The organism is Vogesella oryzae, from assembly GCF_902829295.1.
Taxonomy (GTDB): domain Bacteria; phylum Pseudomonadota; class Gammaproteobacteria; order Burkholderiales; family Chromobacteriaceae; genus Vogesella; species Vogesella oryzae.
The window spans coordinates 1-57,671 of record NZ_CADEPL010000016.1 but is presented as its reverse complement, the minus strand read 5'-3'; the positions used below and the strand labels follow the sequence as shown (position 1 = coordinate 57,671).

Annotated in this window: 47 protein-coding genes (1 of these 47 running past the window's edge); 19 read left to right on the top strand and 28 right to left on the bottom strand. The window is 62.1% G+C overall.

What is annotated here, in order from left to right:
- On the bottom strand, window positions 1-290 hold the 5' portion of the coding sequence (locus HU218_RS06060) for a DUF5943 domain-containing protein (RefSeq protein WP_174874043.1). Its footprint begins 244 nt before the window's first position; only the first 290 of its 534 coding nucleotides appear in the window; it begins with the start codon at window positions 288-290; the stop codon falls past the left edge of the window.
- Between the two features lie 515 nt (window positions 291-805).
- Entirely contained in the window at window positions 806-4,687 is a 3,882-nt protein-coding gene (gene purL / locus HU218_RS06055; RefSeq protein ID WP_174874042.1) for a phosphoribosylformylglycinamidine synthase, read from the bottom strand.
- Between the two features lie 150 nt (window positions 4,688-4,837).
- Here purL and HU218_RS06050 point away from each other — a divergent pair, with 150 nt between their 5' ends.
- Window positions 4,838-5,176, top strand: a complete 339-nt coding sequence (locus HU218_RS06050; RefSeq protein WP_174874041.1) for a P-II family nitrogen regulator — start codon at window positions 4,838-4,840, stop codon at window positions 5,174-5,176.
- Window positions 5,177-5,237: 61 nt separating this feature from the next.
- Here the strand turns inward: HU218_RS06050 and HU218_RS06045 are convergent, their stop codons facing one another.
- A complete protein-coding gene (locus HU218_RS06045) occupies window positions 5,238-6,029 on the bottom strand; it encodes an outer membrane protein assembly factor BamD (RefSeq protein ID WP_174874040.1) in 792 nt (263 codons plus the stop codon).
- A 168-nt stretch (window positions 6,030-6,197) separates the two neighbouring features.
- Between HU218_RS06045 and rluD the strand changes: the two genes are divergently transcribed.
- The 6 genes from rluD to HU218_RS06015 all read left to right on the top strand — a co-directional run bounded on the left by rluD (window position 6,198) and on the right by HU218_RS06015 (window position 15,172).
- Window positions 6,198-7,322, top strand: a complete 1,125-nt coding sequence (gene rluD, locus HU218_RS06040) for a 23S rRNA pseudouridine(1911/1915/1917) synthase RluD (protein ID WP_174874039.1) — start codon at window positions 6,198-6,200, stop codon at window positions 7,320-7,322.
- Window positions 7,312-8,046, top strand: coding sequence for a peptidoglycan editing factor PgeF (gene pgeF, locus HU218_RS06035; protein ID WP_174874038.1), 735 nt, complete (start codon window positions 7,312-7,314; stop codon window positions 8,044-8,046). Before rluD ends, pgeF begins: the two co-directional genes overlap by 11 nt.
- A gap of 537 nt (window positions 8,047-8,583) precedes the next feature.
- Complete coding sequence (locus HU218_RS06030) at window positions 8,584-11,445, top strand: ribonucleoside-diphosphate reductase subunit alpha (RefSeq protein WP_174874037.1); 2,862 nt, start codon at window positions 8,584-8,586, stop codon at window positions 11,443-11,445.
- A gap of 616 nt (window positions 11,446-12,061) precedes the next feature.
- On the top strand, window positions 12,062-12,640 hold the full coding sequence (locus tag HU218_RS06025) for a hypothetical protein (RefSeq protein ID WP_174874036.1): 579 nt from the start codon (window positions 12,062-12,064) through the stop codon (window positions 12,638-12,640).
- Between the two features lie 89 nt (window positions 12,641-12,729).
- Window positions 12,730-13,812 (top strand): ribonucleotide-diphosphate reductase subunit beta, encoded by a 1,083-nt coding sequence (locus tag HU218_RS06020; RefSeq protein WP_174874035.1) that lies wholly within the window; start codon window positions 12,730-12,732, stop codon window positions 13,810-13,812.
- Window positions 13,813-13,885: 73 nt separating this feature from the next.
- Window positions 13,886-15,172 (top strand): hypothetical protein, encoded by a 1,287-nt coding sequence (locus HU218_RS06015; RefSeq protein WP_174874034.1) that lies wholly within the window; start codon window positions 13,886-13,888, stop codon window positions 15,170-15,172.
- Window positions 15,173-15,549: 377 nt separating this feature from the next.
- Here the strand turns inward: HU218_RS06015 and HU218_RS06010 are convergent, their stop codons facing one another.
- Entirely contained in the window at window positions 15,550-16,437 is an 888-nt protein-coding gene (locus HU218_RS06010) for a LysR family transcriptional regulator (RefSeq protein WP_217450730.1), read from the bottom strand.
- Between the two features lie 95 nt (window positions 16,438-16,532).
- Between HU218_RS06010 and HU218_RS06005 the strand changes: the two genes are divergently transcribed.
- Window positions 16,533-17,993, top strand: a complete 1,461-nt coding sequence (locus HU218_RS06005) for an NADH-quinone oxidoreductase subunit L (protein ID WP_174874033.1) — start codon at window positions 16,533-16,535, stop codon at window positions 17,991-17,993.
- Window positions 17,986-20,391 (top strand): putative inorganic carbon transporter subunit DabA, encoded by a 2,406-nt coding sequence (locus tag HU218_RS06000; protein WP_174874032.1) that lies wholly within the window; start codon window positions 17,986-17,988, stop codon window positions 20,389-20,391. Before HU218_RS06005 ends, HU218_RS06000 begins: the two co-directional genes overlap by 8 nt.
- Window positions 20,392-20,620: 229 nt before the next feature.
- On the opposite strand, the gene HU218_RS05995 is transcribed toward HU218_RS06000, so the two are convergent.
- Together HU218_RS05995 and HU218_RS05990 are read right to left on the bottom strand one after the other, a co-directional pair.
- On the bottom strand, window positions 20,621-21,157 hold the full coding sequence (locus tag HU218_RS05995; RefSeq protein ID WP_281357123.1) for a carbonic anhydrase: 537 nt from the start codon (window positions 21,155-21,157) through the stop codon (window positions 20,621-20,623).
- 404 nt (window positions 21,158-21,561) lie between these two features.
- Window positions 21,562-22,605 (bottom strand): GGDEF domain-containing protein, encoded by a 1,044-nt coding sequence (locus HU218_RS05990; RefSeq protein WP_174874030.1) that lies wholly within the window; start codon window positions 22,603-22,605, stop codon window positions 21,562-21,564.
- 326 nt (window positions 22,606-22,931) lie between these two features.
- Here HU218_RS05990 and HU218_RS05985 point away from each other — a divergent pair, with 326 nt between their 5' ends.
- Window positions 22,932-23,711, top strand: a complete 780-nt coding sequence (locus HU218_RS05985; RefSeq protein WP_174874029.1) for a DNA-binding protein — start codon at window positions 22,932-22,934, stop codon at window positions 23,709-23,711.
- A gap of 108 nt (window positions 23,712-23,819) precedes the next feature.
- On the opposite strand, the gene HU218_RS05980 is transcribed toward HU218_RS05985, so the two are convergent.
- The 5 genes from HU218_RS05980 to HU218_RS05960 all read right to left on the bottom strand — a co-directional run bounded on the left by HU218_RS05980 (window position 23,820) and on the right by HU218_RS05960 (window position 29,250).
- Window positions 23,820-24,710 carry an aldose epimerase family protein gene (locus HU218_RS05980; protein WP_174874028.1) on the bottom strand — a complete coding sequence of 297 codons (891 nt, stop codon included), beginning with the start codon at window positions 24,708-24,710 and terminating at the stop codon, window positions 23,820-23,822.
- Between the two features lies 1 nt (window position 24,711).
- The gene (locus HU218_RS05975) at window positions 24,712-25,608 is read right to left on the bottom strand and encodes an SMP-30/gluconolactonase/LRE family protein (RefSeq protein WP_217450729.1); all 897 of its coding nucleotides are present in this window, start codon (window positions 25,606-25,608) and stop codon (window positions 24,712-24,714) included.
- Entirely contained in the window at window positions 25,608-26,372 is a 765-nt protein-coding gene (locus tag HU218_RS05970) for an SDR family NAD(P)-dependent oxidoreductase (protein ID WP_174874027.1), read from the bottom strand. Before HU218_RS05970 ends, HU218_RS05975 begins: the two co-directional genes overlap by 1 nt.
- Window positions 26,373-26,452: 80 nt before the next feature.
- Complete coding sequence (locus HU218_RS05965) at window positions 26,453-28,174, bottom strand: IlvD/Edd family dehydratase (protein ID WP_174874026.1); 1,722 nt, start codon at window positions 28,172-28,174, stop codon at window positions 26,453-26,455.
- A 116-nt stretch (window positions 28,175-28,290) separates the two neighbouring features.
- The gene (locus HU218_RS05960) at window positions 28,291-29,250 is read right to left on the bottom strand and encodes a LysR family transcriptional regulator (RefSeq protein ID WP_174874025.1); all 960 of its coding nucleotides are present in this window, start codon (window positions 29,248-29,250) and stop codon (window positions 28,291-28,293) included.
- 112 nt (window positions 29,251-29,362) lie between these two features.
- Here HU218_RS05960 and araD1 point away from each other — a divergent pair, with 112 nt between their 5' ends.
- From araD1 to HU218_RS05925, 7 genes are all read left to right on the top strand, one after another.
- Complete coding sequence (araD1, locus tag HU218_RS05955; RefSeq protein ID WP_174874024.1) at window positions 29,363-30,367, top strand: AraD1 family protein; 1,005 nt, start codon at window positions 29,363-29,365, stop codon at window positions 30,365-30,367.
- Window positions 30,364-31,803, top strand: a complete 1,440-nt coding sequence (locus HU218_RS05950) for an aldehyde dehydrogenase family protein (protein ID WP_174874023.1) — start codon at window positions 30,364-30,366, stop codon at window positions 31,801-31,803. The genes araD1 and HU218_RS05950 overlap by 4 nt, the downstream gene beginning before the upstream one ends.
- A 131-nt stretch (window positions 31,804-31,934) precedes the next feature.
- Window positions 31,935-32,990, top strand: a complete 1,056-nt coding sequence (chvE, locus tag HU218_RS05945) for a multiple monosaccharide ABC transporter substrate-binding protein (protein WP_174874022.1) — start codon at window positions 31,935-31,937, stop codon at window positions 32,988-32,990.
- Between the two features lie 150 nt (window positions 32,991-33,140).
- Entirely contained in the window at window positions 33,141-34,673 is a 1,533-nt protein-coding gene (mmsA, locus tag HU218_RS05940) for a multiple monosaccharide ABC transporter ATP-binding protein (protein ID WP_174874021.1), read from the top strand.
- Window positions 34,670-35,866 carry a multiple monosaccharide ABC transporter permease gene (gene mmsB, locus HU218_RS05935; protein ID WP_174874020.1) on the top strand — a complete coding sequence of 399 codons (1,197 nt, stop codon included), beginning with the start codon at window positions 34,670-34,672 and terminating at the stop codon, window positions 35,864-35,866. Before mmsA ends, mmsB begins: the two co-directional genes overlap by 4 nt.
- Before the next feature lie 52 nt (window positions 35,867-35,918).
- A complete protein-coding gene (locus tag HU218_RS05930; protein ID WP_174874019.1) occupies window positions 35,919-36,890 on the top strand; it encodes a 2-dehydro-3-deoxygalactonokinase in 972 nt (323 codons plus the stop codon).
- 1 nt (window position 36,891) lies between these two features.
- A complete protein-coding gene (locus tag HU218_RS05925; RefSeq protein ID WP_174874018.1) occupies window positions 36,892-37,581 on the top strand; it encodes a 2-dehydro-3-deoxy-6-phosphogalactonate aldolase in 690 nt (229 codons plus the stop codon).
- A gap of 153 nt (window positions 37,582-37,734) precedes the next feature.
- Here HU218_RS05925 and HU218_RS05920 read toward each other — a convergent pair whose 3' ends face one another.
- The 12 genes from HU218_RS05920 to HU218_RS05865 form a co-directional block, all read right to left on the bottom strand.
- The gene (locus tag HU218_RS05920; protein WP_174874017.1) at window positions 37,735-38,235 is read right to left on the bottom strand and encodes a YajQ family cyclic di-GMP-binding protein; all 501 of its coding nucleotides are present in this window, start codon (window positions 38,233-38,235) and stop codon (window positions 37,735-37,737) included.
- A gap of 55 nt (window positions 38,236-38,290) precedes the next feature.
- Window positions 38,291-38,491, bottom strand: a complete 201-nt coding sequence (locus tag HU218_RS05915; protein WP_174874016.1) for a DUF2788 domain-containing protein — start codon at window positions 38,489-38,491, stop codon at window positions 38,291-38,293.
- Between the two features lie 98 nt (window positions 38,492-38,589).
- On the bottom strand, window positions 38,590-39,810 hold the full coding sequence (locus HU218_RS05910; RefSeq protein ID WP_174874015.1) for an argininosuccinate synthase: 1,221 nt from the start codon (window positions 39,808-39,810) through the stop codon (window positions 38,590-38,592).
- A gap of 36 nt (window positions 39,811-39,846) precedes the next feature.
- Window positions 39,847-40,770, bottom strand: a complete 924-nt coding sequence (gene argF / locus HU218_RS05905; protein WP_174874014.1) for an ornithine carbamoyltransferase — start codon at window positions 40,768-40,770, stop codon at window positions 39,847-39,849.
- Window positions 40,771-41,102: 332 nt separating this feature from the next.
- On the bottom strand, window positions 41,103-43,058 hold the full coding sequence (locus HU218_RS05900) for an aminotransferase class I/II-fold pyridoxal phosphate-dependent enzyme (protein WP_174874013.1): 1,956 nt from the start codon (window positions 43,056-43,058) through the stop codon (window positions 41,103-41,105).
- Window positions 43,059-43,085: 27 nt separating this feature from the next.
- Entirely contained in the window at window positions 43,086-44,177 is a 1,092-nt protein-coding gene (locus HU218_RS05895) for an MFS transporter (protein WP_246210733.1), read from the bottom strand.
- A gap of 154 nt (window positions 44,178-44,331) precedes the next feature.
- Window positions 44,332-45,417, bottom strand: a complete 1,086-nt coding sequence (serC, locus tag HU218_RS05890; RefSeq protein WP_174874012.1) for a 3-phosphoserine/phosphohydroxythreonine transaminase — start codon at window positions 45,415-45,417, stop codon at window positions 44,332-44,334.
- A 67-nt stretch (window positions 45,418-45,484) separates the two neighbouring features.
- The gene (locus tag HU218_RS05885) at window positions 45,485-45,931 is read right to left on the bottom strand and encodes a PaaI family thioesterase (protein ID WP_174874011.1); all 447 of its coding nucleotides are present in this window, start codon (window positions 45,929-45,931) and stop codon (window positions 45,485-45,487) included.
- On the bottom strand, window positions 45,928-46,398 hold the full coding sequence (locus HU218_RS05880; protein ID WP_174874010.1) for a PaaI family thioesterase: 471 nt from the start codon (window positions 46,396-46,398) through the stop codon (window positions 45,928-45,930). Before HU218_RS05880 ends, HU218_RS05885 begins: the two co-directional genes overlap by 4 nt.
- A gap of 2 nt (window positions 46,399-46,400) precedes the next feature.
- A complete protein-coding gene (gene gyrA / locus HU218_RS05875) occupies window positions 46,401-49,052 on the bottom strand; it encodes a DNA gyrase subunit A (protein WP_174874009.1) in 2,652 nt (883 codons plus the stop codon).
- Window positions 49,053-49,183: 131 nt separating this feature from the next.
- Window positions 49,184-49,927 (bottom strand): amino acid ABC transporter permease, encoded by a 744-nt coding sequence (locus HU218_RS05870; protein WP_174874008.1) that lies wholly within the window; start codon window positions 49,925-49,927, stop codon window positions 49,184-49,186.
- A gap of 70 nt (window positions 49,928-49,997) precedes the next feature.
- Window positions 49,998-50,819, bottom strand: a complete 822-nt coding sequence (locus tag HU218_RS05865; protein WP_174874007.1) for a basic amino acid ABC transporter substrate-binding protein — start codon at window positions 50,817-50,819, stop codon at window positions 49,998-50,000.
- A gap of 128 nt (window positions 50,820-50,947) precedes the next feature.
- On the opposite strand from HU218_RS05865, the gene HU218_RS05860 reads away from it, so the two are divergent.
- The gene (locus HU218_RS05860) at window positions 50,948-51,517 is read left to right on the top strand and encodes a hypothetical protein (protein WP_174874006.1); all 570 of its coding nucleotides are present in this window, start codon (window positions 50,948-50,950) and stop codon (window positions 51,515-51,517) included.
- 133 nt (window positions 51,518-51,650) lie between these two features.
- Here HU218_RS05860 and HU218_RS05855 read toward each other — a convergent pair.
- The 3 genes from HU218_RS05855 to HU218_RS05845 form a co-directional block, all read right to left on the bottom strand.
- Window positions 51,651-52,801 (bottom strand): IS3 family transposase gene (locus HU218_RS05855; protein ID WP_174874005.1). Its coding sequence is split into 2 segments (ribosomal slippage): window positions 51,651-52,555 and window positions 52,555-52,801, totalling 1,152 coding nucleotides; the frame shifts between segments, so codons are not numbered across the junction.
- A gap of 131 nt (window positions 52,802-52,932) precedes the next feature.
- Entirely contained in the window at window positions 52,933-53,277 is a 345-nt protein-coding gene (locus HU218_RS05850; protein ID WP_174874004.1) for a cupin domain-containing protein, read from the bottom strand.
- Window positions 53,278-53,420: 143 nt separating this feature from the next.
- The gene (locus HU218_RS05845; protein ID WP_174874003.1) at window positions 53,421-53,894 is read right to left on the bottom strand and encodes an Lrp/AsnC family transcriptional regulator; all 474 of its coding nucleotides are present in this window, start codon (window positions 53,892-53,894) and stop codon (window positions 53,421-53,423) included.
- Between the two features lie 183 nt (window positions 53,895-54,077).
- On the opposite strand from HU218_RS05845, the gene kynU reads away from it, so the two are divergent.
- On the top strand, window positions 54,078-55,328 hold the full coding sequence (gene kynU, locus HU218_RS05840) for a kynureninase (RefSeq protein WP_174874002.1): 1,251 nt from the start codon (window positions 54,078-54,080) through the stop codon (window positions 55,326-55,328).
- 91 nt (window positions 55,329-55,419) lie between these two features.
- Here kynU and HU218_RS05835 read toward each other — a convergent pair whose 3' ends face one another.
- Window positions 55,420-56,097, bottom strand: a complete 678-nt coding sequence (locus tag HU218_RS05835) for a Crp/Fnr family transcriptional regulator (RefSeq protein WP_174874001.1) — start codon at window positions 56,095-56,097, stop codon at window positions 55,420-55,422.
- Between the two features lie 88 nt (window positions 56,098-56,185).
- A complete protein-coding gene (locus HU218_RS05830) occupies window positions 56,186-57,637 on the bottom strand; it encodes a nitrite reductase (RefSeq protein ID WP_174874000.1) in 1,452 nt (483 codons plus the stop codon).
- Window positions 57,638-57,671 lie beyond the last annotated feature (34 nt).

Here is a 57,671-nt window from a genome sequence, read left to right as displayed (position 1 = left end):
CTGATGAAAGAGAACTGGCCCCAGCCGCGCTGCGACAGGCGGTTCAGATAGTGTTCGAACACCGCCATGCCCTGCAGGCCGTGGGTACGGGATTCGGCATCGCACCAGAAGTAGGCGGAACGGTAGCCGGCGTCGTACAGCGCCTCGGAATAAGTGCCCTTACCCAATGCCGCCTCGACGGCCATATGGTTGTTGACGAAGAAATGGCGCGGCACATACAGCATCGGCAGGCCATTGGTGGTCCACACGCCGGTATCCGGGTCGACGTCGATGGGTACGAGTGGTTGCATCACGAGTCTCCTGCACGTTGTGTTGCGGGCGCGGGGTGCGCTCCGCCAGTCAGGAGAAATGTTGCATGAGGGCCATGCGGCCAACCTCGACGGCAACGACCGGTATTTGCCGCCGTCCGACACGAAATGGCGAAATCCGTCCAGCCGGCCGGCAAGCGCGGGCAGAAATGCCGCTGGTGGTCTGCCGGGACCGCCCTGCCTGTTCGCTACTTACGTCGGGTCAGGCCGTCCACCATGCCAAGCCCCGCCGACAGGGCCGTCGCCTGCCGGCATGCGGCGGTCGCCTGCGCACCAGCCGTTGCAGCCCGGCCGCCTAGACTGCATCAGTCTGCTTCAGCTCCCGGGAGTCCCCATGCGCCGGCTGCTTCACACCATCAAGCTGTACGCGCCAGAGTTGGCCGCAATCGTGCTGCTGGCCCTTACCTGGCATCTACTGTTCTGAGCACCGGCAGCATGGCCGGAACAAAAAAAAACGCCCCTCGCGAGGGGCGTTTTTAGCTGCAGGCCGGGCCGGCTTAGCCGATCCAGCGACGGGCGCTGGCAAACATGCGGAACCAGCCGCCGTTCTCGCCCCAGGACTGCGGGTACCAGCTGTTCTGCACACTGCGGAACACACGTTCCGGGTGCGGCATCATGATGGTGAAGCGACCGTCCGGTGTAGTGACACCGGTGATGCCGGCCGGCGAACCGTTCGGGTTCAGCGGGTAGGCTTCGGTCGGCTGGCCGGTGAAGTCCACGTAGCGCAGTGCAGTCAGCACCTGTGCCTGGGCACCCGGGGCAAATACCGCGCGGCCTTCGCCGTGCGACACCACCACCGGCAGCTTGGAACCGATCATGTCCTGCAGGAAGATGGACGGCGACTCGGTCACTTCCACCATGGCGAAGCGTGCCTCGAACTGCTCGGAAGCGTTGCGCTTCAGCTTCGGCCAGTACTGCGCACCCGGGATGATGTCCGACAGGTTGGACATCATCTGGCAGCCGTTGCATACGCCCAGCGCGAAGGTATCGCCGCGGCCGAAGAAGGCCTCGAACTGCTCGCGTGCCTGGCTGTTGAACAGGATGCTCTTCGCCCAGCCCTCGCCGGCGCCCAGCACGTCGCCGTAGCTGAAGCCGCCGCAGGCCGCCAGGCCCTTGTAGTCGGCCAGTTGCACACGGCCGGCAATGATGTCGGACATGTGCACGTCGACGGCTTCGAAACCGGCGCGGGTGAACGCGGCGCCCATTTCGATCTGGCCGTTCACGCCCTGCTCGCGCAGGATGGCGATACGCGGACGCGCGCCGGTGGCGATGAACGGTGCCGCCGGGTTTTCTTCGGTATCGAAGGTCAGCTCGGCAAACAGGCCGCGCGAGCCGGCATCGGCGATCTGCGCGTATTCGCTGTCGGCACCAGCCGGGTTGTCACGCAGACGCTGCATGCGGTAGCTGGTCTCGGACCAGGCCTGTTGCAGGGCGATGCGGCTTTCGGCAAACAGCTCCTGCTCGCCATGCACCAGACGCAGCACGCCATCGTCGGACGGCATGCCGATCACCGACACCAGTGCCGACAGGCCCATGATGTCGAAGCGCTTGAGCACGTTGTCGATCTCGTCGGCAGCCACTTGCAGCACGGCGCCGAGTTCTTCGTTGAACAGTACCGCGTTGACGTTGGCCGCATCGCCGCCGGTCAGCGCCGACAGTTCAACCTGCGCGCCCAGATGGCCGGCGAAACACATCTCGGCCAGGGTCGCGAACAGACCACCGTCGGAACGGTCGTGGTAGGCCAGCAGCTTGCCATCGTCCACCAGCGACTGGATCACGGTGAAGGCGGCGGCCAGCTGTTCTGCATCGTCGGCGTCCGGCGTCTGGCCGGACAGGTCTTTCCACACCTGGCCAAAGATGGAACCGCCAAGACGGTTCTTGCCGGCGCCCAGGTCCAGCAACAGCAGCGCGCTGTCGGCGGCCTGCAGCTGCGGAGTAACGGTCTTGCGCACGTCGGCCACCGGCGCGAACGCGGAAATGATCAGCGACAGCGGCGCGGTGACGGCTTTCTTCTCGTCGCCATCCTGCCAAACCGTCTTCATCGACAGCGAGTCCTTGCCCACCGGGATGCTGACATCGATCTTCTGGCAAATCTCGGATACCGCCTGTACGGTGGCGTACAGGTTGGCGTCTTCACCCGGGTGGCCGGCAGCGGCCATCCAGTTGGCGGACAGCTTGACGTTGCCCAGCTCGCCCACGTTGGCCGCAGCCAGGTTCAGCAGCGACTCGCCCACCGCCATGCGACCGGAAGCCGGGGCATCAAACAGGGCAGCCGGGGTGCGCTCGCCCATCGCCATGGCTTCGCCCAGCGTGGTGTTGAAGCCCATGGTGGTCACGGCCACGTCGGCCACCGGCACCTGCCACGGACCGACCATCTGGTCGCGCGCGGTCATGCCGCCCACGGTACGGTCGCCGATGGTGATCAGGAAGCTCTTGTCGGCCACGGTCGGGTTGCGCAGCACGCGGTAGGCCGATTCTTTCAGCTCGTACTGCGCGGCATTGAACGCGGCGGTGGTCACCACCTTGCTCTTCACGTCGCGGGTCATGCGCGGCGGCTTGCCCAGCAACACGTTCAGCGGCATGTCCACCGGGTTGTTGTCGAAGTAGTCGTCGCGTACCTGCAGGTGGCCGTCATCGGTGGCCACGCCCAGCACCGCGAACGGGCAACGCTCGCGTTCACAGATGGCGGTGAATACTTCCAGATCCTGCGGCAGGATGGCCAGCACGTAACGCTCTTGCGATTCGTTGGACCAGATCTGCATCGGGGTCATGCCCTTTTCTTCCAGATGCACTTTGCGCAGGTGGAAGATGGCGCCACGGCCGGCGTCGTTTACCAGTTCCGGGAAGGCATTGGACAGGCCGCCGGCACCCACGTCGTGCAGCGACACGATCGGGTTGGCCGCACCGCGCTGCCAGCAGCGGTCAATCACTTCCTGGCAGCGGCGTTCGATTTCCGGGTTGCCGCGCTGTACCGAGTCGAAGTCCAGGTTCTCGCTGTTGGCACCGGTATCCATCGAGGATGCCGCACCACCGCCCAGACCGATCAGCAGGCTCGGGCCGCCCAGCTGGATCAGCAGCGCGCCTTCCGGAATCTCGTTCTTGAAGATCTGCTGTTCCTGGATGCTGCCCAGACCACCGGCGATCATGATCGGCTTGTGGTAGCCGCGACGCTCGCCCTGGAAGTCTTCTTCAAAAGTACGGAAGTAACCGGCCAGGTTCGGACGGCCGAATTCGTTGTTGAATGCGGCGCCGCCAATCGGACCTTCGAGCATGATGTCGAGTGCTGAGGCGATGCGGCCCGGCTTGCCGTAATCCGGGCTTTCCCATGGCTGTTCGAAGCCCGGGATGTTCAGATTGGACACGGTAAAACCGGTCAGACCCGCCTTCGGGCGCGAACCACGGCCGGTGGCACCTTCGTCGCGGATTTCACCGCCGTTACCGGTGGAAGCACCGGGGAACGGGGAAATGGCGGTCGGGTGGTTGTGGGTCTCCACCTTCATCAGGATATGGGTCGGCTCTTCGCTGAAGGCGTAGGTATTGCTGCCCGGCTGCGGGTACAGGCGCTCGATGGTGGCGCCGTCGATCACCGAAGCATTGTCCTTGTACGCCACGCGGGTGCCCTGCGGATGGGCGTCGTGGGTATCGCGGATCATGCGGAACAGCGATTTGCTCTTTTCTTCGCCATCCACGATGAACTGGGCGTTGAAAATCTTGTGGCGGCAGTGCTCGGAGTTGGCCTGCGCGAACATCATCAGCTCGACGTCGCTCGGGTTGCGCTCCAGCTTGATGAAGTTTTCCACCAGGTAGTCGACTTCGTCCGGCGACAGCGCCAGACCCATGTCGGCGTTGGCCGCATCCAGCGCGGCCTTGCCGCCGCCGAGGATGTCCACGGTGGTCAGCGGTTGCGGATCGACATGCACGAACAGGCGGCCCGCGTCTTCCAGCGACGGCAACACGGTTTCGGTCATTCTATCGTGCAAGAGGCCCGCCAGACGCTGGCGAGCCTCGGTGTTCAATGCGGATGCGGACTGCACGCGATATGCGATACCGCGTTCGATACGCTGGATAACTTCCAGGCCGCAGTGGCTGGCGATATCGGTGGCTTTGGAAGCCCACGGCGACAGCGTGCCCAGACGCGGGGTAACCAGGAACAACTCGCCGGTCGGCTCTTGCGCCAGCGGCGGCTCGCCATAGGTCAGCAGTTTTTCCAGAACGGCGACTTGCGACTCGGTCAGCGGCGCTTCGCTTTCGGCGAAATGCCAGTATTCCGCGGCGATAGTCAGATCGGGTAGACCCGCTTCGCGTGCGGCCTGGAGGAGTTTATCAAGTCGGAACTGGGACAGGGCAGCACCGCCCCGCAGCTTGAGAATGTGCGACATTGGATTCCCGCAACAAGGAGAGACAAGGATCAGGAAAGCGCGTCATAATACACGGAATCCCTCATATTTTTAAGGCCGCATCCAGATTATTGTCTGACAGCCGCGATGCCGCCCACCCGGTTAGCCAATAAAAATCAAGGAGTTGCGAAAATGAAAAAGATCGAAGCCATCATCAAGCCGTTCAAGCTCGACGAAGTGCGCGAGGCGCTATCCGAGATCGGCATCAATGGCCTGACCGTCACCGAGGTTAAGGGGTTTGGCCGCCAGAAAGGCCATACCGAACTGTATCGCGGCGCCGAATATGTGGTGGACTTCCTGCCGAAAGTAAAAATCGAGGTAGTCATTGCCGACGATCTGGTTGACCGCGCCATCGAGTCCATCGTCAGCAGCGCCCGCACCGGCAAGATTGGCGACGGCAAGATTTTCGTCACCTCCGTGGAGCAGGTGGTACGCATCCGCACCGGCGAGACTGGCGAAGACGCGGTCTAACCAGCGCGAACCAATAAAAAACGGCGCCTTGAAGGCGCCGTTTTTTATGGCAAAGCCACAATCAACCCCAGAATTTCCACCAGGATTGCTCCTTGGTGCGCCATTCACCGGCAGCAAACGGGCTTTGCGGATAGTTCAGCTTCAGCACCCGCAGGCTGTCCTGACTCAGGTCCTTCATGCCCAGCTTGTCGTAAGCCACCACCATGATTGCCAGGGCCTCATCGTTGTAGCCAGTATTGCCGTACTCTTTCAGCACGGTTTGCGCACGGCCGATTGCCGCCATCCAGGCGCTACGCTTCATGTAGTAGCGCGCCACATGCATCTCGTTACCTCCCAGCGCCACCACCAGCCGCTGCATTTTCGCGCTGGCATCCTCGGCATACTGGCTTTGCGGGAAACGTACAATCAGTTCGCGGAAGGCAGCATAGGAATCACGCGCTGCTTTCGGATCGCGTTCGCTCATATCCTGACCGGTCATGCGCGACAGGAAGGAGTTGTCGTCGTTGTAGTACACCAGGCCCTTCAGGTAGTACATGTAGTCGACGTTGGGGTTCGCCGGGTACAGGCGGATAAAACGGTTGGCCGCAGCCACCGCCAGCTCCGGCTCGCCATCCTTGTAATGGGTATAAGCCTGCTCCATCAGCGCCTGCTGGGCATGTTTGCCGTACGGGTAACGGGCCTGCAGCGTCTCAAACAGCTTGATGGCGCGGGTATAGTTGCCGCCATTAAGCTCGTCATGGGCTTCGGAATAAAGGCGGTCTACCGACCAGCCACGGGTTTCATCCTGCGTGTCCACTGTGGCACAACCCGCCAGCAACACCGCGACGAGCAAGGATACAAAGCGTTTTTTCATGAGACGTCCCTGTTTAGACTGCGCACGATTATAACCAAAACAGACGGTCGCGCACGCCCCATGCCACCGCACCGCCACACCATTACCGGCGGACAGCACGCAGGCCGGCAGGACAACCCCGGCCGAAACCTTTAAAATCACTCCTTTAGAAGAACACGCACCAACACCATGAACGAACAAGACATGCTCGGCGACGAGTTGCTGGACGATGAAACACTGGATACCGGCAGCGAACCTGTTGCGGAGCTGAAGCAGCTGACCGTGCCATACGAGCTCGGCGGCGAGCGCCTGGACGGCGCGCTGTCCAAAATGCTGCCGGATTACTCGCGCAGCCGCATGACGCAATGGATCAAGGACGGCAAGGTCAAGCTCGATGGCAAAATCGTTGCCGGCAAGACCAAGCTGCTGGGCGGCGAAGTCATCGACCTGGAAATCGTGCGCGCACCGGACGAGCAAAACTACCAGCCGGAACCGGTGGACTTCCCGGTGCTGTACGAAGACGAGCACCTGATCGTGGTCAACAAGCCAGCCGGCATGGTGGTGCACCCAGCGGTAGGTAACTGGAGCGGCACCCTGCTCAACGGCCTGCTGTACCGCTACCCGGAGCTGGCCGCCATTCCGCGCGCCGGCATCGTGCATCGTCTGGACAAGGACACCTCCGGCCTGATGGTGGTAGCCCGCAGCCTGCAGGCGCAGACCAATCTAGTGCAGCAGCTGCAGGCACGCAGCGTCAAGCGCGTCTACCGCGCCATCGCCACCGGCGTGGTACCGTTCGACGGTAAGATCGAAACCCTGATCGGCCGCGACCCGCACAACCGCCTGAAAATGGCCGTGGTGCGCTTCGGCGGCAAGCCGGCCATCACCCATCTGCGGGTACTGGAGCGCTTTGCCGACTTCAGCTACGTGGAATGCAAGCTGGAAACCGGCCGCACCCACCAGATCCGCGTCCACATGCGCGAGGCCAAGCACCCGCTGGCCGGCGATCCGGTCTACGGCAACCCGCGCCACCATGGTAGCGAGACCGTCGATGCCGCCATCAAGCAGCTGGGGCGCCAGGCACTGCACGCCTACACCCTGGCCCTGGTACACCCGGCCACCGGCATCACCCGCAGCTGGAAAGCGCCGGTGCCGGACGACATGAAAGCGGTACTGGAAGCATTGCGCACCGAGGCAGAGGAAAAGCAGGCCGCGGCCAACGCCAAGCAGGCACTCAAGGCCGCCGAGCTCTCCGACGACGATGATGACGACTGGGACGACGACGATTACGACGTAGAGGTGCACTATGTCCCATGAGTGGATCACACCGGAGTGGCCGCTTGCGGCCAACGTCGGCAGCCTGATCACCACCCGCAGCGGCGGCGTCAGCCCGGCCCCGTATAACAGCCTGAACCTGGGCGACCACGTTGGCGACAGTCCGGCCAACGTTGCCGCCAACCGTGCGGCGCTGCGCGACCACCTGCCCGCCGACCCGGCCTGGCTGGAACAGGTGCACGGCACGGTGGTGGTCGACGCCGCCACCGTGGCCCCCGGCAGCAAACCCAAGGCCGACGCCAGCTTCAGCCGCACCCCGGGCGTGGTGTGCGCCATCATGACCGCCGACTGCCTGCCGGTACTGCTGGCAGATCGCGCCGGCACGGTAGTGGGCGCGGCCCACGCCGGCTGGCGCGGGCTGTGCAATGGCGTGATCGAGGCCACCGTACAGGCGATGAACGAACCTGCGGCCAACCTTGTCGCCTATCTGGGCCCGGCCATCGGCCCGGATGCTTTCGAAGTCGGCGCCGAGGTGCGCGACGCCTTTCTGGCGCACGACATCCACGCCGTGGAAGCCTTCCAGCCGATTGACGACGGCAAGTACCTGGCCGATATCTACCTGCTGGCACGCCAGCGGCTGGCCGCACTCGGCGTAACCGAAATCTACGGCGGCGACGCCTGCACCGTCATCGAACGCAACCGCTTCTTCTCCTACCGTCGCGATGGCGTGACTGGCCGCATGGCCAGTCTGATCTGGATCAGCTAACCACAATATCTTGTGTCCAGAGGGCGGCCACTGCCGCCCTTTCCTGTTTTTGGGCGTCGCCAAATTGCCACAGCCCTTTTGCCCCGCCACTCCCGCTACCAAACCACACCGGCCGCAAAGCCTTGATGCAACAGGCATGTCGCATTCGCGTCACAGCCGTGGCCTGGCACCCCGAAAATTTATAACGGGCCGCTAAGCCAATACTGGCTTGAATTTCGGTTTTTCGGCGGCGTGTCAAGACTTGTTCCCGCCTCGCTTCACCACTAGAATTTGCGTCGTTCTTGCTGCCAAACCCACTATATTGTGTTTGTGCACAACTGGCACACAGCTTTTCAACAGAATTGTCCACAGCCAGTCACTACGTTTCGCGCCGTATTCTGGCTATCTGCCAGCGTGCCGTCGCCAACGAGTCGCTAACAAAGCCCGGCCCCTGCCGACAGCCGCTGCCCTCAACCCGCCGCAGCGGTTTTGTTAGCGACTCCCAAGCGGGCCGTCAGGTCGATCGAATAACCCGAACCCCACCACGAGGGAAAAACAATGCCACTGACCACTACCGAAGCGAACACCGCCGCCGAACTGGGTCGCGCCGCCGCACCGCAGGCGGACTTCAGCCAGTACAAGACCATTCGTCGCAATGGCGCCGTTGTTCCGTTCGAACCGGTGAAAATCTCCATTGCCATGACCAAGGCCTTCCTGGCCGTGCTGGGTGCCGAGAGCGTGAATTCCGCCAGCATCCGCGAAAAAGTGGCGCAGCTCACCGAAGGCGTGGTCAATGCGCTGATGCGTCGCAAGCCGGAAGGCGGCGCCATCCATATCGAAGACATCCAGGACCAGGTCGAACTGTCCATGATGCGTGCCGGCGAGCACGACGTGGCCCGCGCCTACGTGCTGTACCGCGAACAGCGCTCGCAAGAACGCGCCGCGCGTGGCGAAGCGCTGCACCAGATCCAGATCAACGTGGTCCGCAAGGACGGCCGCAAGCTGCCGCTGGACGTGGCCAAACTGCGCGCCACCATCGAAGCCGCCTGCGTGGCACTGGCCAACACCGACGTTGACGCCATCCTGTCCGAGACGCTGAAGAACATCTACGACGGCGTATCGGAAGAAGAAGTCAACAAGTCCGCCATTCTGGCTGCCCGCGCGCTGATCGAGCAGGACCCGGCTTACGACTACGTCACCGCCCGCCTGCTGCTGGGCAATATCCGTCTGGAAATCCTCGGCGAAGCCATCAGCCAGGCCGAGATGGACACCCACTACCCGCTGTACTTCCCGGACTTCATCAAGAAAGGCATTGCCGCCGAGCTGCTGGATGAAAAACTGGGCGAGTTCGACCTGAAAAAACTGGGCGCCGCACTGAAGCCGGAACGCGACCTGCAGTTCGGCTACCTGGGCCTGCAGACCCTGTACGACCGCTACTTCCTGCACGTGGACGGTACCCGCATCGAAATGCCGCAGGCGTTCTACATGCGCGTCGCCATGGGCCTGGCACTGAACGAAGTGAACCGCGAAGACCGCGCCATCGAGTTCTACAACGTGCTGTCCAGCTTCGATTTCATGTCGTCCACCCCGACGCTGTTCAACTCCGGCACCCGCCGCAGCCAGCTGTCCAGCTGCTACCTGACCACCATCGCCGATGACCTCGACGGCATCTACGAAGGCATCAAGGAAAACGCGCTGCTGTCCAAGTTTGCCGGCGGCCTGGGCAACGACTGGACCCCGGTGCGCGCGATGGGCAGCCACATCAAGGGTACCAACGGCAAATCGCAAGGCGTGGTGCCGTTCCTGAAAGTGGTCAACGACACCGCCGTGGCAGTCAACCAGGGTGGCAAGCGCAAGGGCGCGGTGTGTGCCTACCTGGAAACCTGGCACGCCGACATCGAGGAATTCCTCGAGCTGCGCAAGAACACCGGTGACGACCGTCGCCGCACCCACGACATGAACACCGCCAACTGGATTCCGGACCTGTTCATGAAGCGCGTGATGGAAGGTGCCGACTGGTGCCTGTTCTCGCCGTCCGAGTGCCCGGACCTGCACGACCTGGTGGGCAAGGAATTCGAAAAGGCCTACACCGCCTACGAAGAAAAAGGCCGCCGTGGCGAGCTGAAAGTATTCAAGCAGATTCCGGCCCTGAGCCTGTGGCGCAAAATGCTGACCATGCTGTTTGAAACTGGCCACCCGTGGATCACCTTCAAGGATCCGTGCAACGTGCGCAGCCCGCAGCAACACATGGGCGTGGTCCACAGCTCCAACCTGTGTACCGAAATCACCCTGAACACCAACGACGACGAAATCGCCGTGTGCAACCTGGGCTCCATCAACCTGGCCCGCCACATGAAAGACGTCGGCGGCAAGCTGGAACTGGATACCGAAAAGGTTGGCCGCACCGTGCGAGTTGCCCTGCGCATGCTGGACAACGTCATCGACATCAACTTCTACCCGGTGAAGAAGGCGCGCAACTCCAACCTGAAGCACCGTCCGGTGGGCATGGGCATCATGGGCTTCCAGGACTGCCTGCACCAGATGCGCATTGCCTACGCTTCCGAAGCCGCGGTGGAATTTGCCGACGTATCGATGGAAGCCGTGGCCTACCACGCCTACCTCGCCTCCACCGAGCTGGCCGAAGAACGTGGCCGCTACCCGTCGTACAAGGGCAGCCTGTGGGATCGTGGCATCCTGCCGCACGACAGCATCAACCTGCTGGCAGCCGAGCGCGGCGGCTATCTGGAAGTGGACCGCACCGAACGCATGGACTGGAGCCGCCTGCGCGACCGCATCGCCAAGCACGGCATGCGCAACTCCAACGTGCTGGCGATCGCCCCGACCGCGACCATCGCCAACATCATCGGTGTGTCCGCCTCCATCGAGCCGACCTACCAGAACCTGTTCGTGAAATCCAACCTGTCCGGCGAGTTCACCGTTACCAACGAATACCTGGTGCGTGACCTGAAGAAACTGGGCCTGTGGGACGAAGTGATGGTCGCCGACCTGAAATACTTCGACGGCAGCCTGGGGCGCATCGACCGCGTACCGGCCGAGCTGAAAGCCATCTACGCCACCGCGTTTGAAGTTGACCCGCGCTGGCTGGTGGAAGCCGCCTCCCGTCGCCAGAAGTGGATCGACCAGGCGCAGTCGCTGAACCTGTACATGGCTGGCGCATCGGGCAAGAAACTGGACGAGCTGTACAAGCACGCCTGGGTGAAGGGCCTGAAGACCACCTACTACCTGCGCACCCTGGGCGCCAGCTCGGCGGAGAAATCCACCGGCCGTGGCGGCGAACTGAACGCCGTTGCCTCCGGCCCGGCCGCAGCAGCCGCACCGGCCGCCGTGGTGGATACCACTCCGGCTACCGATGCCAAGTTCTGCTCTATCGACAATCCGGATTGCGAGAGCTGCCAGTAAGTCGTGACAGGGATGCGGCCACAAGGCCGCATCCCTCACAAGGTTGGCCGCATGCGGCCAACCCCCATCTTCAAGCCGATTGTGTGCAGTCGATTTGAAAATGGGCCAAGGAAACTAGGTCCAGAAAAGGCGAAACCCCCAACGCGGGAACGTTGAGGGTTTCGAGCAAACCTCCCGCCAAACGAGTGAAGGAATGCTGCTTTGGAAAGCGCAGCGATGTTATCACGTGTCTTGGCTGGTTCACACCCACATTATTTGAACAAGACAGGGGCTGCTAAATGGCACGTTACTATGTCAATACAAACCCGCAACCCAGCGGTGAGCACGAAGTTCACCGAGAAGGTTGCATGTACTTTCCCAAGGAAGCCGAATTTCTTGGTGTTTTTGCCAGTTGTAAGATGGCACTAGCTCGCGCAAGAGTTCTTGCTCGCTACAAAAACTCAGACGGTTGCGCATTCTGTAGTAGGGAATGTCACACCAGATAGTGTTTTGGTTGGCCGCATGCGGCCAAGCTGCATCTCCCAGCCGCTTCCCGCGAGGCGGCTGCAGGATGCACCGAACCCGGTTCCAACCAGCCAGTCCAACCGCAGTGACACCTGTCACCAAGGAGACAACCATGCGTCGCTTACTGACACTGTGCCTGGCCGCCCTGCTGGCCGGCTGCAGCACCATGGCGGACCAGCTGCACGGCAGCCTGCAACCTCCGGCGGGGTTGGGTTACGCCGTGTTTTCCATGACCGCGCGCACCTACAACCCCAACTACGCCACGGCCAACCTTGGCTGGCGCGGGCTGGATAACGGGCTGCAAGGCACCGTGTACGCCAACTTCGGCACCGATACCGTGTTTGGCGCAGAAGGCATGACACCGGTAGACGGCAAGCTGCAACTGCTGACCCTGCCCGCCGGCCATTACCAGCTGCAACGGGCCTATGCGCAGTGGAACGACGATCCGGAAAGATGGCCGTTCGGTTACTCGGGCCACGCCAGCTTCCGGCTGGACAAGAACTTTGACATCCAGCCGGGCAAAACCGTGTACCTGGGCGAAATCCGTTTCAACCTGGACTACCGGCCGGATGTGGAATTTAACGACGCGCAGAAACGTGACTTCGGCCACATGCAGCGCGTGTGGAAAGTAAACGACCTGAGCGCCATCGTGCTGCAGCCGTTTAGCGGCAAGGTTGGCCGCGGCTACTAGCCGCCAGCAACACCAAACATCTGCGGCCAACGGCAACGTTGGCCGCAAGCGAAACACCCAAGCAACTTTAAAGAATAACTGGAGCAAACATGCTGAGCTTTGACGATACCCCGCTGGCCGCCGCCACCCCGAGCAACTCCATGGACGCGCACGGCACCAACCGTGTCAACGTGGTAGACAAAAAGGTGATCAACGGCACCACCGACGTAAACCAGCTGGTGCCGTTCAAGCACAAATGGGCATGGGAAAAATACCTGGCGCAGTGCGCCAACCACTGGATGCCGCAAGAAGTGAACATGCAGCGCGACATCGAACAGTGGAAAACCGGCCAGCTCACCGAAGACGAAATGCGCATCGTCAAGCGCAACCTCGGCTTCTTTGTGACCGCCGACAGCCTGGCGGCCAACAACATCGTGCTCGGCACCTATCGCCAGATCACCAGCCCGGAATGCCGCCAGTTTCTGCTGCGCCAGGCCTTTGACGAAGCCATCCACACCCACGCCTACCAGTACATCGTGGAAAGCCTGGGCCTGGACGAAGGCGAAGTGTTCAACGCCTACCACGAAGTAACGTCCATCCGTAACAAGGACGAGTTCCTGATTCCGTTCATCGACGTACTGTGCAACCCGGAATTCAAGACCGGCACCCTGGAAAACGACCAGAAGCTGCTGAAGTCGCTGATCGTGTTCGCCTGCATCATGGAAGGCCTGTTCTTCTACGTCGGCTTCGTGCAGATCCTGGCGCTGGGCCGCCAGAACAAGATGACCGGCGCTGCCGAGCAGTACCAGTACATCCTGCGCGACGAATCCATGCACTGCAATTTCGGCATCGACCTGATCAACACCATCAAGCTGGAACAGCCGGAAATCTGGACCGAAGACTTCAAGGCCGAAATCACCGAGCTGTTCAAGAAGGCCGTGGATCTGGAATATGCCTACGCCGAAGACACCATGCCGCGCGGCGTGCTGGGCCTGAACGCCAGCATGTTCAAGGAATACCTGCGCTTTATCGCCAACCGCCGCATGCAGCAGATCGGCCTGGAGCAGATGTTCCCCGGCGTGAACAACCCCTTCCCGTGGATGAGCGAAATGATCGACCTGAAGAAGGAAAAGAACTTCTTCGAGACCCGTGTGACCGAGTACCAGACTGGCGGGGCGCTGAGCTGGGATTAAAATTTCATATTTGTTGACATTGTTCTACGCAAAAAGCACACTGATTGTGTGCTTTTTTAACCAAGGCTCTGCCATGAATAGCTTATTTGCTGAGAAAATTTACCAACGAGACGATGTTTTTGGTCTCTCTCGGGACATTCCACTCAACTATGTGGAACGCGAAGGGGTTGATGGCAAATTTAATGCATGCATAAGAACAAACAAACATGTTGTAATTTATGGCAGCTCCAAGCAAGGAAAAACCTGCCTAAGAAAACACTGCCTAGCTACAGATGATTATATTATGGTGCAGTGCACCAATAATCTTGATTTGGCGGGCTTGAATTCCAGCATATTAAAACGCGCCGGCTTTGAATTAACTCAGTCAACAACCAAAACCACAAGTGGGAAAATGAAAGCCTCCGCGCTTTTTAAGGGTAGGTTGATTGGGATTGAGATTTCGGCCGGGGGCGAAAAAGAAAATACGGGCGAGCTCAAGATCGTTAGTCAGCCTATGGAAATTGATCTAGAAGATGTTAATGACATTATTGCGGCATTAAAAAGCATTAATTTTGACAAAATAATCGTTCTCGAAGATTTTCACTACCTGACCCCTGAAAGCCAAAAGAGCTTCTCCTTTACATTAAAGGCGTTTCACGAAACTTCTCCTTATATTTTTGTTATTGTTGGAGTTTGGCTCGAGGACAATAAATTAATTATCTACAACGGTGACTTAACTGGTCGAGTGGTTTCCGTAAATGCGGACACTTGGTCAAAAGAAGAGCTAGAAAAGGTAATTTCTGACGGGGCCGCACTGCTTGGCGTATCATTTGACCCAAATTTTGTTGATCAGGTTGTAGAAGGTAGCAGAGGTAGCATTTACATTGTACAGGAGGCCTGTCGCCGAGCTTGCGCCAAAGATGGGGTCAACGCGACCGTGGCAAACAATCCCACAGTTGGAGCTGGGCTGGCGGCAAGACAGTTAATAAAAGAAATTGTTGATGAGCAATCCGCTCGGTACAACGCCTTCATAACTGGGTTGTCAGAAGGGTTTCAGGATACAGAGTTGGAGATGTTCAAGTGGATGTTGTACCCAATACTAAGCGAGAACATCGATGAAATATCGAGCGGAATTTTGTATAGAAGCTTCCGCACCGTACTAAGAGAGAAACACCCCAGAGGGCATGACCTGAATCCTGGAAATATTACTCAGGCATTAAACTCCATATCCTCCCTTCAGGTAAAAAAGGACATCAAGCCTATCGTTGTTGACTATGATCAAACGCAGAAAAAATTGAATTTTGTTGATAGAGGGTTTCTTCTCTGGCTTGCACACCAAGATATTAATGAAATTAAAGAAGACGTGGGAATTAACGTTTAACAGATAATCAAAAAATTGCCACTCGCTCTTATGGGGAATGGCAAATAGCAAGTAGCCCGGACACCGTTCCGGGCTTTCCTTTTCTGCCACCCGTAGCCCGGATAAGCGCAGCACATCCGGGGATTTGCCACCCACGTGGCGTACCACCACTCTCAACTCGCCACCCTTCCTACCCGACTCGCCGACAAATCATGCGGCCAACCTGCCTGCCCCCTTGCTCCCAGGACGCACCGTCGGAACAGGTAACAAACAGTGCTTACGAGTGTTGTTGCCCGGCCGGTTTCTTGAAAAACCCTTGCTGCAAAGTGCCAAGGAGCTAAACGTCACCACCTCGGGCAGATAACTACCGCAACGCTTTCGGCTCGGCAGCCGGGGCGCTACCTAGCGCCAAACTGTACGAACAGGCGTTGCAGGCGCTCTGTTTCGAAACGCTTCTTCACGGTAATGCCGTAGAAGGTTTCCTCCACCCCGGGAACCGAGCAGTACAGCTGCAGCAGGCCACGATCCAGCTCGTCCTTCACCACAATGGCAGGCAATAGAGCCAGCGAGCCGGAGTCGCGAGCCAATAGTCGCAGCATGGCCATGTCATCTACCTCGGCATGAATGCTTGGCTGGATCCCCATCTGCTCGCACATCAGGTCAAAGCGCACGCGGATCTCGCTTTTGGCGCTGGGCAGTACCAGAGCCTGCTCCGGCAGATCGCGCACCAGGTCGAAATCTTCACCGGCAGGCCGCGGCGGCCCCACCAGGTACACCGCCTGTCGTGCCAGCGTGCGACAGCGCCACGGGTGCTTGTCGTCGGCAATGACCGGGCGGTTGCTCAGCACCACATCCAGCTCATAACTGCTCAAGCGCGCCAGCAGGCTATCCAGGTCGCCGGCTTCCAGCACCAGCTTTACCTCGCGGCTGGCAAGCACCGGCTGCAGGAATCCTTCTACAAAGTTGCGTGACAGTGTCGACACACTGCCGATGCGCAGCGTGCTGCCGCGCCAGCCTTCGCCATCCTGGGTGGCGGCTATCAACTCGTTGCCCAGCGAGAAAATCGCTTCGGCATAGCGCATGACTTTCACGCCCATATCGGTCAGGTGCAACTTGCGCCCCTCGCGCAGGAACAGCGGTGTGCCCAGCTGCTGCTCCAGCTGGCGAATCTGCGCCGACAGCGCCGACTGCGAGATATGCAGCCGCTCGGCCGTGCGCGTGAGATGGCCTTCGCTGGCCACCGACCAGAAGTAGTACAGGTGATGAAAATTCAGGCGATTTATCATTCGTTTTTACCGATGCATTTGTCCGCTTTAATGTATTTTACGGAACGTTTTTTTGCATGCAAAGTTGCGCCCGATTCCATTCGCGAGCGACAACCATGTCTGCCCTGTTTACTCCCCACTATTTGCTGGCCTTGTTATGGCTGCTGCCGCTGCTGTTGCCGCTGTCGCAGCCCCGACGTTGGCAGCTAGCCATCGGCTGCGCGGCAACCGGCGCACTGGCCGCCGCCCTGCTGCTCCGCCTCGCTACCACGCCCGCCCCGATGCTGTTCCAGCTGCTGATCCAGCTGCTGGCCTGGGTGGTGCTGCGCTTTGCACGCCGCTACCTGCAGGGCGAGCCCGGACAGTCGCGCTTTCTGCGCGCCAGTGGCGGCTTGCTGGCGGGTGCCACGCTGGTCGTTGCCAGCCTGGACTGGCTGACGCTGCTGCTGGGCTGGGCCATTACCAGCCGCGCGCTGCACCAGCTGCTGACCTACTACCCGGACCGGCCACAGGCAGTGTTGGCCGCACAGCGTGAATCACTGGCCAGCCGGCTGGCCGAGCTGCTCTTGCTGGTAGCCGGCGGGCTGATGCTGTTGGCCACCGGCTCACTGCTGCTGAGCGACGCAGGCATGTCGCTGGACGAAAGCCCCCAGCAATGGCTGCGCATCGTGGCGGCGCTGCTGCTGGTGCTGGCGGTGGTGATCAAGACCGCGCTACTGCCGTTTCACGGCTGGCTGACCCAGGTAATGGAAGCGCCGACCCCGGTCTCCGCCTTCCTGCATGCCGGGGTGGTGAATCTGGCCGGCATCGTGCTGATCAAGCTGGCACCACTTTGGCAGGCGGTACCTGCTGCTGCGATGCTGCTGGCGCTGTGGGGCGGGCTGACCGCCGCGCTGGCCAGCTGGGTGATGCTGACCCGCATCAGCATCAAGCTGCGACTGGCGTGGTCTACCTGCGCACAGATGGGTTTCATGGTGCTGGAGTGCGGCTTGGGCCTGTATTCGCTGGCACTGCTGCACCTGGCGGCGCACTCCGCCTACAAGGCGCATGCCTTTCTCAGCTCCGGCAACCAGGTTCGCAGCAGTATCCAGCGCCCCGCCGCGGCCAAGCCAATTCCACCGCTGCACCACCTGTGGCATGGCGTAGCCGGCGTGCTGCTGCTGGCTGCCAGTATTGCCGTCTGGCAGCAGTTTGCTACCCACATTCCCACCCCGCCACTGGTGCTGATCGTGATCATCGGGCTGGGATTGGCACCGCTGTGCGGCAGCCTGCGCGGCGGGTTGGCAGCACTGCTGCTGTGCCAGCTCTACCTGTTGCTGCACAGCCTGTTCGCCGCACTACAGGGCGATCACGCCCAGACTTTCGCGCTGCTGCAATGGCTGCTGGCTGCCGGTTTTGCTGCGCTGTACCTGCTGCAGGGCTGGCTGGCCTGGCACCCGCATCACCCCCTTTCCCACCGCCTGTACGCGCTGGCCTTTGGCGGCCTGTATCTGGATGAGTGGTGGGTGGGCTTCACCCAGCGCTGCCGCCACGCCCTCACCCCACGCCAGCCCGCCCAAGGAGCACCTCATGACTGAAACCCTGCTTCGCCCCGCCACGGCTAGCACCAGCCGCCAGACAGATGCCGTCGCCAGCGCGCTGGCCCGCATTGCGCCAGCCTGGCCGCTGGACAGCCAGCTCGCCAGCTCGCCTTACTGGGGGCTGCACCAGCTGCCGTTCGCCAACGCCGCCGCGCTGCTGCAGCGTGTGGCAGCCAGTCCGCTACACATGCCTGTTGACCACTATCGCGCCGCGCTGGACGGCAGCGAGATCAAGCTGCACGCCCTGCAGCAGGCACTGGACGCACACGGCATCCGGCAGCAAGCAACGGCATGGTTGGCCGCAACCGCCGACGAGCAGGCTGCGGTAACAGCGCTGCCGCTGCAGAGCGAGCTGCGTACCGACAGCGCCGGCCATAGCGGCCTGCAGTCATGGCGCAGCGTGATCATCCAGCAGGTGAGCCAGTGCTGCGCCGCCTGGTTCGACCGCCACCAGGCAGAATGGCAGCCGGATCGCGATCGCAATCTGTACCAGGCCTGGCGCGAGGAGATGCTGCAACAACCGCTGCCCACGCCACGGCCGGCAGTGGCCGCCAGCATTCGCCACCGGCTGGCTGCACTGCCGGCAAGCGCAGAGAAGATGATCGCCACCGCCATGACGCAGCTGCAGCCGGCCCCTGCCTGGCAAGGCGACTGGTTGCATGCGCTGTTGCTGCGCAATGGCGGCTGGGCCGCATGGTGCCGCTACCTGGGCTGGCAGCGGGAACTGCAAGGCGAGCAGGACAGCCATCTGCATGCGCTGCTTGCCATACAGCTGGCGTGGGAAACCCTGCTGGACGACGGCGCGCGTGATGCCGGCAGCCACTGGCAACGCTGGCAGGCGGCATGGCAACAAGACAGCCATGCGGCCAACCCGCAAGCCGGACTGGTATGGCAGCGTGCGGCAGAACTCTCCACCCACCTGCCGCTGCTGCGCCAGCTACAGCACAGCCCGGCCACGCCGCCGGAGGCCGGCCCGGCTGCGCTGCATGCGGTGTTCTGCATCGATGTGCGCTCCGAGGCCATGCGCCGCGCGCTGGAAAGCCGGATTCCCGGCTGCAGCACCAGCGGCTTTGCCGGCTTTTTCGGCCTGCCGCTGGCCATCCACCACGACAGTGCCGACCACGGCCAGGCGCGGCTGCCAGGCCTGCTGGCACCGCAATGGGATGCCACCCTGCCCTCTACCCCTCCGGCGCTGGATAGCTGGCAGCACTTCGAACGCGCGCCGCTGTCGTCGTTTACCCTGGTGGAAAGCACCGGGCTGGCCAAGCTGGGCAAGCTGTTCCGCAAGAGCTGGCCGCGCCGCAGCGCCGCCCGGCTCAGCCAGCTCGACCCCTGGCTGCAGCAGGACGCCCACGCGGCACAACTGGCGACCCGCGCGCTGGACATGGCCACCCTCTGCGCGCAGCTGCAGCGACTGCTACCGGCCATGGGGCTGGGCACGCCGCTGCCGGATACTATCCTGCTGGTCGGCCATGCCAGCCACAGCAGCAATAACCCGCATGCGTCCAGCCTGCAATGCGGCGCATGCGGCGGCCATGGCGGCCACCTGCATGTGATGCTGCTGGCCGAATGGCTTAACCGGGACGACATCCGCCAGGCGCTTGCGGCCAACGGTATGGTCATCCCGGAGCGCACCAGCTTCCTGCCGGCGCTGCACCTCACCCACAGCGACGAACTGCAGCTGCTGGTCCACGACAAGCTGCCACCGCAGGCGCAAGAGCGCGCCCGCGCCCTGCGGCCGCTGCTGGCCGATGTGGAGGCCACCGCCCGGCGCGAGCGGGCGATACAGCGCGGCGAAACCCTGCCGCAGCAGGACCATCACGCGCTATCCATGCTGCGCGAGCGCGGCCATCACTGGGCGGAAACCCGGCCGGAATGGGGCCTCGCCAACAATGCCTTCTTCATTGCCGCGCCACGCCGCCGCACCCGCGGGCTGTCGCTCGGCGGCCGCGCCTTCCTGCAGGAATATCACTGGCAGCAGGATGCAGATGGCAGCACGCTGGCAGGCATCCTGGCCGGGCCGCTGGTAGTGGCTCACTGGATCAACATGCAGTACTACGCAGCGGTGTGCGATCCGCAACGCTTTGGCAGTGGCAACAAGGTGCTGCACAACGTGGTGGGCGGCCGCATCGGCGTGTTTGAAGGCAATAGCGGCGACTTGCGCATCGGACTGTCCAGACAGTCGGTGCACGATGGCCGGCAATGGCGCCACCAGGCCGTGCGGCTGGCGGTGTGTATCGACGCCCCGCCGGAGCTGCTCGACGCGGCACTGGCGCGGGTGGCTGCCGTGCAGCAGCTGGTGTCCAATGACTGGCTGTACCTGTACAGCATGGCTAACGGCCAGCTACGACAGAAAACGCGTACAGGCTGGTTGCCGGTAGCGTTCACCGGCTAGATGGCCATCGTCAATTGCCGGTGTTCAGAACGGCACCGCTTACCGGCGGTTGCCTTGCTTGACCTGGTCGTGCCGCCAGCGCCGCGGATGCTATAAACCTGCACATCGCCCTGCGGTTGCCAGATGCGCTTTTGGCTGTTTACGGTGCAAAAACAGCCATCTTGCATCGCTAATAGTAAAAGGCCCTGCATTTGCAGGGCCTTTTACACATCCACACCACTCACAGCAATCAGGTCGCATTCACCAGCGGGTTGCTCTCCAGTTGCACAAACTGCATGGTGTTGCCATCCAGTGCCTCGATGGCGCCGTTTTCGATGTTGTATACCCAGCCATGCAGGTTCAGCTTGCCCTGAGAAATGGCCAGCGCCACTGCCGGGTGGGTGCGGATATTGGCCAGCTGGGCTACCACGTTTTCGCGCACCAGCGCATCGGCTTTTTCCTGCTGGTCGGCATATTCACGCGAGGAAACTATGACCTTGGCCGCATCGGCATAGCGCAACCAGTGGGATACGGCAGGCAGGTGATCCAGGCACTGGCAACTGGAAATGGCAGCCATGGCGCCGCAATTGGAATGGCCGCAGATCACGATATCGTTAATGTTGAGTACCGATACCGCATATTCCACCGTGGCCGACACCCCGCCCGGCTCCGGGCCGTAGGGCGGTACGATATTGCCGGCATTGCGGATAACAAACAGGTCGCCCGGTTCTTGCTGGGTGAGCAGTTCCGGCACTACCCGGCTGTCGGAACAGGTAACAAATAACACTTTCGGGTTTTGTTGCCCGGCCAGTTTCTTGAATAAATCCGTTCTACCCGGATAAACCTCTTTTTGAAACTTTACAAAACCTTCAACAATCTTCTGCACTAACGAAGCCTCCAAACACGAAATAACCACTGGCCAACCAGGGAGAAAACCAGTGGCTAAGTCATTCGAATATCGCGATGTTTCAACAAGGGTGGGTGCGGCCAGAAACCGGCTCGGCCGCCAAAATACCACAGATCAAGAACGCAAATACTTTGCAGCCGTACTCGATCAAGGGGGCCAGGCTCGCCGCGTCGTGCCCTGAAAGCCATGCGGCCAACCTCCTGCCCTTGCCAGAACACGGCGCGTTGCCTGGCCAAAAGCAGCACCGGCTGGCCCGCAGCGCAACATGCACCAGGCTTGTGGCACTAGACTTGCGGTTTTCTTGCCTTCTTTACCAGATACATTTCATCATCCGCCAGTTTCACCGCAGCGGCCGCCTGCAAGCCAAATGGCGCCAGTGCCACCACGCCCACACTGGCACCGGCATAACTCAACATCTGCCCGCCAAGCGCATATTCACCGCCGCTGGCCAGATCCAATCGTTGCTGCAGCATCTGCGCCGCAAGCGCGGGAGCACCATCGCTAATCAGCGCATCAGGCTGGCCGGCTTTTTTCCACTCCGGCCCCGGACCAATCACCATAAATTCATCCCCCCCCATGCGCCCCAGCATGTCGGTGCTCCGCAGTGCCGACTGCATCCGCCGTGATATTTGCTGCAGCAGGTCGTCGCCGGCCGAATGGCCATAACTGTCGTTGATCTGCTTGAAACCATCCAGATCAATCACCCCCACCAGCACGCTGCTGCGGCTGCGCACTGCCTGCGCCAGCATGCGCTCCAGCTCGTCGAACAGTGCGCGGCGGTTAGGCAGCTCGGTCAGGACATCGGTCAGGGCAAAATTGCTCAGGCGGCTATTGATCAGCTGCAGCTCTTCGACCAGCATTTCGCGCTCGATGAAGTTGGCCACAATCTTGGCAAACAGCTGCAACAGCGTGGTGGTTTCCGGCACGATCGGCAGCACCCGGGCACTGGCTGCACACAAGGTGCCCAGCAGACTGCCTTCGGCACTGCGCACCGGCGCGCTGAGATAGGACTTGATACCCAGCTGCCGTGCCGCCTCCGAGTCGCCCCATAGCGTGGGAACCTGGTTGGTTGCGGTTAAGCCCGCGTCTAGCGAACGCTTGCACAGGGTGTCCTCCCACGGCACGGTCAGCCCTTCCGGAATCTGCATCTCGCCACTATTGCGGGCATAGCGCACCTGCTGCACCCGCCCCCCCAGATCGACACTGGTGAGGTAGGTGGACTCCATTCCGGTGACCTTGCCCAGCGTCTCCAGCAGCGGCCGGATCAGCTGATCCACCGTTTTGGCAGTATTGAGCGAGAAGGAAAGTTGCGATAGCAGCGCATCCATGACGCGCTCCTTCCTGATGGCTTGATCAATATTCACTGTAGTGGATGCGGGCCGTGCAGCCCAGCCACCGAAGCATATTGTGCCAAGCAAGCGCGGCATTTGGCACGACAACAGCCAGTCCCTGGCTGCACCGGCAGGTTGGCCGCAAAATTGCGCTGCCGATTTCAGGTTTTGCCTTATCCGGTCGCCTTGCTACTGATGGCCAGCAGCCGCCCAGCGCGCGCCTGCCGGTGCCCCGATCAACACCATGCCACGCTGCCCGCCGGCAGCCGGCCGGATTTCCGGCACGCGCCTCGCGCAGGCTGCGGCCAACTGCAAGTGAACACATGTACCTGCCACCACCCGATGCCACTATTCTTGCCAGCGAAAGCAGCACCGAGCCCGCCCTTACAGCCGTGGACGCCCCCGCCGCGCTGGTATCGTTTGATGATGTCGCCACCGTTGCCGAACTGCTGGCCGGCGACCATCAGCCGGTAACCCTTGCCAGCGTGTGCGAAGCCATCGGTGATGCACCGCTGACCCAGGTGCAGCAGCACCTGGCGGCCTGGCGCGCCAGCCGGGCACAGGCCGTCGCCAGCCCGGCGGTAACGCTGCCCGCGCCCCTCGCCGACGCACTGACCGCCTGGGCGCAGCAACTGGTCAGCACGGCCAGCAGCAGCCTGCAAGACACCATAACCGAGACCAATGCCGATCTCGCCATGCTGTGCCAGCACAGCGATCAGCTGGAACACGCTCGCGACCGCCTGCAGCAACAGTTGACAACGGTAACGGCGGCGCGCGATCAGGCGCTAGCCACGCTGGCGGAGTGCGACACGCAGATCGAACGGCTGACACTGGAATTGCAGCATGCCCGCGATCTGGCTTCCAACGCGCTGGTCGGCAAGGCCAAGGACCAGCTGGCCATCGACGGCAAAGACACCCAGCTTGCCGAGTTGCGCCGCCAGCTGGAGCGCAGCATTGCCACCTCGTCGGCGGAATCCGACGCCCGTCTGGCGGCGGAAATGGAGCTGGTCGGCGCAGCAACCGCCCGCGACAACCTGGCGCTGGAAGTCCGCGAACTGCGTGCCCAGCTGGAGATTTGCCTGGCCGAGCGCCGCGGCGCTTAAGCGACATAACGCGCCGGTACAAGCAGCCTGCCTGGCAGCAACGCACGATGCAGGCACCGCACCAGCGACTGGGCATCTACACAGCGGCCAGGCTGCTTAACGACATGCTCAACCGCCGGCGTCGCGCAGCGCCAGCATCATTTGCATGGACAGCGTCTCGCCCGGCGCCAACCAGTGGCCGCCGGTCTGCTCGGGTGGGTAAGCCGCCAGGTTGGGAAAGTCCGGTACCTGGGTGCAGGGTTCCAGGCAGAAGAAATCCTGCCCGGGCGGGAAGTAGGCTGTCAGCCAGCTGGCAGGGCCGGCCGCGGTGAGCCGCAACTGGTGTGCGCCGTCGTTGATCGTCACCCGCTGCTGCCAGCCGTAAGCGGTGTTATCCAGCGGCCAGTCATCCGGCTGCAGCCCTGCGGCCAACTGCCGCACCAGCTCACCGGCCGCGCTTGGCCGGCATGGCAGGATCGCGGCATCCGCTTCCCACAGCCCGCCAATCTGCGCCTGCAGCCGCGTGTCGCTACGGCGCGGAAAGTACGGATGCAGCCCGATACCATACGGCAGCGTCTGCGCGGCCTCATTTTTTATCGACAGTGACAGCGTCAGCCCGGCACTACCCAGCTCGATATGCTGGTTAGCGGTAAAGCGATAGGGGCCGACCGCGGCCACCAGTTGCAACCGTGCCTGCGCATCGTCATGGCCAAGCAGCTGCCACGGCCGGCGCCAGCCGATGCCGTGCAGAAAATGCCCCGCCCGCCACGCCGGCGGCAGGCTTTGCCGGTTGCCATCCGGCAGGCAGAAATGCCCATCGCGCAAGCGGCCGCACAAGGGCAGCATCGGGAAGCACGCCATCTGGTCGACGTTACCGCTGGCAATAGCGGCAGCACCGGCTGGCCGCAAGATGTGCCACGGACCGGTGGCCGTGTGCAGATAGCAGCGGGCGATGCTGCCACCGGCTTGCGGTAGCAGCTCGACATGCAGCGCGCCGCGCCGCAGCGTCAGCAGCGCCATCTCAGCCGCCGAACTGTGCCGCCGGCAAGCCGCACACGCCGAGGGTATCGATCTCGAACACGCCGCCGGCCAGCGGCTGTGCGGCCAACGTTGCCGCATCGAGGCCATCACGCGCCGTGGTTACCGCCAGCCGCTGCAACCGCTCACCGAAGAAGCAGACATTGGTCACCAGCGACACCGGCAGGCGGATACGGCGCAGCAGGCTGCCATCCGGCGCAAAGCGTGACACGCAGCCACCGTCCCAGTGCGCCACCCACAGGCAGCCGTCGGCATCCACCGTCATGCCGTCGGGGTAGCCCTCCTGCGGGGCGAATACCTTCCACACCGCACGCTCGCCCGGCGTGCCATCCGCCGCCAGCCGGTAGCGATAGATGGTGCGCAGGTAGGAATCGGTGTGGTACATCAGCTGCCCGTCCGGCGCAAAGCACGGCCCGTTGCAGATGTGGTAGCCGCTATCCACGGTCTGCCAGCTCAGGTCCGGCCGCAGCCGGTACAGCCGGCCGTGGGCGCCGGCCGCATCGCTGTCGCTCATTGAGCCGGCGAAGATGCTGCCATCGCGCCAGGCCTTGGCGTCGTTCAGCCGCATGCCGCGCTGCCCCGGATGCGGGTTGGCGATGGGCTGCAGGCTGGCCTCGTCCCCCAGCTGCAGCAGGGCAAAGCCGTCGCGCATGCCGGCCACCCAGCCACCCTGGCGGCGGGGAATCACCCAGCCGACCAGATCGGGCAGCTGCCATTGCCGGCACTCGCCGCAGTCCGGCTGCAGCGCATGTACCCGGCACTGACGGATATCGACAAAGTACAGCCGCGCCTCCGCTGCCGACCAGTACAGCCCCTCGCCCAGCACCGCGCGGATGTCATGCAGCAGCCGCACCCCGTCCATCGGCCCCCCCGTGGCCATCAGGTCCACCCGGCGTCCACCACGAATTCCTGCGCGGTGATCATGCGGCTATCGTCCGCGGCCAGGAACAGCGCCATTCGCGCGATGTCGTCGCCGTGCAGGCGGCCGTCCAGGCACTGGTTGGCATCGATCAGCTGCTCGCCGGCGGCATCCACCCACAAGCGCAGCTGCTTGTCGGTCATCACCCAGCCCGGCGTCAGCGTGTTCACCCGCACGCCCTGCTTGCCCAGGTCGCGTGCCAGCGCGCGGGTCATGCCGATGGTGGCGGCCTTGCAGGTTTCGTACACTGGGTAACCGGCGCCCTTGATCTTCCAGCTGATGGAGCTGAGGTTGACGATGGCGCCGCCACCGCCGGCCACCATGTCGGCAGCGGCCTGCTGCGCGGCAAAAAAGCCGGCACGCAGGTTGATGGCCACCATCTGGTCGAAGTAGTCCGGGCTGACCGCGGCCAACTGGTGACGGTCATCGTTGGCCGCATTGTTGATCAGGACATCCACCCGACCCAGCGCCTCGCGTGCGGCGGCAAAGGCGCTGGCAATCTCCTCGACCCGGCTCATGTCGCAGGGCAGGAACAACGGTGCCGGCCCCAGCGCACTGGCGGCCTGCAGCACCTGCTGCGCCGCTTCGCGGTTGCGGCCGGTAAAGGCCACCCGCGCGCCCTGCGCCGCAAAGGCGGTCACGATGTCGGCGCCGATGCCGGAGCTGCCGCCGGTGATGAAAACCACCTTGCCGGCCAGACTGGGATAGTGTGCGTACTGGCTCATGTCTCTCTCTTTGCAGGTTGTGTCTGGCCGCTGATTTTCCGGCGCGGCCTTTTATTAAGTGTTTTTGCTTGCGGCCAACCCTAATGCGATTCGCGCGGTACCGCGGCGCCGCTACTGCCCACCAGGAAGTCCAGATCGGCGCCCAGGTGTGCCTGCTGTACATGCTTGACGTACAGATGGTACCAGCCGCGCGACGGCTGTTCCGGCGCTACCCACTGCTCGCGCCGGCGGGCCAGCTCTGCATCGCTGACATGCAGATGCAGGCGACGGCGCGGCACGTCCAGCTCGATCAGATCCCCGTTCTGCACCAGCGCCAGCGGGCCGCCGATTGCCGCCTCCGGCGAGGTGTGCAGCACCACGGTGCCGTAGGCGGTGCCGCTCATGCGGGCATCGGAGATGCGCACCATGTCGGTGATGCCCTTCTGCAGCACCTTGGGCGGCAGCTGCATATTGCCGACCTCGGCCATACCCGGGTAGCCGCGTGGGCCGCAGTTCTTCAACACCAGCACGCAGTGTTCGTCCACATCCAGCTCCGGATCATCGATACGGGCGTGGTAGTCGTCGATGTCCTCGAACACCACCGCGCGGCCGGTGTGCACCATCAGCTCGGGGGTGGCGGCCGACGGCTTGATCACCGCGCCATCCGGCGCCAGGTTGCCTTTCACCACCGCGATACCGGCATCCGGCTTGAACGGCTCCTGCCGCGGGCGGATCACCTCGCGGTTGTAGCACGGCGCGGCCGCAGAGTTCTCGACAATGCTCTTGCCATTGGCGCTGATGGTATTGGCGTGCAACACGCCAGACATTTCGCGGATCACCGCCGGCAGACCGCCGGCGTAATAGAAGTCTTCCATCAGGTACTGGCCCGATGGCTGCAGGTTGACCAGGCAATCCATCTCGCGGCCGAGGCGATCCCAGTCGTCCAGTGTCAGCGGCACGCCGATGCGCCCCGCCAGCGCCAGCAGGTGGATCACCGCGTTGGTGCTGCCGCCGATGGCGGCATTGATGCGGATGGCGTTCTCGAACGCTTCGCGGGTGAGAATCTTCGACATGGTGAGGTCTTCCTTCACCATTTCCACGATGCGGCGACCGGTCAGCTGCGCCAGCCGGTTGCGGCGCGAATCCACCGCCGGAATGGCGGCATTTTCCGGCAGCGACATGCCCAGCGCCTCCACCATGCTGGCCATGGTGGAAGCGGTACCCATCGTCATGCAGCTGCCCTTGGAGCGGTGCATGCAGGATTCGGAGGCCACGAACTCTTCCATGCTCATCTGCCCGCCACGCACCATCTCCGACATCATCCACACCCCGGTGCCGGAGCCGACATCCTTGCCGCGGAACTTGCCGTTGAGCATCGGCCCGCCGGACAGGCCGATGGTCGGCAGGTCGCAACTGGCGGCGCCCATCAGCAGCGAGGGGGTGGTCTTGTCGCAGCCCATCAGCAGCACTACGCCATCAATCGGGTTGCCGCGGATGGACTCTTCCACATCCATACTGGCGAGGTTGCGGAACAGCATGGCGGTTGGCCGCAGCTGGGTTTCGCCCAGCGACATCACCGGAAACTCCAGCGGAAAACCGCCTGCCTCGTACACCCCGCGCTTGACGAACTCGGCCAGCTCGCGGAAGTGGCCGTTGCACGGCGTCAGCTCGGACCAGGTATTGCAGATGCCGATCACCGGCCGGCCATCGAACAGGTCGTCCGGATAGCCCTGGTTCTTCACCCAGCTGCGGTGCATGAAGCCGTCGCGGTCCTGCTTGCCGAACCAGCCCTGGCTGCGAAGTGTTTTCTTGGCATTGCTCATGATGTTTTCCCGTGGCAGAGCGCACTGTGGCGTGCGTGATGGAAACATCCTAGCAACACACATCGATGCCAAACCAATGAAATAATCGACAAAATCGATATCAAAAAAAACATCAATCAACCAGTGAAGCTGGTGCCATACAGTTCGTTTGCCACCTCGCGCAGCATGCGCATCATCAGCACCGCCCCCGGTGACAGCTGCTGGTCACGCAGGGTAATGAAGCCGAATTCGTCCATCTTGCACGGGAAGTTGATCGGCAGGATGCGCAGCATGCCATAGCGGCTGTAGTGCTCCGCCACCCGGGTGGCGATGGCGCTGAGCATGTCGGTGGACTCCAGCAGCGTGGTGGTCACCAGCTGCGACACGGTTTCCACCACATTGCTCGGCGGATCGATGTTCTGTTGCCGGAATCCCATGTCGATACGGTGGCGCAGCACGCTGCCGGCAGGGGTGAGAATCCAGCCGGCGGAAAACACATCGCGCAAGCCCAGCCCCGGTACATTAAGCAAGGGATGGCCGGGACGGCAGACGATACTGATCGGCTCCTCGGCAATCGCTTCGTATACCAGGCTGCTCTTGTCCTGCTGCTGCAGGATGCGGCCGATCATGATGTCCAGCTTGCCGGCCATCAGCCGCGGCTGCAGCATGTCACTGGTATCAACGGTAACGTTGATATCCAGCAGCGGGTACTGCTGCTTGATGCGGGCGATGGCCAGCGGCACCAGCCGGGTACCCGGGTCGGTAATGGCACCGATACGCACCTGCCCCATCTGCCCTGCCTTCAGCGCGTGGATTTCCTCGTGCGCCTGGTTGAGGCTGGACAGCACCTTGCGCGCGTGACGGATCATGATCTCGCCGTACCAGGTTGGCCGCATGCCACGCGGTAGGCGCTCGAACAGCGGCACCTCCAGCATGTCCTCCAGCTCCTTCAGCAGCTTGGACACCGCCGGCTGCGTCATCATCAGCGCCTCGGCGGTGCGGTGGATGTTGCGCTCCTCGTCCAGCGCCACCAGCAGCAGCAATTGCCGGGTCTTCAGACGCGAACGGATAAACCAGTTGCCGTAGTTGCCGGCCATAGCCGCCTCCATATTGATACACAAAACAACATCAATATTGGCATTTTTTTCATTAGTTGTGCATCACTTCTGGCGATAGTATGGATTCAACACCCAGCCAGGAGTCCGCTTCATGTTGTTGATCCAGTATCTCGACACCGATGGCCAGCCTGCCGTCGGCGTGCTGTCCGACGACGGCGAACAGTACCGCCCGCTCATCGGCCTGACTTCCACTTATGCCCTGGCGCAAGCCGCCATGACCAGCGGCCGCGCGTTGGCCGCCTGCCTGGCCGACTACCCGCAAGGCGAACCGGCACCCTACGCGGCACTGGTTGGCCGCAATGCCTTGCTACCGCCGCTGACCCACCCCGACCCGGCACACTGCTACGTCACCGGCACCGGCCTCACCCATATGGGCAGCGCCGCCACCCGTGACCAGATGCACCAGAAGCTGCACCAGCAGGATCACGCCGAGCTGACCGACAGCATGAAGATTTTCCGTCTCGGGCTGGAAGGCGGCCGTCACCAGAGCGGCCAGCCCGGCGTACAGCCGGAATGGTTCTACAAGGGCGATGGCAGCATCGTCGCTGCCCCGGGTCAGCCGCTGCCGGCGCCGGATTTTGCCCTGGATTACGGCGAGGAGCCGGAGCTGGTGGGGCTGTATGTCATCGACGCGCACGGCCAACCTTGCCGACTCGGCTTCGCGGTCGGCAACGAGTTTTCCGACCACGTCACCGAACGGCAGAATTACCTGTATCTGGCGCATTCCAAATTGCGCCCCTGCGCGATCGGCCCGGCATTGCGCCTCGGCGAACTGCCGGACGCGCTGACCGGCGAGAGCCGCATCGAGCGCGACGGCAGCATCGTGTGGCAGAAGCCGTTCCTGACCGGCGAGGCCAATATGTGCCACAGCCTGGCCAACCTGGAATACCACCACTTCAAGTACCGCCAGTTCCTGCGGCCGGGCGATGTGCATCTGCACTTCTTCGGCACCGCCACCCTGAGTTTTGCCGACGGCGTGCAGGTAGCCGCAGGCGACGAGTTCGTGATCCACATTCCGGAGTTCGGCCCGGCACTGCGCAACCCGGTTGCCGTCGCCGCGCCCGGCATCGACATCGAAGGGGTGCGCGCACTATGAAACTGCCGGTATTCCGCAACTACATCAACGGCCGCTGGGCCAATGGCTCCACCACCGGGCTCAACGAAAACCCGTCCGACCTGGACAACCCGGTGGGCGAATACGTGCGCGGCAGCGCCGCCGACACCGAAGAGGCGATCGAAGCCGCGGTGGCCGCCTTTGCCGACTGGTCGCTCAGCAGCATCCAGCGCCGCGCCGACATCCTGCAGACGGTAGGCAACGAGCTCTTGGCTCGCCAGGACGAGATCGGCCTGCTGCTGGCACGCGAGGAAGGCAAGACGCTGCCGGAAGCGGTGGCCGAGGTTGGCCGCGCCGGCCAGATCTTCCGCTTTTATGCCGGCGAGGCGCTGCGCAGCGGTGGCGAGCTGCTGCCATCGGTACGGCCAGGCGTCAGCGTGGAAGTGAGCCGCGAGCCGGTGGGCGTGGTCGGCATCATCACGCCGTGGAATTTCCCGATCGCCATTCCGGCGTGGAAGATCGCGCCGGCGCTGGCCTATGGCAATACCGTGGTGTTCAAGCCGGCCGAGCTGGTGCCGGGCTGCGCCTGGGTACTGGCCGATATCCTGCACCGCGCCGGCATTCCGGCCGGGGTATTCAATCTGGTGATGGGCAGCGGCCGGCTGGTGGGCCAGACCCTGGTGCAACACCCGGAGATCAGCGCCATCAGCTTTACCGGCTCGGCCGGCGTCGGACAGCAGATTCTGGACAGCGCCAGCAAGCGCGGCGCCAAGGTGCAGCTGGAAATGGGCGGCAAGAACCCGCTGCTGGTGCTGAACGATGCCGATCTGGACGTGGCGGTACAGGCCGCCATCAACGGTGCCTATTTTTCCACCGGTCAGCGCTGCACCGCCTCCAGCCGGCTGATCATCGAACAGGGCGTATACGAGCCGTTCCTGGCCCGCCTGCAACAGCGACTGGGCGCGCTGCGGGTGGATAACGCCACCCTGCCCGGCTGCGACATCGGCCCGGTGGTGGATGAAAAACAGCTGGCCACCGACCTGGACTACCTGCGCATTGCGGAAGCGGAAGGCGCGCGGCGGCTGTTCGGCGGCGAGCTGGTGAGCCGCGCCAGCCGCGGCCACTATCTGCAGCCGGCCTTGCTGGCCGCCACGCCGCAGATGCGCATCGCGCGCGAGGAAGTGTTCGGCCCGGTGGCGGTCGCGATGGCGGCGGAATCGTTCGAACATGGCTTGCAACTGGCCAACGACACCGAGTTCGGCCTGTGTGCCGGCATCTGCACCCGCTCGCTGCGCCACGCCAGCGAGTTCAAGCGCCGCAGCAAGAGCGGCATGGTGATGGTGAACCTGCCCACCGCCGGCGTGGATTATCACGTGCCGTTCGGCGGCCGCCGCGCCTCCAGTTATGGCTCGCGCGAGCAGGGGCATCAGGCCATCGAGTTCTACACCACAGTCAAGACCGCCTACACGGCACCTTGAGCATAAACAGTTGTTTCAATCCCGACCTGCTGCCGGATAATGCTGCAGACCCATCCCCGTCACCCGGCAACTGGCCACCCGAGCCAGGCGGTGAGCGGGCAACTACAGAGAGAGACAAAGAGGAGATGGTCATGAAAAAACACACACTGGTGATCCTGCTTGGCCTGGCCGGACTGGCACCGTTGGCCGCACACGCCGCCGACAAGGGGCTGGTCGCCATTTCGATGCCGACCAAATCGTCGGCGCGCTGGATCGCCGATGGCAGCAATATGGTGAAGTCGCTGCAGGCCAAGGGCTACAAGACCGACCTGCAGTACGCCGAGGATGACATCCCCAACCAGCTGGCGCAGATCGAGAACATGATCACCAAGGGCCCCAAGGTGCTGGTGATCGCCGCCATCGACGGCACCACGCTGTCGGATGCGCTATCCAAGGCTGCCAGCAAGGGCATCAAGGTGATTGCCTATGACCGTCTGATCAAGGGCTCCAAGAACGTCGACTACTACGCCACCTTCGACAATTTCCAGGTGGGCGTAATGCAGGCCGGCTACATCGAGAAGGCGCTGCATCTGAAGGAAGGCAAAGGCCCGTACAACATCGAGTTGTTCGGCGGCTCGCCGGACGACAACAACGCGTTCTTCTTCTACAACGGCGCCATGTCGGTGCTGAAGCCCTATATCGACAAGGGCAAGCTGGTGGTGCGCAGCAAGCAGCTGGGCATGGACAAGGTATCCACCCTGCGCTGGGACGGCGCGGTGGCGCAGGCGCGCATGGACAACCTGCTGAGTGCCAACTACAGCAACGCCAAGGTGGATGCGGTGCTGTCGCCGTATGACGGCCTGAGCATCGGCATCCTGTCCTCGCTCAAGGGCGTGGGCTACGGCACACCCAAGCTGCCGATGCCGGTAGTCACCGGCCAGGATGCCGAGCTGCCGTCGGTGAAATCCATTCTTGCCCACGAGCAGTCGCAGACCGTGTTCAAGGACACCCGCGAACTGGCCAAGGTCACCAGCGACATGATCGACGCCATGCTGGCTAACAAGCCGGTGCCGGTGAACGACACCAAGACCTACAACAACGGCGTGAAAGTGGTGCCGTCCTACCTGCTCAAGCCGATCAGCGTCGACATCAGCAACTGGAAGCAAGTGCTGGTGGACACCGGCTACTACTCCAAGGGCATGTTTTAACCGACCCTGCCTCACCGGCGGCACTGCCGCCGGCGCTGGCGCGCTGTGGCGGCGGCCAAAGGTTGGCCGCATGCCGCATGCCGCGCGAATTTGACTGTACCGCCCGCGCCGGCTACTGCCGGCGTCCGGGCTACACGACAGGACGAAGCAGTGGAAACCATTCTGGAAATGCGCAGCATCACCAAGGAGTTCCCGGGGGTGGTGGCGCTTAACCAAGTCAATCTTTCGGTGCGCGCGGGCGAGATACACGCCATCGTCGGCGAGAACGGCGCCGGCAAGTCCACGCTGATGAAGGTGCTCAGCGGCGTCTACCCGCATCACAGCTACAGCGGCGAAATCGCCTTTGCCGGCCAGCCGCAGAAATTCCGTGACATCGGCGATTCGGAACGGCTGGGCATCATCATCATCCACCAGGAGCTGGCGCTGGTGCCGCAGCTGTCGATTGCGGAAAACATCTTCCTCGGCAACGAGCCCAGCCGCCACGGCATCATCGACTGGCACCAGGTCTATGCCCGCACCAGACAGCTATTGCAGCAGGTGGGGCTGAAAGAGTCGCCGTCGACGCTGGTTGGCGACCTGGGGGTCGGCAAGCAGCAGTTGGTGGAGATCGCCAAGGCGCTGTCCAAGAACGTGCGGCTGCTGATCCTGGACGAACCAACCGCCAGCCTGAACGAAACCGATAGCGACGCGCTGCTGGAGCTGCTGCTGGAACTGCAGCGCGAGGGCATCACCTCGATCCTGATCTCGCACAAGCTCAACGAAATCGCCAAGGTGGCCGACCGCATCACGGTGATCCGCGACGGCATGGCCATCGAGACCATGGACTGCGCCGACGCACCGATTCCGGAAAACCGCGTGATCCAGCGCATGGTTGGCCGCGAGATGTCCGACCGCTACCCGCCACGCCAGCCGGCCATCGGCGACATCGTGTTCGAGGTGCGCAACTGGCACGCCAACCACCCACAGCACCCGGAGCGGCAGGTGTTGAAGGACATCAACCTGCAGGTGCGCCGCGGCGAGATTGTCGGCATTGCCGGGCTGATGGGCGCCGGCCGTACCGAGCTGGCGATGAGCATTTTCGGCCGCGCCTACGGCAAGCGCATCCGCGGCGATGTCTACCTGCACGGTGCGGCGGTGGATGTCAGTACCATCAGCAAGGCCATCGGCCACGGCATCGCCTACGTCACCGAGGACCGCAAGGGCCTGGGACTGGTGCTGCACGACGACATCGCCCGCAACATCAGCCTGCCCAATCTGGCACGCGTAGCGCGCGGCGGGGTAATCGACCGCACACGCGAGACTGGCGTGGCGCGCGATTACCGCGAAAAACTGCGCATCCGCTGCGCCGGCGTCACCCAGCCGGTAGTGAACCTGTCCGGCGGCAACCAGCAGAAAGTGGTGCTGAGCAAGTGGCTGTTCTCGCAGCCGGAGGTGCTGATCCTCGACGAGCCCACCCGCGGTGTGGACGTGGGTGCCAAGTACGAGATCTACAGCATCATCAGCCAGCTGGCCGCCGAGGGTAAGTGCGTGCTGATGATCTCGTCGGAGATGCCGGAGCTGCTGGGTATGTGCGACCGCATCTACGTGATGAACGAAGGCAGCATGGTGGCGGAGTTTGCGGCCGCCGAAGCTTCACAGGAAAAAATCATGAGCGCGATCGTACGCGCCGGGAGTGAGAAATGAACGACCACATCGCCACCCTGCCGCCCACCCCGGCCGGCAAGAAATACAGCGGTTTCCTGCGGCGCAACTTCCGCGAATACGCGATGTTCCTGTCGCTGCTGGTGATCATGGCGTTTTTCCAGGTGCAGACCGAGGGCACGCTGCTGATGCCGCTGAACCTCACCAACCTGGTACTGCAGAACAGCTACATCGTGATCATGGCGCTGGCCATGCTGCTGGTGATCGTCGCCGGCCACATCGATTTGTCGGTCGGCTCGGTGGCCGGCTTCATCGGCGCGCTGGCCGCAGTGCTGATGGTGCAACACGGGGTGCCGGTGCTGCTGGCCACGGTGCTGTGCCTGCTGGCCGGCGCGGTGATCGGCGCCGCGCAGGGCTACTTTGTCGCCTACCACCGCATCCCGTCCTTTATCGTCACCCTGGCCGGCATGCTGGTGTTCAAGGGGCTGGCGCTGACGCTGCTGGATGGTCAATCGCTGGGCCCGTTTCCGGAAATTTTCCAGAAGCTCAGCTCCGGCTTCATTCCGGAAGTCATCGACAGTGACAGCCTGCATCCGGGTTCGCTGCTGCTGGGTTGCCTCGCCGCCGGCGCCCTGCTGCTGCTGGCGATGAAGCAGCGCGCCGCGCACCTGCGCCACGGCATGGAAGAAGAGCCGACCCAGTTCTTCTGGGCCAAGCAGCTGCTGATCAGCGCCATCATCGTGTTCTTCAGCTACAAGCTGGCCGCCTACAAGGGACTGCCCAATGTGCTGATCATCATGAGCCTGCTGATCGCGCTGTACCAGTTCATCACCAACCGCACCACCATTGGCCGCCGCATCTATGCACTGGGCGGCAACGAGAAAGCCACCCGGCTGTCCGGCATCAATACCCGCCGGCTGACCTTTTACACCTTCGTCAATATGGGGGTACTGGCGGCGCTGGCCGGTCTGGTGTTTGCCGCGCGGCTGAATACCGCCACGCCGAAAGCCGGCCTCGGCTTCGAGCTGGACGTGATCGCGGCCTGCTTCATCGGCGGGGCCTCGGCCTCCGGCGGTGTCGGCAAGGTGATGGGCGCGGTGATCGGCGCCTTCATCATGGGGGTGATGAACAACGGCATGTCCATCCTCGGTATCGGCATCGACTACCAGCAGGTGATCAAGGGCCTGGTGCTACTGGCCGCGGTGTGGGTAGACGTTTACTACAAGAACAAATAGCGCCACCTTGGCCGCTGCGGCGCCTGCGGCCAACCTTCTGCGAGGCGACACCATGTCCCACAACTCAACCACCTGCCAGCCAGCGCTGATCGGCCTGGACTGGGGCTCTACCCAGGTGCGAGCCTTTCTCTACGGCCAGCACGGCCGCTTGCTGGACAGCATGCAGGCACCGCTGGGCGTCAGCCACCATCCGGGCGCGGCCGGCGTGGCGGCAGTCGAAGCCTGGCTGGCCGCATGGCTGCAAACCTGGCGCCATGTGCCGGTACTGGCCTGCGGTATGGTAGGCAGCCAGCAGGGCTGGCAACTGGCCCCTTACCTGCCGACGCCGCTGCCGCTGGCAACACTGGGCCGCCATGTGATCCGGCTGGAAGCCTGGGGCCGCACGGTAGCCATCGTCCCCGGCGTCTGCCACGACAATGCCGGCGACGGCTTTCGCGACGTGATGCGCGGCGAGGAAACCCAGCTCGCCGGGTTGGCCGCCGCCTATCCGGAGCTGGTCAGCCCGGAACTGATCCTGACCCCCGGCACCCACAACAAATGGCTGCAGCTGCATGACGGCCAGTTGCTGTCGCTGTCGACCTGCATGACCGGCGAGCTGTATGCGCTGCTGCGCGAGTACAGCCTGCTGGCGCCGCTACTGGCTGACGGCCCGTTCGACAGCGCACAGTTCCTGGCCGGGGTCGACTGCGCCCGCGACAAGCACGACTGGCTGCACCAGTTGTTCGGCGTGCGCGCTCGCGGGGTGCAACGGCAACTGGGTGCGGCGGCGCTGAACGACTGGCTGTCCGGCCTGTTGATCGGTTACGAAATCCATGCCGTGCTCGCTGCCAGCCACGGCGTGCAGCGCTGCGGGCTGATTGGTGCCCCGGCACTGGTCAAGCGTTATGCCACGGCGCTGAAGCAGCTCGGCATCGTTACCGTCAGTCTGGATGGCGACCGCGCCGCCAGTGCCGGGCTGTGGCGGATTGCCTGCCAGGCCGGCCTGTGCCGGCAGACTGCGGCCAACCCTGTAGTGGAGTCCTGACATGCAGCCACAAACCCTCGCCCCAGCACTGGATCTGGACGGCGCCATGGCGCAACTGCCACTGGTTGCCATCCTGCGCGGCGTGCGGCCGGAGGAAGTACTCGCCATCGCCGAGGTGCTGTTCGATGCCGGCTGGCGCATGGTGGAGGTACCGCTTAACTCGCCGCAACCACTGGAGAGCATCGCCCTGCTGGCACGTCACTACGGCGAACGCATGCTGGTAGGTGCCGGCACCGTGCTCGACGTGCGGCAGGTACACGAGGTCGCCGCCGCGGGCGGCAGGCTGATCGTGTCACCGAATATGGACCCGGAGGTGATTGCCGCCAGCAAACGGCTCGGCCTTTACGCCCTGCCCGGCGTCCAGACCGCCAGCGAGTGCTTTGCCGCCTTGCGCGCCGGCGCCGATGCTCTCAAGCTGTTTCCGGGCGAGGCAATCAGCCCGGCCATCATCAAGGCCTTGAGAGCGGTGCTGCCGGCCAGCAGCCGGCTACTGCCGGTCGGCGGCATCACGCCGGACAATATGGCCGCCTTCAGCAGCGCCGGTGCCAGCGGATTCGGCATTGGCAGCGCGCTGTTCAAGCCGGGCATGCACATCGACAGTGTCAGACAGCAGGCGCAGCGCTTTGCCTTGCAGCTGGCTGAAAGCCGGCAATCTGCACCGCCAGCGCGGGAGCATTACACCAGCGGCTGAATCTCGCCATGCGGCCAACAGCGCTGGCATGAACGCATGACGACATGCCCGTAATGCAATGCCGGCAAAAAACAAATGGCCGGGTAATTACCCCGGCCATTTGTGTTGCTGAGCAGGCCTGTTCCGCCCCGCAGATGGGCGGTCGGCACCAGCTTAATCGCGGAAGTTGTTGAACTGCAGCGGGAAGCCGCCTTCCATATCGGACACGATTTCCTTGCGCAGCAGCGCGATCACTTCCTGCAGGTTGTCGCGCTTGGCGCCGGTCACACGCACCGCCTCACCCTGAATCGCAGCCTGCACCTTGATCTTGGCATCCTTGATCATCTTGACGATTTTCTTCGCCAGATCGCTCTCCAGACCTTCTTTGACGGTAACGGTCTTCTTGACCTTGTTGCCGCTGACTTTCTCCAGCTTGCCATATTCCATGCAGCGCACGTCGATACCGCGCTTGGCCAGCTTGCCCACCAGAATGTCATTAACCTGATCCAGCTGGAATTCACTGTCGGCAAACAGGGTCAGTGCCTTGTCGCCGGTTTCGATGCGGGCATCGGAACCCTTGAAGTCGTAGCGATTGGTCACTTCCTTGTTGGACTGGTCGATGGCATTGCGCAACTCAACCTTGTCGATCTCGGACACGATGTCAAACGACGGCATGTAAAGCTTCCTTTCCTGGCAGCCGGCAGGCTGCCTGACAACGTGGTGGTGCCCCTTACGGGATCAGGAACTCCACCAGAATGTTCTTGAACACGAATCCGCCCACCCCAAGGCCCAGCACCAGGAACAGCACGAACATGCCGAACTTGCCGGCCTGCGACTTTTTGCCCAGATCCCAGACGATGAAGCCCATGAAAATGATCAGGCCGGTCAGCAGGATGCCCATCGACCAGTTGGTAAATTGCTCTTCACTCATGACACCAGCTCTGCGGGGTTGCGGTTGACCGGCAATTATACGGCGCACAAACAAAAACCGCACCCGGTGGGGTGCGGTTTGGCTTGATGCAGAACAGCTTACTTGTTCAGGCGGCCGGCAATGCGCATGCGCAGTGCGTTCAGCTTGATGAAGCCTCCGGCGTCAGCCTGGTTGTAAGCACCACCGTCGTCGTCGAACGTGGCGATGTTCATGTCGAACAGCGAGTTGGTCTTGGAGTCGCGGCTCACCACGATCACATTGCCCTTGTACAGCTTCAGGCGCACCCAGCCGTTAACGGTCTGCTGGGTGTAGTCGATCAGGGTCTGCAGCGCCTTGCGCTCCGGCGCCCACCAGTAGCCGTTGTAAATCAGGCTGGCGTAACGGGCCATCAGGTCATCCTTCAGGTGGGCCACTTCGCGGTCCAGGGTGATGGACTCGATGGCGCGGTGTGCCTTGAGGATGATGGTGCCGCCCGGGGTTTCGTAGCAGCCGCGGGACTTCATGCCCACGTAGCGGTTTTCCACCAGGTCCAGACGACCGATGCCGTGCTTGCCGCCCAGTTCGTTCAGCTTGGCCAGCACCTCGTGCGCCTTCAGACGCACGCCGTTCAGCGCCACGATGTCGCCGTTCTCGAACTCGACATCCAGGTATTCCGCAGCATCCGGTGCCGCTTCCGGCGACACGGTCCAGCGCCACATGGCTTCCTCTGCCTCGGCAGACGGGTTTTCCAGGTGACGGCCTTCGTAGGAGATATGCAGCAGGTTGGCGTCCATGGAGTACGGTGCGCCACCGCCCTTGTGCTTGGCTTCTACCGGAATGCCGTGTTTTTCGGCATAGGCCAGCAGCTTCTCGCGGGACAGCAGATCCCATTCGCGCCACGGGGCGATCACTTTCACATCCGGCTTCAGGCCGTAGTAACCCAGCTCGAAACGCACCTGGTCGTTACCTTTGCCGGTAGCACCGTGCGACACGGCGTCAGCGCCGGTCAGGTTGGCGATCTCGATCTGGCGCTTGGCAATCAGCGGGCGGGCGATGGAGGTGCCCAGCAGGTATTCGCCTTCGTACACGGTATTGGCGCGGAACATCGGGAATACGAAGTCGCGCACGAATTCTTCGCGCAGGTCGTCGATGAAAATGTTTTCCGGCTTGATGCCGAATTGCAGCGCCTTCTGGCGCGCCGGCTCCAGCTCTTCGCCCTGGCCCAGGTCGGCGGTGAAGGTCACCACTTCACACTGATAGGTGTCTTGCAGCCACTTCAGGATCACCGAAGTATCCAGGCCACCGGAATAGGCCAGTACCACTTTATTGATGTCAGCCATCGTTTTCTCTTTCCACAGGTGTGAGTTTGCGCCGGCTCAGTCTTCGAGCTGACCCAGCAACAGGTATTCGATCAGGGCCTTCTGGCCGTGCATGCGGTTTTCCGCTTCATCCCAGACCACGCTTTGCGGACCGTCGATCACCTCGGCAGCCACTTCTTCACCGCGGTGCGCCGGCAGGCAGTGCATGAACAGTGCGTCCGGGTTGGCCGCACGCATCAGTTCACCGGTCACCATGTAACCGTCAAATGCCTGGCGGCGCGCCTCGGCTTCCGCCTCGTAGCCCATGCTGGTAAACACGTCGGTGGCAACCAGATCGGCGCCCTGCACGGCCGACAGCGGATTATGGAAAGCCTCGTAGCAGTCATTGCCATAGTGCTCGCCATCCAGCGTGGTCAGCTCGTAGCCGACCGGCGTGGCCACTTTCAGCTTGAAGCCTAGCAGTTTGGCGGCCTGCAGCCAGGTGCGCGCCATATTGTTGCCATCGCCGATCCACGCCACGGTCTTGCCGCGGATATCACCACGATGTTCGATATAGGTCAGGATGTCGGCCAGAATCTGGCACGGATGGTATTCGTTGGTCAGCCCGTTGATCACCGGCACCCGCGAGTTGGCCGCCAGGCGTTCTACCAGGCTTTGCTCGAAGGTGCGGATCATGATGACGTCGGACATGCGTGACAGCACGCGGGCGGTGTCTTCCACCGGCTCGCCGCGGCCGATCTGCGAGCTCTTGCCGTCCAGGAACATGGCATGGCCGCCAAGCTGGGCCATGCCGGCTTCGAACGACACACGGGTACGGGTGGAGTTCTTCTCGAAAATCATCGACATCACCTTGCCAACCAGCGGCTGGTACAGCTGACCGGACAGCTGTCGTCGCTTCAGGACCCGGGCTCGCTGGAACAGGTATTGGTATTCTGCCGCGCTAAGGTCACTGAACTGGAGGTAATGTCTGGGTTGGCTCATGATGAATTCCGAAAAAATTAATGCCACCGCAGCCTGAAAACTCGGCGTTTTCATGCGCAGTGGCACATTACTACACGCAAACCATCCGTCATTGAATGAAGGAGCGCAATAGTGTAGACCCGGCAAAGCCGATTTACAAAATTGCGACATGGTTATATGTATCCGAAATCCAGTGTGCTGACAACCCCGCACCACCCTGCGCGCCAGTTGCGGCCACAGCCAAACAACAGAGAGCCAATTAAAATCAATTACTTAGGCAAACTGGCCGTGTTTAGAATTATTAACGCCACCCTGCAAGGTTGGCCGCATGCCAGCAGCAACGGTACCAAAGATCAGTTGAACCAGCCGACACTGGGCAACGCCGCCAGCTCGTCATCCCGCAGCACCCGCACGCAATACTCCCCCTCCTCCACCAACCCGTGCATTTCTATCGATTTCTGCGTTTTCAGCAACCGCGCCAGGTAGGCGACGATGCCCGCCTCGATTACCTGCCCCGGCACCAGCACCGGGATGCCTGGCGGGTACGGCACGATCTGGTCGCAGCACACCCGGCCGTACAGCGCCGGATTCGGCAAGCCGTCGTCGTCCAGTAGCGGCAAGCGCTCGCCAGATTCATAGAACGCATCGCGCGGCAGACAGGCCAGTCGCGAAAAACCCGGAATCTCCGGCAGGCGGTGATACTGCCGTGGCGTACGTTGCTCCTTGGCCAGCCGCAGCAGCGCATCAAACAGCCGCGACACCTTGCTGCGCGTGGTGCCCAGCGTCAGCAACAAGGTGATGGTGTTGAAGGTGGACTTCTCGACCTGGACATTGAAGCGTCCGAACAGCGCCTGCTGCAGCTCGTCGCTGGAATAGCCGGACTGCGAGATATCCACCGTAATCTTGGTCGGGTCCAGCTGCACCCCTTCAGCGCGCATGTTGCCCGGCAACAGGTCGTCCAGCTCCAGCACCCGGAATGCGCCGGTCGAGTCGATCTTGCTGCGCAGTTCCTGCGCCAGCCGCAAGGCGCGGTCCAGCAGCCGGTAACCCTCGGTCATCGCCTGTTTGCGCGCCACATCCAGCGAGGCAATCAGGTTGTACTGCGGACTGGTCGAGGTGTGCATATTGAAGTTTTCGCGGAACAGGTGCTCGTCGAAATCCGGATCGTTGACGTGAATCATGCTGGCCTGCGAGAACGCCGACAGCACCTTGTGCGTGCTCTGCGTCACGTAATCGGCGCCCGCCTCCAGCGCCGTCGGCCGGAACGCCGGATGGAAGCGCGCATGGGCATACCAGGCCTCGTCGACGATTACCTTGATCCCCGCCGCATGCGCCGCGGCAATAATCGGCGCCAGGTCGTAGCGCAGGCCATCGTAAGTACACGACGTCAGGATCAGCACCCGAGCATCCGGATTGGCCGCAATGGCATCGAAAATCAGCTGCTTGGGCACCGGCCCGAAAATGCCGTAGTGCCGGTTGAGCGATGAATCCAGATACACCGGCCGCGCACCGGACAGGATCACGCCGTGGTGTACCGACTTGTGGCAATTGCGATCCAGCAACAGCTTGTCGCCCGGTGCCAGCAGGGTCTGGAAAATCACTTTGTTGGAGGTGGAGGTGCCATTGGTGGCGAAATAGGTCTTGCGCGCGCCAAAGGCTTTTGCGGCCAACCTTTGCGCTTCGGCGATCACACCGGTAGGGTGCAGCAGCGAATCCAGCATCGGCACCGACACCGACAGATCGGCGCGCAACATACCCTCGCCGACAAACTCGTAAAAATCGCCCACCCACGGGCTGCCCTTCAGCGAATCGCCACCGGAATGCCCCGGGGTATGCCAGGAATCCTTGGCCATCGCTACGTACTGCTTGAGACGGTCGTAGAACGGCGTCTGTGCCTTCTCGCCCATCTCCGCCGCCAGGATGCGGAACCAGCCGCCGACATCCTGCTCATCACGATAGAAATAACCGTCGATCGCGCGGCTGGCCAACTCCTCCATCAGCAGCTTTTCATCGTCATCCTGCAACAGGATGTAGAGCGACAGCTCCGGGCGCAGCTGGTTGATACGCCTGGCCAAGGCCACCGCCGGCTGCGCCTCGCCGGCCTCGTGCAAGCCCTTGTCGATCAGCACGATCTGCACCTCGCCGTCGGCCAGAATGCGCTGCAGCGCCTCAGCGGCGGTTGCCACGCCAGCAACGCATAGCCCGTACGGGTTATCCAGCCCGGCCGCAGACTGCGACAACCCGGCCACCACCGCGGCCAACCACGGCGCATCGCTGCTCACGATCAACACCCTGCTTAGCGGATTCATCAGCGTCCTTTCCATGGCAGCCGTCACCTACTCATGACACACCGTTGACTTCATCCTAAGCCGCGCTTGCGTGTCATGCCACGTTGGCCGCAGGCGGCGCAGGTACAGTGAATCCGTTACAATACGCGCCATGCTGACCGATGCCGAAAAAGACGTGGATAACCACAAAAAGCCCATCGCGGCGGCAAACAGCGCAACCGAAACGCTGCTAAGCGGCAGCAGTAGGAAAATGGCAATCACCACACTGCGGGTAAAGTAGATACCGGCCAGCAGGTAGGGTTTGGAGTAGCGCCCGCCCAGCTTGCCGAAGGTATAGGTACCGGCAATATTGAATAGCCCGATCAGTGCCAGCGCGGTACTGGCGACACTGCCGGCCAGACCGTGATCGCGCAGATAGGCTGGCAAATGCACGCCGATGAACACCACCTGGAAGCCGCAGACAAAATAGCCGGCCATCAGCAGGCGGAAAGAGCGCTGTTGCCAGGCTTCGCCAAAGGCATGGGTAATACCGTGCCAGACGCCAAGTGCTGCCTTGGGCACCGCCGGCGCCCGGGTATAGGCACGCTGCAGCGGTGCGGCCAACGGCACCAGCAACGCTGCCAGCGCAGCCAGCAGCAGCAATGCCGGCATCCAGCCCAGACCATCGATCAGACCGCGCTCGATCGGCACCATCATGAACTGACCAAACGAACCGGCGGCGGCAGTCAGGCCCATGGCGCTGGAGCGGTAGCTATCCGGCACGGCGCGTACGATCACCGAAAACACCACGCTATAGGTAGTGCAGGACAGCGCGATGCCCAGCAGTACACCGGCCGAGCCGGACAGCAGCCAGCCATTGGCAGAAACCGTCATCAACGCCAGCCCCGCGGCATACAGCAAACCACCGGTCACCAGCACCCGGCCCGGGCCATAGCGATCGGCAAAAGCACCGGCAAACGGTTGCGCCGCGCCCCACATCAGATTCTGGATGCCCAGGGCCAGGGCAAAAGTTTCGCGGCTCCAGCCGAACGCCTGCGTCATCGGCGGCAGGAAAAAACCGAAGCCATGCCGCACGCCCATGCTGAGCGAAACAATGGCGCCTGCGGCCAGCAAAAGTAGCGCAACGGGAGACAGTTTCATGATGTTTCCTTAATGATTTTGCGCATGGTGCAACCAATTACGCCGCACCGCCAGCCTTGGCAGGAAACAGATTGATCGTTTTGCCGAACAACAAAAAAGCCCGCCGGAATGGCGGGCCTTGTGCTCGCGGCCAACGTTGGCCACACCACGATGTTTAACCATGCTGCCGGGCGAAATCGAGCATGAAGTGCACCAGCGATTTGACACCCTCGATCGGCATGGCGTTATAGATGGAAGCACGCATGCCGCCCACCGAGCGGTGGCCCTTGAGCTGCACCAGACCGTTCTTCTTGGCCTCGGACAGGAACGTGTCTTCCAGTGCCTCGTCCTTCAGCCGGAACACCACGTTCATCTTGGAACGGAACGGCGCATCGATATGGCTGTAGTAGAAACCGTCGCTGCTATCGATTGCGTGATACAACAGGCCGGCTTTCTCGTCGTTACGTGCCTGCATGCCCTTCACCCCGCCCTGCGCCTTCAGCCACTTGAACACCAGCCCGGAAATATAGATCGGATAGGTGGCCGGCGTGTTGTACATCGAATCGGCGTCGGCATGAATCTGGTAATTGAGCATGGTCGGCGTCTGCGGCTGGGCACGCCCCAGCAAGTCCTCGCGCACAATCAGCACCACCAGGCCGGACGGGCCGATGTTCTTCTGTGCACCGGCGTAGATCAGGCCAAATTTCGACACATCGATCTCACGCGACAGAAAGTCGGACGACATGTCGCATACCAGCGGCGTCTCACCCACCGGCGGAATAGCGCTGTACTGCAGGCCGCCGATGGTCTCGTTGGAGGTGTAATGGAAATAGGCGGCATTCGGGCTGCGCTGCCAGGTTTCCACAGCCGGCACGTAGGCATAGTTGCGGTCTGCGCTGCTGGCCACCACATTTACGTTGGTGTAGCGCTTGGCCTCCTTGATGGCCAACTTCGACCAGTGGCCGGTATCCAGCACATCGATCACGCCATCAGCTGGCGCCAGATTCAGCGGCACCATCGAGAACTGCTGCGACGCCCCGCCCTGCAGAAACAATACCTTGTAACCCGCCGGCACATGCAGCAGCTCGCGCAGGTCCTGCTCGGCCTCATGGATGATCTCCATGAACTCCTTGCCGCGGTGGCTCATTTCCATCACCGACATGCCGGAACCGTGCCAGTCCAGCAACTCGGCCTGGGCTGTGGCCAGCACTTCGTGTGGCAGCACTGCCGGGCCAGCGGAGAAGTTGTACACCTTTGCCATGTTGAACCTCTGTCTCTTTGTCTCTGATTCGAATAAAAAGCCACGCTTGCAGCGTGGCCTTAAGTTGTCAGTTGCCAGTAGTTAACAGGAAGTGGGCACGCGCCACCGCCACCGGTTTGCTGCGATCTTCCTGCCATGCCTCGATCAGTACGTGCGCAACACGCTTGCCCTGTTTGGTGATCTCGCATTGTGCGTACAGGGTCTGCGCCCGGCCGGAGCGCAGATAATCCAGCGAAAAATCGACAATCTTCGGCGTTTCCAGCGATTCACGGTTGCACATCAGATGCAGCAGCGCCGCGTTTTCCAGAAAACCGCCAATCAGACCGCCGTGCAACGCGGGCAGCGTCACGTTACCGACGTTACGCTCGTGAAACGGCAGCCGGAACAGTAATTCGCCCTGCTCGTCCTCGCCGAATTCCACGCCCATCAAGCGGGCATATGGCACCGCTGCGATGATTTCATCGTAGCGTTTCTCGTCGCGCAGACGTGAAAACGTCTCCATGAAAGCGCTCATGCCCCACCCTCCTTCAGCAACATCGGCTTGGGGTTGGAGTCGCGCATGAAAGTCGCCACACCATGGGCAATCGGATCATCCGGGCTGTCGTGATAGCACACGGCGCGCGTAAAGGCGATCTGATTGGCCATCCGGTAGCACTCCGCAGTGCAGTAGATGGCCTTGCCCGGTGTAGCCGCCTTCAGGTAGTCGATACGCAGATCGAGCGTGGCAATGGTTTCCAGCTCGTCCATGTGCGCAGTCACCGCGATGCCGCTACAGGTGTCGATGATGGAGGTAATCACGCCGCCGTGTACCACGCCGGTTACCGGATTACCCACCAGATCATCGCGCCACTCCACTTTCAGCGTCGGCTTGCGCCCCTCGTTACCCAGATACTGGAAACCGAGGGCCACGCAATGCGGAAAGGAAACGAACAGTTCACCCATTGCCTGCAGCAGCGCCGGATTGGCAGGAGCCTGAATCATGCTCAGGCTTCCTCGCCGCCATCAACGTTGGCCGCGGCATCGTCACCTTCGATCTCGACGTCTTCCTCGCTTTCGGCCACTTTTACCAGGCAAATCAGCTTTTCGCCCTCGTCCAGGTTGATCAGGCGCACGCCTTGTGCGGAGCGGCCGGTTTCACGCACTTCCGCCACTTTGGTGCGGATCAGCACGCCACCGGTGGTGATCAGCATCACATCATCGCTGTCTTCCACCAGGCTGGCGGTAACCAGCGACAGACCGGTCTTGTCGGTCAAGTCCATGGCAATCACGCCCTGGGTGCCGCGGCTGGTCTGGCGGAATTCGCCAACTCGGGTACGCTTGCCGTAGCCACCATCACTGGCAGTCAATACCTGCTGCTCGTCACTGTTGGCCACCAGCAGCGAAATCACCTGCTGACCATCGCCCAGCAGCATACCGCGCACGCCGCCAGCGGTACGGCCCATCGGACGCACGTTGGCCTCATCAAAACGCACAGCTTTGCCACCGTTGGAGAACAGCATCACCTGATCGCTACCACTGGTCAGCGCCACGCCCACCAGCTTGTCACCTTCATCCAGCTTCAGCGCAATGATGCCGGCCGTACGCGGACGAGAGAATGCCTCCAGCGGTGTCTTCTTCACGGTGCCGTTGCCGGTACACATAAATACGAACGGGCCTTTGACCTTGTCGCCAACCTCGGCGTCGTCGTCCAGCTCCGGCTCGTTACCGGTAAAGGCTTTCACCGGCAGCATGGCGTTGATCTGTTCGCCGTCCTGCAGCGGCAGCACGTTGACGATCGGCTTGCCACGACTGGTGCGACCACCCTGCGGCATGTCGTACACCTTGATCCAGTAGCAGCGACCAAAGCTGGAGAAGCACAGCACGTAATCGTGGGTATTGGCCACGAACAGGGTATTGATGAAGTCATCATCCTTGGTCGCGGCAGCCTGCTTGCCACGGCCGCCACGACGCTGCGACTGGTAGTCGTCGACCGGCTGCGCTTTCAGGTAGCCGGTGTGCGACAGGGTCACCACCATGTCCTGCGGGGTGATCAAGTCTTCGATATTGATGTCGCCGCCGAACGGCTCGATCTCGGAACGACGCGCATCGCCATACTGCAGCTTGATGGCCACCAGCTCGTCATTGATGATCTGGTTGATCCGCTCCGGGCGCGCCAGGATATCGATGAGATCCATGATGGTGTCCATGATCTCGCGGTACTCGCCGACGATCTTGTCCTGCTCCAGCCCGGTCAGGCGTTGCAGACGCAGATCCAGAATCGCCTGTGCCTGCACATCCGACAGATAGTAGCCATCCGGATGCAGGCCGAAGTTTTCGGCCAACCCGTCCGGACGCGCCTGGGTCTGATCCACGCGCGCGAGCATGCTCTCCACCAGCTCGGAGCGCCAGGCCTTGGTCATCAGCGCAGCCTTGGCTTGCGGCGGGGCATCCGACGCCTTGATCAGGGCAATGATCTCGTCCACGTTGGACAGCGCCACTGCCAGACCTTCGAGGATATGGCCGCGTTCGCGTGCCTTGCGCAGTTCGAAAATAGTGCGACGGGTGACCACCTCGCGGCGGTGACGCAAGAACTCTTCGATGATCTGCTTCAGGTTCAACAGGCGCGGCTGGCCATCCACCAGCGCCACCATGTTGATACCGAAGCTGTCCTGCAATTGGGTCTGCTTGTAGAGGTGGTTGAGCACCACTTCCGGCATTTCGCCGCGCTTGAGCTCGATCACCACGCGCATGCCGGACTTGTCCGACTCGTCTCGCAGGTCGGAGATGCCCTCGATCTGCTTGTCGCGCACCAGCTCGCTGATGCGTTCCAGCAGGCGCGCCTTGTTCACCTGGTACGGAATCTCGTCGACAATGATGGCCTGGCGATCACCCTTGCCGATGTCTTCGAAGTGCACACGGGCGCGCATGATGGCGCGGCCACGACCGGTGCGGTAGCCTTCCTTGATACCGGCAGTACCGTAGATGATGCCGGCGGTCGGGAAGTCCGGCGCCGGAATGATGTCGATCAGCTCGTCGATGGTGAGTTCACTGTTGGCCAGCAGTGCCAGACAGCCATCGATCACCTCGGTCAGGTTGTGCGGCGGAATGTTGGTCGCCATCCCCACTGCGATACCGGCAGCGCCGTTGATCAGCAGGTTGGGGATGCGCGACGGCATGATCAGCGGCTCCTGCTCGGAGCCGTCATAGTTGGGGCCGAAATCGACGGTTTCCTTCTCGATATCCGCCATCAGCTCGTGCGCGATGCGCGCCATGCGGATTTCGGTGTATCGCATGGCAGCAGCGTTATCGCCATCTACCGAACCGAAGTTGCCCTGGCCATCAACCAGCGGATAACGCAGCGAGAAATCCTGCGCCATGCGCACGATGGTGTCGTACACCGCGGAATCGCCGTGCGGGTGGTACTTACCGATCACATCGCCCACGATACGGGCGGATTTCTTGTAGGCGCGGTTCCAGTCGTTGGACAGCTCGTGCATGGCAAACAGCACACGACGATGCACCGGTTTCAGGCCGTCCCGCACGTCTGGCAGGGCGCGGCCAACGATCACGCTCATGGCGTAATCGAGATAGGAGCGACGCATCTCCTCTTCCAGGCTGACGGGCAGTGTTTCCTTGGCAAAAAGCTGATCGGTCATGGAAATCCGTTAACGTGAGCAAAAATATGGTCGCATTCTACCACAAAGCCCTGCCACAAGCGGCCATGACACTGGATGACAGGCGCAAAAAAGGCCGGAAAATCCGGCCTTTTTCTGAATGGCGACCGTGCTTAACGGGCACCGATTTGCAGCTTCTTCTCCAGCCGGCCGATACCCCACGCCATCAGCATGGTAAGTGCCAGATAGATAAAGGAAATGGTCAGATACGGCTCCCAGTAACGGGAATACACACCGGCCACGGTACGGGCCGCAAACGCCAGCTCCGCCAGACCGATTGCCGACACCAGCGAGCTATCCTTCAACAGCATGATGGCTTCGTTACCCAGCGGCGGCAGCATGCGGCGGAATGCCTGCGGCACGATTACAAACTTCATCGTCTGGCCGTAGGACAAGCCCAGCGAGCGCGCCGCTTCCATCTGCCCTTTGTCGATGGACTGGATACCGGCACGGAAAATCTCGGTAATGTAGGCACCGGCATTCAGCGTCAGCGCCACCAGACCCGACAGGAATGCGCCATAGTTCTGCCGCACCTCGCGAGCCACATCACCACTAAGCAGCAAGCCATTGCTCGGGTGAATCAGCATCGGCATCAGCGCGAAGTGAATCAGCAGAATCTGCACAAACAGCGGTGTGCCACGAAAGAAGGCAACGTAGGCCCCTGCCGGCATACGCACACCAAACCTCAGGAAATACTTCATGGCACCATGCTTGGCTTCAGCCAGACGCGCCATCCCCATAAACAAGCCGATCAGGGTTCCCATTACCACGGCAAACACCGTAATACTCATTGTCATCTTTACGCCATCAATAAACAGCGGCGCGTATTCGGCAATCATGCCCCAGCGGAAATCCATGCCCGTCCCTCCCGGATACTAAAAACAAACGGCGGGCCTGCAACCCAGACCCGCCGTTTGCGACAACTTGTTATTTGGTACCGAAGTACTTCTTGAAGATCTGATCGTAAGTACCGTCAGCCTTGATGGCCTTGATACCGGTATTGATCTTGTCCAGCAGTTCCTTGTTGCCCTTGTTTACAGCAAAACCGTAGTACTCGGGCGCAAAGCTCTTGGTGTCTTCTCCCGTCACCATGCCGTTCTGCGGGTTGTTGGCCACGTAGTTGGCCACCACGCCGTTATCGCCAACCGCAGCATCCACACCACCACCCTCCAGCTCCTTCAGTGCCAGTGGCATACTTTCGAAGCGCTTGATGTTCGGATTGGTCTTGCCCAGCAGCTTCTGCACCACTTCGTCACCGGTGGTGCCGGTCTGAACAGCCACTTTCTTGGCCTTCAGGTCCGCAAACGACTTCACATCAGTCACGCCCTTACCGATGGCAATCAGCTGGCGCGCTTCGAAGTAGGGATCGGAGAAATCCATGCTCTGCTTGCGCTCGTCGGTGATGGTAATGGCCGACGACAGAATGTCACGATCACCCTGCGGCAGGGTAGCAAACATGCCTTCCCACGGGGTATTTACAAACTTGACCTTGAAACCGCCCTTGGCCGCAACAGCGGTCAGCACGTCCACATCGAAACCGACGATCTCTTGTTTGTCGTTCTGAAACTCGAACGGCGCGTAGCTGGCATCAGTGCCCACTACGTACTCTTTCATCTCGCCCCCTGCAGCCGAAGCAGCAGCCTGCGGCTCGGAAGCCTGTTGCTGAGCTTCCTGTTTCTGGCCACAACCGGCCAGTGCGAATACGGTCAACAACATCCCCGCGAGCAGCGTTCTTCTGTTTTGTTTCATTCCCATGTTCTCCTAGGCGTGATTGCCGGCCCATTCGTTGTACAAACAACCGGCGTGCTAATATAACAACCTCATTCGGGGGCCACAACGCCCGCCTTTCCCCTGCCAAGTCCGACCAAGCAAATCAAATGCAACTATCTCGCACCATTGCCGCACTACTCGTCGCAACAATGGCATTTTCTGCCAGCATGAGCCATGCCGAAGGCGAAGACGCGCCATTGCCGGGCGATTTCCAGCCGGCCCCGATTGCCAAGCCACCGAAGGCGAAACCACTGCAACTCCCGCCGGTAAGCAGCCCCGCCCCCAGAGTAAGCACACAGAAAGCCAGCGAAGCTGCACCGAAAGCAGGCAGCCGCAAGCATGGCAAGAACACCACCCGCAGCGCGAAGCGCCTGACCAAGGCCAGTCACGCCACCGCCGGCAAGCCAAGCAAGCACAGTGCCAGCAGCAAGAAGGCGCGACGCCCCACCAGCAGTCGCAAGCAGCTCGCGGCCAGCACCCACAAAGCCAGCGCCAAGAAACAAGGTGCGCGCAAAACTCCAGCCAAGATCAGTCGCCAACGTGCCGCCAAGGCAACTTCACCCCGCCTGCGCAAGGCACAAGCCGTGGCGAGCCATAAAGCAGTCAAACAAAAGGCTCAACCGAAGAGAGTACTGAAAAAACGAAAATTGCCGCACAAGAAAAGCAGCGGCAAGTAAGCATAAAAGGCCCTACACCCTGCCACGTGGAGCATTATCCAACACATATTTTCTTATGGGATCGCAAGCCCATGCTTGAATTGCCCAAGCTCCTGCAAACAACCCTGCCCTTTAAAGAGTCACCCCATCTACTCTAGACACTCTTGAGCCGTTGGAAATATTGCTTCTCAAACTCTACCGGCGATAGCCCGTTTGCGGAACCATGCCGGCGTTTCGGGTTGTAGAACATCTCGATGTAATCGAAGATATCCCGCCGGGCTTCTTCTCTGTCGTGATAGGTTTTTCGCTTGATGCGCTCCCGCTTCAGCAACTGGAAGAAACTCTCCGCCACGGCATTGTCGTGGCAGTTCCCGCGCCGACTCATGCTGGGCACCAAGCGATGGGCCTTCAAGAAGTCCTGCCAGTCGTAACTACTGAACTGACTCCCCTGGTCGGAATGCACCAGCACCTCCTGCTTTGGCTGGCGTCGCCATACCGCCATCAACAAGGCATTCAGCACCAGTTCTCTATCGATACGTGACTGCATCGACCAGCCAATGACTTGCCGCGAGAACAGGTCGAGCACCACCGCCAGGTACAGCCATCCCTCATGCGTGCGGATATACGTGATGTCGGTCACCCAAGCTTTATTCGGCGCATCGACGGTGAACTGGCGCTGCAGGTGGTTCGGCGCCACCACCGCCGGGCGGCCACTGTAATGTCCAGGGCGCCGGTGATAGCCCGTCTGCGAACGCAGCCCCTCCTGCTTCATCAGCCGTGCCACACGATGTTTGCCGCAGCGCTCCCCCTGAGCCTGCAGGTCGTCATACACCTTGCGGTAGCCATAGACACCGCCACTCTCTAGCCAGGCCTGCTTGATTTGCACCAGCAAGCGCTGGTCTTCGCGGGCGCGAAGTGAATGCGGGGACTCTTTCCAGGCGTAGTAGCCACTGGGATGCACAGACATGACACGACACAGTCGTCGGACGGGAAACTGCTGCTCATGGGCCCGGATGAAGGCATACCTTACCCGGACTCCTTGGCAAAGTATGCGGCGGCCTTTTTTAGGATATCGCGTTCCTCGGTGACCCGTTTCAGTTCTGCCTTAAGACGACGGATTTCAGCTTGCTGGTCCGCTGATTCGGCCGGCGTGGCCCGCTTGGGGTCGTAGCGTTTCAGCCATTGATACAGGCTGTGGGCAGAGACGCCGAGACGGTTGGCGACTTCGGCGACGGGATAGCCGCGCTCGGTAACCTGTTTGACCGCTTCAATTTTGAATTCTTCGGGGAAACGCGGACTGCTCATGACACCTCCTTGTAGGGCCAAGCGTGAGGCTCACGAGGTATCTAGGAAAGTGGGGGCGATTCAGGTTCGGTTGTTATTCACAAAAAACAATGGCATAAGCCATGCTTCTATAACCAGACATCCTAACCAGCCTACCCCTGCCGAACAATATCGAACGACACCTCTACCGCCACTTCCGTGCCGCGGTTCTCCAGCCAGTGCAGGGTGTTCCTGTCTTCCGGCCAGCCGACACCCGGCCCGTAATCGGTGGCAATACCGTTGCGGTGATCGGTAATCGTGCCTTGCAGGATGTAGACCATGCCCGGCCGGTCCTGGTGGCTGTGCAGCGGGCCGAACACACCACCCGGCTCGATAGTCACCAGCCGCAGCCGAAGCTGCCGCCCGTCCATGCCGGGTATTTCCAGCCCCAGGTCCATGCTGGATAGCAGCTGGACGGTGACGCCTTTGGTTTCCGATACTGCCTGTCCGTCGCTCATGTCGTGCTCCTCGCTGCCGCCAGCGGCAATAGCCGGGTCACACCAAGGAGTAAGCGATGGCAGCACAGCGGCCAGCACGCCCCGGCCCGGTAGACTCATTGTAGACAGCGACGAGCGTTGTTCTATGGCCGCTAGCCAGCGGGCTACGCGGCTGGCGTCAGTGGCAGCTCGCCCAGTTTGTCCTTCAGCGTTTTCATCACGATGTAGGAACAGATGTCGCGCATGCCCGGCAGTTTGTTGAGCTTTTCCACCACGAACGTGGAAAACGCGTTCAAGCCGCGGGCGCGGATGTGCAGCACGTAGTTGCAGGCACCGCTGACCACATAGGCGGCGACGACTTCGTCAAAGTCGTTTACCCGTGCCAGGAAAATGTCGTGCCAGTCCGGATGGCTGTGATCCACCGTCACATGCACGATGGCCTCCAGCTCGAAACCCAGTTGGCCGGCGTCCAGCCGCGCGTGGTAGCCCTGGATCAGCCCGTTTTCTTCAAGCGTGCGCACCCGCCGCAGGCAGGCAGATGGCGACAGCGCCACCTTGTCGGCCAGGTCCTGGTTGCTGAGTCGGCCGTTGCCCTGCAGCGCGGTCAGAATGCGAAAATCGATAGCATCGAGTTGCATACGCAAGTTTCTTTCTTCATTGCCTTGGGTAATTGAATAGTCTGCGAATAACCCACGTTTCACAAGCCGAGTTTGCAACCAGCCATGCCGTCCGCGGTGCTACGATTTTGATGTGCGTGCGGCAAGTGCCGTGCCCGATTGCCTACCGCCGGCCACGCCGGCCCACTGAGAAGGAACACCGACATGCTGACCCGTGCCGACTGCCTGGCCGCCGATGCCCGCGACCCGCTTGCCTCGTTCAAGCAGCAATTCATCATTCCGGACGGCGTGCTGTACCTGGATGGCAACTCGCTGGGCGTGCAGCCCAAGACCGCCGCCGCGCGCTGCAGCGAGGTAGTCAGCCAGGAATGGGGTATCGGCCTGATCCGCAGCTGGAACACCGCCGGCTGGTTCGAGATGCCGGGCCGGCTGGGCAACAAGCTGGCAAAACTGCTGGGCGCCAACGATGACGAAGTGGTGGTCACCGACACCACCTCGCTGAACCTGTTCAAATCGCTGGCCGCCGCCATCCGCATCCAGCAGCAGGAAGCGCCGCAGCGCCGCGTCATCGTGTCAGAGCGCGACAACTTCCCCACCGATCTGTACATGATCGAGGGCATGATCGACCTGCTGCAGCAAGGCTATGAACTGCGCCTGACCGACGACACGCTGTCGCTGGAACAGGCGCTGGACAGCGATGTGGCGGTCCTGCTGCTGTCGCACGTCAACTACCGGACCGGCGCCATGTACGACATGGCCGCCACCACTGCGCTGGCGCATCGTCACGGCGCGCTGGTGATCTGGGATCTGGCCCACGCCGCCGGCGCGGTACCGCTGGACCTCAACGCCGCCGAGGCCGACTTTGCCGTCGGCTGCACCTACAAATACCTGAACGGCGGCCCGGGCGCACCGGCCTTCATCTGGGTGGCGCCGCGCCATCAGGACCGTTTCTGGCAGCCGCTGTCCGGCTGGTGGGGGCATAACCGGCCGTTCGACATGGCCGACAACTACCAGCCGGCACACGGCATCCGCCGCTTCCTGTGCGGCACCCAGCCGGTGACCTCGCTGGCGATGGTGGAATGCGGGCTGGACGTGGCGCTGCAGGCCGACATGCATGCCGTGCGCGCCAAGTCGCTGGCGCTGACCGACCTGTTCATCCAGCTGGTGAACGAACGCTGCGGCCAACATCCGCTGACGCTGATCACCCCGCTGGAACATGCCCGCCGCGGCAGCCATGTCAGCTTCCGCCACCCGCAGGGCTTTGCCGTGATGCAGGCGCTGATCGCCCGCGGCGTGATCGGCGACTACCGCGAACCGGAAGTGCTGCGCTTCGGCATCACCCCGCTGTACCTGAGCCATGCCGATATCTGGGAAGCGGTGGAAGTGCTGCGCGACATTCTGGACAGCGGCAGCTGGGATCGCCCCGAGTTCCACCAGCGTGCCTCGGTGACCTGAGCGCCGCGACGACAAGGTTGGCCGCCAGGGCCGCACAGCAAAACACCCCGTTACCACGGGGTGTTTTTGTTTACCGCCGTAGCGGCCGGCGCTACTGCGCCTCCAGCTGCTGCAGCATGGCCAGATCGACGATGTCGATGTCGCGGCCGTTGACGGTAATCACCCCCTGCTCCACCAGGCTGTGCAGCACGCGCGAGAAGGTCTCCGGCGTGATGTTGAGGCGCGAGGCGATCACGTTCTTGTTCACCGCCAACCGCACCACCGCCTCACCGCGCTGGCGCTGCAACTGCAGCAGGTAACCGGCCACCCGCTGCAGCGAGTTTTCCACCGAATAGCGCGCCACATCGCGCATCAGGTTATGCAAGCGCAGCGACAGCCCGGCCAGCATGCGCTGCGCAAAACCGCTGTCGCTGGCGATGGCGGCCTGGATCGCCGCCACGCTGACATGCAGCAGCAGGCCATCTTCGATGAACTGCGCCATCACCGGAAACGCCTTGCCGAGGAACATCGCCGCCTCGCCGAAGCTCTGCCCCGGATGCAGGATTTCCACCACTTTTTCCACCCCGCCGTTGGAGCCCAGCGCCAGCTTCACCTTGCCATACACCAGCAGATACATGCCGTCGCAGGCATCGCCGCGCTGGAAAATCACCTGCCCTTTGAGCCCGCGCACCTCGCGGGTGGCCGGCACCAGCGCCTGCAGCTGCGCCGGCGACAATTGCTGGAACAGCGGCTGGTGCGCCAGGAATGCCGAAACGTCTATCGGAGACATACTGCCCTCGATGCTGAAATGGTCTGGCGCAAGGCTACGCCGCCGCCCGCCGCGCCACCATGCGCCGGAAGACGGGGCGTGCTACGCCCTAATGACTAGTGCCGCCGGAGCGCGTCACCTTGTTGAACACGTTGTATTTGCCGATCGGCTTCATCATCGGCAGCGCCGCCACTTCGCGGAAGTTGGCCGCATCCACCACCACCAGCTCGCCCGGCGTTTCCATGATGCTGACCAGCGCGTAGCGGCCGTCGCGGGTGAACTCGACGTGGGCATTGGTCTTGCCCGGCCGCAACGTCAGCTCGCGCACCACCTTGAAGCTGCGCTTGTCGATGATGGACAGCGTGTCCTTGCGCGGCGACATCATCGAATCCACCCAGGCATACGGCGTGTTCTCGTGGCTGCGCAGAAAGAAGCCGGGGCCGGGAGTGGCGATGTTGGCCGCCACCTGCCAGCGGTCCATGTCGAGCACCGTCACGCGGCCACCTTTCAGGTTCGGCGTCGCCATGTAGTGGTGGCCGTCCTGCTCGAAGGTGATGCCGGAGCCGAGGTGTGGCATGCCGTCCAGCGGCAGCTCCGCCACCTTGCTGCGCGCATCCAGGTTGATGACCTCGGCGTGGCCATCACGCGAGGCGGCCATCACGTGGCGGTAGCTGTCATCAAAGAAGAAATCGTCCAGCACCATGTCCAGCGGCGTCACCCGCGGGTTGAGGTAACCGGGCACCGCCAGCCCCTCGCCCATCTGGTAGTCGTGCACATAGCCCGGATAGATCGGCGCGGCCTTGGGGTCGTAGGAGATTTCCCACAGCTCGGCGGCATCCTTCAGCGCCACCACGAAGCTGTGCCGCGGTGCGGCGTCATACACCGCCGACACCCGCGACAGCTCGCCGTTGCGGGCGCGCACCGGCAGGGTTTTCACCGGCTTCAGGCCGTTGGCGTCCAGCAGCACCAGCGTTTCGGGCAGCGTGTTGCCGGCCAGCACCCAGCGGCCGTCGTCCGACACCGCCAGATTGCGGGTATTCAGCCCGACGCGGATCTCCGCCACCAGTTGCAGGCTGTACAGATCGTACTGGCTGAGCCAGCCATCGCGGCTGGCAAAGTACACGAAGCGACCGTCCGGCGAGAACTTCGGGCCGCCGTGCAGCGCGAAGCGGCTCCTGAAGCGCGCCAGCGGCCGGAAGCGGTCGCCATCCAGTACGGTAACGTGATGGTCACCGGCCTCCACCACCACGAACAGGTTGCGCGGGTCGATATCGGCGGCAAAGCTTGGCCGCGGCGGCAGCGTGGCCGGGTCGCGATACTGGATGTGCGAGGCGGCGGTATCGGCCTCGCGCCACACTGGCGGTGTCGCCGGCGGCGTCGCTAGCCAGGCGGCCAGCTCGCGGATGTCGGCATCGGAGAGCCGGCCGGCAAAGCCGGCCATCTGCGTGGCGGCGCGGCCATCGCGGATGGTGGCCAGCACTTCGGCCGGCTTCAGCCGCTCCAGGCTTTGCGGCAGCAGCGCCGGCGCCATGGCGCCCATGCGCTGCGGGCTCTTATACACCTCCTACACAGCCGACGCTCTGCCGGGGGGTGGG

Bases quoted from the DNA above. Each gene is read 5' to 3' on its own strand.
- HU218_RS06005 (WP_174874033.1), top strand. From the start codon at position 16,533: ATGTCTGCCCTGTTTACTCCCCACTATTTGCTGGCCTTGTTATGGCTG.
- araD1 (WP_174874024.1), top strand. From the start codon at position 29,363: ATGTTGTTGATCCAGTATCTCGACACCGATGGCCAGCCTGCCGTCGGC.
- gyrA (WP_174874009.1), bottom strand. From the start codon at position 49,052: ATGACCGATCAGCTTTTTGCCAAGGAAACACTGCCCGTCAGCCTGGAA.
- HU218_RS06000 (WP_174874032.1), top strand. From the start codon at position 17,986: ATGACTGAAACCCTGCTTCGCCCCGCCACGGCTAGCACCAGCCGCCAG.
- HU218_RS05865 (WP_174874007.1), bottom strand. From the start codon at position 50,819: ATGAAACAAAACAGAAGAACGCTGCTCGCGGGGATGTTGTTGACCGTA.
- kynU (WP_174874002.1), top strand. From the start codon at position 54,078: ATGCTGACCCGTGCCGACTGCCTGGCCGCCGATGCCCGCGACCCGCTT.
- HU218_RS06030 (WP_174874037.1), top strand. From the start codon at position 8,584: ATGCCACTGACCACTACCGAAGCGAACACCGCCGCCGAACTGGGTCGC.
- HU218_RS05870 (WP_174874008.1), bottom strand. From the start codon at position 49,927: ATGGATTTCCGCTGGGGCATGATTGCCGAATACGCGCCGCTGTTTATT.
- HU218_RS05900 (WP_174874013.1), bottom strand. From the start codon at position 43,058: ATGAATCCGCTAAGCAGGGTGTTGATCGTGAGCAGCGATGCGCCGTGG.
- argF (WP_174874014.1), bottom strand. From the start codon at position 40,770: ATGAGCCAACCCAGACATTACCTCCAGTTCAGTGACCTTAGCGCGGCA.
- HU218_RS05880 (WP_174874010.1), bottom strand. From the start codon at position 46,398: ATGATTCAGGCTCCTGCCAATCCGGCGCTGCTGCAGGCAATGGGTGAA.
- HU218_RS05970 (WP_174874027.1), bottom strand. From the start codon at position 26,372: ATGAGCCAGTACGCACACTATCCCAGTCTGGCCGGCAAGGTGGTTTTC.
- serC (WP_174874012.1), bottom strand. From the start codon at position 45,417: ATGGCAAAGGTGTACAACTTCTCCGCTGGCCCGGCAGTGCTGCCACAC.
- purL (WP_174874042.1), bottom strand. From the start codon at position 4,687: ATGTCGCACATTCTCAAGCTGCGGGGCGGTGCTGCCCTGTCCCAGTTC.
- HU218_RS05985 (WP_174874029.1), top strand. From the start codon at position 22,932: ATGTACCTGCCACCACCCGATGCCACTATTCTTGCCAGCGAAAGCAGC.
- HU218_RS05850 (WP_174874004.1), bottom strand. From the start codon at position 53,277: ATGAGCGACGGACAGGCAGTATCGGAAACCAAAGGCGTCACCGTCCAG.
- HU218_RS05910 (WP_174874015.1), bottom strand. From the start codon at position 39,810: ATGGCTGACATCAATAAAGTGGTACTGGCCTATTCCGGTGGCCTGGAT.
- HU218_RS05965 (WP_174874026.1), bottom strand. From the start codon at position 28,174: ATGAGCAATGCCAAGAAAACACTTCGCAGCCAGGGCTGGTTCGGCAAG.
- chvE (WP_174874022.1), top strand. From the start codon at position 31,935: ATGAAAAAACACACACTGGTGATCCTGCTTGGCCTGGCCGGACTGGCA.
- HU218_RS05990 (WP_174874030.1), bottom strand. From the start codon at position 22,605: ATGGATGCGCTGCTATCGCAACTTTCCTTCTCGCTCAATACTGCCAAA.
- HU218_RS05960 (WP_174874025.1), bottom strand. From the start codon at position 29,250: ATGGCCGGCAACTACGGCAACTGGTTTATCCGTTCGCGTCTGAAGACC.
- HU218_RS05895 (WP_246210733.1), bottom strand. From the start codon at position 44,177: ATGAAACTGTCTCCCGTTGCGCTACTTTTGCTGGCCGCAGGCGCCATT.
- HU218_RS06050 (WP_174874041.1), top strand. From the start codon at position 4,838: ATGAAAAAGATCGAAGCCATCATCAAGCCGTTCAAGCTCGACGAAGTG.
- HU218_RS05845 (WP_174874003.1), bottom strand. From the start codon at position 53,894: ATGCAACTCGATGCTATCGATTTTCGCATTCTGACCGCGCTGCAGGGC.
- HU218_RS05835 (WP_174874001.1), bottom strand. From the start codon at position 56,097: ATGTCTCCGATAGACGTTTCGGCATTCCTGGCGCACCAGCCGCTGTTC.
- HU218_RS05860 (WP_174874006.1), top strand. From the start codon at position 50,948: ATGCAACTATCTCGCACCATTGCCGCACTACTCGTCGCAACAATGGCA.
- pgeF (WP_174874038.1), top strand. From the start codon at position 7,312: ATGTCCCATGAGTGGATCACACCGGAGTGGCCGCTTGCGGCCAACGTC.
- HU218_RS05920 (WP_174874017.1), bottom strand. From the start codon at position 38,235: ATGCCGTCGTTTGACATCGTGTCCGAGATCGACAAGGTTGAGTTGCGC.
- mmsB (WP_174874020.1), top strand. From the start codon at position 34,670: ATGAACGACCACATCGCCACCCTGCCGCCCACCCCGGCCGGCAAGAAA.
- HU218_RS05950 (WP_174874023.1), top strand. From the start codon at position 30,364: ATGAAACTGCCGGTATTCCGCAACTACATCAACGGCCGCTGGGCCAAT.
- HU218_RS06010 (WP_217450730.1), bottom strand. From the start codon at position 16,437: ATGATAAATCGCCTGAATTTTCATCACCTGTACTACTTCTGGTCGGTG.
- HU218_RS05930 (WP_174874019.1), top strand. From the start codon at position 35,919: ATGTCCCACAACTCAACCACCTGCCAGCCAGCGCTGATCGGCCTGGAC.
- HU218_RS05915 (WP_174874016.1), bottom strand. From the start codon at position 38,491: ATGAGTGAAGAGCAATTTACCAACTGGTCGATGGGCATCCTGCTGACC.
- rluD (WP_174874039.1), top strand. From the start codon at position 6,198: ATGAACGAACAAGACATGCTCGGCGACGAGTTGCTGGACGATGAAACA.
- HU218_RS05980 (WP_174874028.1), bottom strand. From the start codon at position 24,710: ATGGCGCTGCTGACGCTGCGGCGCGGCGCGCTGCATGTCGAGCTGCTA.
- HU218_RS05975 (WP_217450729.1), bottom strand. From the start codon at position 25,608: ATGGCCACGGGGGGGCCGATGGACGGGGTGCGGCTGCTGCATGACATC.
- HU218_RS06045 (WP_174874040.1), bottom strand. From the start codon at position 6,029: ATGAAAAAACGCTTTGTATCCTTGCTCGTCGCGGTGTTGCTGGCGGGT.
- HU218_RS06015 (WP_174874034.1), top strand. From the start codon at position 13,886: ATGAATAGCTTATTTGCTGAGAAAATTTACCAACGAGACGATGTTTTT.
- HU218_RS06025 (WP_174874036.1), top strand. From the start codon at position 12,062: ATGCGTCGCTTACTGACACTGTGCCTGGCCGCCCTGCTGGCCGGCTGC.
- HU218_RS05885 (WP_174874011.1), bottom strand. From the start codon at position 45,931: ATGAGCGCTTTCATGGAGACGTTTTCACGTCTGCGCGACGAGAAACGC.
- HU218_RS05925 (WP_174874018.1), top strand. From the start codon at position 36,892: ATGCAGCCACAAACCCTCGCCCCAGCACTGGATCTGGACGGCGCCATG.
- HU218_RS06020 (WP_174874035.1), top strand. From the start codon at position 12,730: ATGCTGAGCTTTGACGATACCCCGCTGGCCGCCGCCACCCCGAGCAAC.